Below are 57,671 nucleotides of genomic sequence, written 5' to 3' on the forward strand. Positions count from 1 at the left end.
CTGCACACCCGCGCTGCCGCCTCCGCCTCCTCCACTGCCCCCGGCACCTCCACCAATGATGACGGGGCCGGAGCCCCCGATCATCACCATGCCCGAGCCCCCGATCATCACCGGGTTGCCCCCGCTGTTGATCATCACCGTCGGCTCTCCGCCCACGATCGTGTCCGGCGGGCCACTGCACGTGCACACGTCGCCCATCCGCGCCGCCGGCATTCCATTGATCATCACCGTCGGAGCGCCCATCGAAATGGGGCCGCCCACGTGCGGGCTCGGGCCCGGGTTGCACATCGGGTACACGTGCATGTCGCCCTGGCGGGCGGCGGGCAGTCCGTTGATGAGAACGGTCGGGTCTCCTACGGCAATCGTGCCGCCGTGGGCCGTCGGGTCGCCTTGTCGTGCGGCTGCGGGCATAGAAAGAGTTTACGTTGTTGAAGATATGACGCAACAAACCAAAAGAGTTGTATAACTAATATTTAGCTTGGGGTCGGCACGGAGAATTGCAAACAATCCCTCTCGCCCCTTCAGAACAGTCGGTAAAGAGACAGCCATGCGCTGCCGAGAACCCCGAACGAGCACAGGGGTTCACGGAGGATCGCTCCGGTCCTCAGACCCTTTTCACGAACCGCCCCCCGGGAACATCGTTGATACCCTTCCCTGTCTTTCGTAGTGTGTGCTTCTGCGGACATTATGTTCGCAAAGATTCCTTGCCCGGTCGTCTAATGGCAGGACAGCGGCCTTTGGAGCCGTTAGTGGTGGTTCGAATCCACCCCGGGCAGCCGTTCCGTTCTGTGCGACCGCTCCTGCAACCCCCTGATCATAGAGACTGTGGAGCGATTGAGCAGAATCCACCCCTGGATTCTTTCGTGGATCGGTCAGGGCTCTCCTCCCTCCTCGTCGCGTGTGCCGTCGACTCCCTGTCCGATCCCTTGGAGCCCACGGTCCCAGAATCTTCCCCCGACGGCTCGACTCTTCCCTTCCCTGCCCAATGCGTACGTCCAGCAACGACCGGCCCGTCGCCATCTTCGGCGGGCGTTCCAACCCCGCCCTCGCCCAGAAAATCGCCGAATCGTACGGCACGACCCTGGGCGACCTCACCATCCGAGACTTTGCTGATGGGGAAATCTATGTGCACTACGAAGAGTCCATTCGCGGGGCGGACCTCTTCATTATCCAGAGCACGCACCCAACGGCCGACAACTGGATGGAGCTCCTGCTCCTTATCGACGCCGCCAAACGGGCCTCCGCCGCCCGGGTCACGGCCGTCATCCCATACTTCGGGTACGCTCGTCAGGAGCGGAAGGATCAGCCGCGCGTCTCCATCGCGGCGAAGCTGATGGCCAACATGCTCACCTCGGCGGGCATCGACCGCATCTTAACGATGGAGCTGCACGCGTCGCAGATCCAGGGCTTCTTCGACGTCCCGGTCGACCACCTGTACGGGTCCACCGTCCTCATCGACCATGTCCGTCAGTTTGACCTGGAAGACTTCGTGGTACTGGCACCGGACGTGGGTGGACTCGGCATGGCCCGTTCCTACGCGAAGCGTCTGGACGTCGACCTCGCCCTCATCGATAAGCGGCGGCCCAGTCAAAACGAGGCCCGCGTCATGAACGTGATTGGGGATGTGGAGGATAAAAACGTGATTATCATCGACGACATCGTGGACACGGCCGGTACGCTCACACGCGCCGCGCAGGCGCTCAAAGACTATGGTGCCCTTCGCATCATGGCGGCCTGCACCCACGGGCTGCTCTCCGGTCCTGCCTACGATCGGATCGAAGCCTCGCCCATCGAGCGACTCATCGTCACCGACACCATTCCGCTTAAGCGCCCCTCGGACTGCATCGAGGTGGTCAGCGTGTCGGACCTCTTTGCAAAGGCCATCCGCCATATCTACACCGACCAGTCCGTCTCTACCCTCTTTACGGACTAGCCCCGCTCTCCTTCTTGCCGCTCCTCTCCATCCATTTTGCTTGAATCGGGGGCACACCCGGAACTTGAACAGGGGTCTGCGCTACGATGGGTTCTGCACGCAGGCTCGACCTGTGCGGGATTCGAGGACCGTTGTACTCACTGGACCGACTTGCCGTCATGGACGCCACCGTCATTGAAGCTCAGCCGCGCGAGACCGGCTCGAAGGCCGCGCGCGACGTTCGCCAAAACGACAATGTCCCCTGCATCCTCTACGGCTCAGCCGTGGAGTCCACCCCACTGCAGGTTCCGATCCCGGCCTTGAACAAGCTGATCCACGGGCGATCGGCCCCGGTGGCCGAGGTGCACCTGGATGGCGAGAGCCACAACTGCATCTTGAAGGACTTTGACCTGCACCCGATCACGGATCGGCCCCTCCACGCCGACTTTCAGGCGCTGGAGGACGGACGCAAGGTCACCCTTACGGTGCCCATCCACTTTCAGGGCGTGCCGCTCGGTCAGAAAAACGGCGGCGACACGCAGTTGATTGTCCGCGAACTCACGATTTCGGTCCTCCCGGAAAACATCCCGGCACAGATCGACATCGACATTGAGGATCTCGCCATTGGCGATTCGATCCACATCTACGACCTTGATGTGGACTACGACATTAAGATGGCCGACCAGCAGACGCTCGTCACGGTCGTCGCGCCGCACATCGAGACCGCGCCGACGCCGACCGCCGAGGAAGAGGAGGAAGAGGCCGTATCGCTCGAAGATCTCAGCGAGGAAGAGAAGGCCGAACTCTCCGAGGAGGAGCTTGCCGAGCTCGAAGCGGCTGCCGAGGAAGCCGAGGCCGAAGAAGGCGAAGCCGAAGAAGGCGGCGAAGCACCGGCCGAGGGATAGTACTTCCCTTTCCTCTCCTGATGACATTTTGAGTCCTGCAAGGGCGGCCCTTTTTGGCCGCCCTTCTTTTTTGTCTACCCTCTCGCTTTATGCCTCCTTCTCCTTCCTGTCTGGTCGTCGGCCTCGGGAATCCCGGTCCCAAGTACGAAAACACCCGACACAACGTCGGCTTTCGGGTGGTCGACGCACTCGCCGACCGGTTGCGCGTGTCTTCGTTCGACCGGTCACACCAAGCCCTCGTGGGCTGGGGTCAGCATAAAAACCGACGGATCGGCCTCGCGAAGCCGCTCACGTTCATGAACCGGAGCGGACAATCAGTGGCGGCCCTGTGCGAGCACTACGACGTGTCTCCTGCCGACCTCATCGTGGTCGTGGACGACCTCAACCTTCCCGTCGGCACGATTCGGCTCCGCCCAAAAGGCAGTAGCGGCGGGCACAACGGCCTGGAGAACGTCGCCCACCACCTCGGCACCACGGCGTTTCCCCGTCTCCGCATCGGCATTGGGGACGACTTCGGAAGCGGAGAACAAAGCGACTACGTCTTGTCGCCGTTTACGCCGAGCCAAGAGCCCCATATCGAGGACGCCGTACAAAACGCCGGCGACGCTATTCTTACCTCCGTACGGGCAGACCTCGATACGGCAATGAATCAATTTAACTGAGCTTTCCTTCGTCCCCTCATCTGCCTTCGGCCCTCCGGAAGGAATTGTGCGTTGCTCCCTGCAGATTTTCTCTCCCGTCTTTGACTCACTTCCGAGTGGGAGACTAGCGGTTCATTCCCGTCCGTTTCTGCTCTATCCTTGCACATTCGGCAGTTTTTCACTCTGAATTACGTAGAGGTTCCTGTCAACCGCGCCCCTCGCTCGGTAGGTTACAAGCCGTTTTGCAACGTAGGGGGAACGTCCCCACACGATACCAACAGGTTGTACCACAGCGGCGCGTCCCCTCTCGGATGGCCCGCAGCCACGCAGTGCGTTCCCCCGTCCCTTCGAGCATACCTCCAAACGAACAGGAAGACCCTCTCTATGGACACGACGATGCTTATCAAATGGCTCATCCCCGCGAGCGGTGTGCTGGCGCTCCTGTACGCCTTCACCCGCACGCGGTGGATCAACAAACAGGACGCGGGAACCGACCAGATGGTGGACCTCGCGAGCAACATTGCGGAGGGGGCCCGAACGTTTCTGAATCGGGAGTACCGCTGGCTCAGCATCTTCGTGGTGGTGGTGGCCGGCCTCCTCATTGTTGCGAATCTCGGGCAGGCCGACTCCTCCTGGTGGATCGGCGTCTCGTTCGTAGCGGGCGCGTTCTGCTCCGGGCTGGCAGGCTTCATCGGCATGACCGTGGCCACGAAGGCGAATGTGCGCACCACGCAGGCCGCTCGTACGAGCCTCGGCCCGGCCATGAACGTCGCCTTCTCCGGCGGCCTTGTCATGGGCCTCTCTGTCGTCGGCCTGGGCGTCATCGGCCTCGGTGGTCTCTTCCTCCTCTACGACAACGCGCTGGCCTGGGAATTGAATAAGGTCATCAATGTCATCACTGGGTTCTCGATGGGCGCCTCCGCCATTGCGCTCTTTGCCCGTGTAGGCGGCGGCATCTACACAAAGGCCGCCGACGTGGGCGCCGACCTTGCCGGAAAGGTCTACGCCGGCATTCCGGAGGACGACCCCCGCAACCCCGCGACGATTGCGGACAACGTGGGCGACAACGTGGGCGACGTGGCCGGCATGGGCGCCGACCTCTTTGAAAGCTTCGTCGGCGCAATCATCGGCACGATGGTCCTCGGGGCCTCCTTCACCGCGGCCTTCGGCAATGCAGACGGAACGCTCCAGTTGGCCGGCGTACTGCTGCCCCTGGTACTAGCGGGCGTGGGAATCGTCGTCGCCATCATTGGCTCCTGGTTCGTAACGGTGGATGAAGGCGGCGATCCGCAGACGGCCCTCAACACCGGCGAGTTTGGCGCCGCGGGCGTTATGGCCGTCGCGTCGTACTTCATCATCACCTGGCTGCTGCCCGCCACCTGGAGCACAGAAGCCATTGCGTTCAGTGCCCGAAGCGAGTATACCGCCATCGGCGTGTTTTGGGCCGTTCTCATCGGACTGGCCGCCGGCCTGCTGATTGGAATTGTAACCGAATACTACACAGGCACCGAGTACAGCCCGGTCGAAGGCATTGCCGAGCAGAGCGTGGCCGGCACAGCAACCAACATCATCAGCGGTCTCGGCGTCGGGATGCAGTCGGCGGGTCTGCCGGCCCTCATCATTGCCATCGGCATCGTGGGCGCCAATTACTTTGCCGGCCTTTACGGCATCGCGATTGCCGCAGTCGGGATGCTCTCGATTACCGGCATGCAGCTTGCCATTGACGCCTACGGCCCGATCTCGGATAATGCGGGCGGCCTCGCTGAAATGAGCGGACTCCCCTCGGAGGTGCGCGATCGCACCGACAAACTCGACGCCGTTGGCAACACGACCGCGGCCATCGGCAAGGGCTTTGCCATTGGCTCTGCCGCCCTCACGGCCCTCGCGCTCTTCGCCGCCTACATGCGGCAGGCGGACGTGCAGAGCATTGATGTAGCCGATCCGCGGATCCTGGCCGGCCTCCTTATCGGAGCCGTGCTGCCATACGTCTTCAGTTCTCTGTCGATTGCGGCGGTGAGCCGAGCGGCGGGTGACATGATTAAAGAGGTCGGACGCCAACTCGACGAGATTCCGGGCATCATGGAAGGAGAGGGCACGCCCGAATACGTGCGCTGCGTCGACATCTCGACGAAGGCCGCGCTTCGCGAAATGGCCGCACCGGGCCTGCTCGCGATTCTGGTGCCCGTCATCGTCGGATTCTTCATCGACAAGGGCATGCTCGGAGGACTCCTGGCCGGCGTGACCGTCTCCGGCGTCCTGTTCGCCATCTTCCAGAGCAACGCGGGCGGCGCCTGGGACAACGCCAAGAAACGCATCGAGGCCAACTACACGGCCGAGGACGGCGAAACGCACGGCAAGGGAAGCGAAGCCCACAAGGCGTCTGTCGTGGGCGACACGGTGGGCGACCCGCTGAAAGACACGAGCGGCCCGAGCCTGAACATCCTCATTAAGCTCATCGCCGTCGTCTCGCTGGTGATTGCCCCGCTGCTCTAACATCGCGACACGTTACTCGTGACGGTGTACGAGCGGGCCCCTTCCTTCTGAATACAGCGAGTGGGATGGACGGCGTGGGGCATGCCCCGACCGTCCGTCCCACTTTTTATTATGGGGTGCGGTTCCGTACATTGTGGATCCGCCCCCTGGGAACTTGCCGACAGATGTGATCCGTGATTGCCGGAACGGCCCGTCGCTCTGCTGTTGCTAGCGGCCGACGACGGCCCCGCCTGAGCGATCCGACGACTAGACATGGCCCTCGCTTCGGGGCAGCGACCTTTCCCTTCCCTGAGGGGATTGCTGAACGGCCGTGTCGGGCAAGCCTCCCAGCAGTGGGAGCGCTTTTTCCACTGCTCCGACCCTCCACGCACTCTTCTCGACGCTGAACGAGCGGACTGAATTATGGCGCAGGTTGACGTAGAAATGCCCAAGATGGGCGAAAGCATCACCGAAGGCATGGTCATCGAGTGGCACAAGAGCCCCGGCGACCGGGTGGAGCAGGACGAAATTCTGCTCGAGATTGGCACCGATAAGGTGGACACCGAGGTCCCTTCGCCGACGGCTGGTATCCTCACCGAAACGCTGGTGGAGGAAGGCGACACGGTCGAGGTGGGGACGATCATCGCCCGTGTCGAGACGGAAGCGGAAGAGGCCGAGGTTCAAGAGCCGACCGACACGCCGCCGGTGGAAGAAGAGCCTGAGACGGAATCGGGATCTGCCGAACCCGCCCCGGCGTCCTCCGACGCCGATAGCGCCCCCGCCCCCGCAGAGCCCGCGGAAGAGGACATCGAAGTGGTGATGCCCAAAATGGGCGAAAGCATCACGGAAGGCACTGTCATTGCGTGGTACAAGGAGATTGGCGACGAGATCGATGTCGACGAAACGCTCCTGGAGATCGGCACCGACAAGGTCGACACTGAGGTCCCTTCGCCCGCCGCGGGGGTACTGAAGGAGCGACTCGTGGAGGAAGGCGAAACCGTGGAGGTCGGCACCGTGATCGCCATTCTGGCCTCAGAGGCAGAAGCCGACGCGGTGGACCGTCCGGCTCCCGACACCGGAGACGAAGAGTCCGAGGAGCTCCCCTCTCCCTCTGGCGATGGGGCCGTTCCGGACAGAACGCCCGACCGGCCCGCTGGAGAGGAAATCAAGCGTCGCGGGGACGATGGCCGCTTTTACTCACCGCTCGTTCGCTCCATTGCAAAAGAGGAAGGACTGCGGATGAGCGAACTGGAGTCCATTGAGGGCTCCGGACGCGAGGGTCGCGTGACGAAGGAGGATGTTATGGCCTACCTCGAAGAACGCGAAGGACAACCGGCCGAGTCGGGCACGCCTGCCTCCCCGGACACTGCAGCGCCAGGCACGGCCCCCGAACGTCCGCCGCAGCCAAGCCCCTCCGCCCCGTCCTCCCGCGGCGGCTACACGGTGGAAGAAGGTCCCAGCGAGAACCAACTGAAGCAGCAATACGGCGATCGCATCGAGGTGCAGCCCATGGACCGGATGCGGAAGATTACGGCCGAACACATGGTGCGATCAAAGGCCACCTCCGCCCACGTCACCTCGTTTGCCGAGGCCGACGTCACGGGCCTCGTTCGCTTCCGCGAACGGAACAAGGACGCCTTCCTGGACCGAGAAGGCGTAAAGCTTACGTACACTCCCTTCTTTGTGAAGGCTGCCGTGGAGGCCCTGCGCGAGCATCCGATGCTCAATGCCAGCGTGGAGGGCGACAAGATCGTCATCAAGAAGAACTTTCACGTCGGCGTGGCCGTGGCCATTGGCAATAAAGGCCTACTGGCTCCCGTCGTGCGCAACGCGGGCGACTACAGCGTGACGGGCCTCGCTCGGAAGGCGGCCAACATGGCCGACCGCGCTCGCAGCAAGGAGCTCCAACCCGACGAGCTGCAAGGGGGAACGTTTACCGTTACCAACATCGGTTCGCTCGGCTCTCTGATGGGAACGCCCATCATCAACCAGCCGCAGGTCGGCATCCTGGCCACAGGTGCCATCCAGAAACGCCCGGTCGTGATGGAGGGCGAGCACGGCGACTCGATTGCGATTCGTCACATGATGTACCTCTCCCTCAGCTACGATCATAGAATCATTGATGGCGCAATGGGGGCAAGCTTCCTTCAGCGCGTGGTCACCGAGCTGGAGTCCTTCTCCGGAGACGACCAGTTGTTCTAGCAACCTCTCCCCATTCCACTGTGGATCGTCAGCCCCGCTGTCCCTCCGGACAGCGGGGCTTTTCTTTTCGTTCCACTCCGTCGCCCCCCTTCCCAGCCAGTTGCCGTCTCCAGTGGATCGCCGGTGTCTCGTTACGCCTCCTTCTCGTCTCCGGAAACGGCATGAAAACAACCCAATCCGGGTCGGTGACGAGGACGTCGGCGTCGCATTTCCGAGGCCGCATTTCGTGCTGTTGATCCTTCACCCCCAATACGACGATGCACCCGGTCCGTATCCGTGGTGCTCTGCGATACAGGACCAGCATATTTTGCCGAACAACCCTTAGACTACTCTAAAATGACTGACTTTTTGAGAAACCGAACGACTGTATCATCCATGCGACGGACGCTTTTGTTCGCCGCGGGTCTTCTGGCGATTGTCGTTGCTCCGTTAACCGGCTGCGACGCCACCGGCTCGAATGGCGCCGGGAACGACGGAGACGACGATAAGGACGAGCTTGAGGCGCCAGACGACTTCGACGCCGCGGTGCAGGACGACGGAACGGTGAAGCTGACCTGGGAGGAAACGGACGGCGCGGACACCTACAACGTGTACCGCTCGACCGACACGATTGACGCCTCGGACGCCTCTCCTCTAGCACGCGGCGTTTCGGCCCTTGAGTACGACGACTCGGACCCCCAAAACGGGACGGCATACGTCTACGCCGTCTCTAGTGTCGCTGGGAACGGCACTGAAAGTATGTTGACCGAAGAGGAACAGATCACGACCCCACCGGCGGCCCCCAGCGAGGGCCGAAGCGAAGGCTGGACTCGCGTCAAAACCAGCACCGATAATACCATCAACGACGTGGCCGTTACGTCCGAAGGGGTCTATGCCGTCGCGGATGGAGGGCTTCTTCTCAAGCGAGAACAAGAAACATGGTCGACGATCCTCAGCGATGGGCCGTCCAGCAACGGCAATGACCTCCTCGCGATTGGCACCACGAGCGACGGCAATCACGTCTGGTTCGTGGGGGCAAGCGGCGCCATTGGCGAGTACGACGTGACGACGGAAAGCCTGGTCGAGGACCACTCGGCCCCGAATGACGTCACCAACAATTTTCAGGACGTCGCGGTCACCGGTTCCTCCGGCGAGGCCAACGTCTACATCAGCGGCGGGTCCGGCCAGGTGCACTTCAGCTCCAACAACGGAGGCACCTGGAACATGCAAACGCCGGGAAGCGGATCGGCGCTTCGTGCAATTGATACGTACGATGCCCGGAAGGCCCACGTCGTAGATGCCAACCAGAGCCTCTTCACCTCAACCGACGGCGCAAGCAGTTGGGAGAAGACAGGAATTGCAGATGCCGACGTGAGCCTTTACGGCCTCGATAGCCACGCGTCGGACGACGTCTGGGTGGCGGCCGGAAGTGGCACGGTGTATCACTGGACCGGCTCTGAGTGGACCCGCACTGGAATTGGAGAACCTGATCTCCAGGATCTCGAAGTGGCCGAGAATGACGACGGTGGATTCGCAATTGGTGCGAGCGGATCGGTGTTCGCCTACGACGGATCGTCGTGGACCGCTGAGACCACGCCCACCTCCGAGAATCTGAACGCGGTCGTGCTCGGCACGTCGTCAACGCCCGCCATTGCCGTGGGCGCAGGCGGGACCGTGATTGAGCGGTAACCCATTGCGTCACATTCGCCACAGAGTCCCGCATTCGGGACCTTCAGCGCCAGGATCCACTCCGGATCCTGGCGTTTCTTATTGAGGCGTTTTATCTCGGCGCAGTGCGCTCTGCCGTTCCGGGGCGTCTCGTATGAATCGCGCTCGCGTCGCCCAGCTCATGCCCAATGGCGTCGATGCTTCCCCGAGGTCGCGGCTACGTTTCGATGTAGCCGTCGCTCTTCAATTGCTCGATAAGTTGTTGCCGGAGACGCTTGCCCCACGTCCGGCCCAGGGACATCGACTCTTGCATGATGCTGGGCATCTTATCGATCACCTTCCGCCCCACCGGGGTTCGATAAAACTCCAGCAGGCGATTGATCTCCTCGTGGGTAAAGTGCTTTGCGTAAATCGGAACGAGTTGGTCGATTAGGCCACTGAAATCCGCATTCTCCCGTGCTTTGCTCCACCACTCGTCGGGGACATTCGGGTACTGTTGCCGCTGCATCCGTAGAACTCGACTGAAGATCTGCTCGGCGATCTGACTTGACCGGGTCATGCGGATGAGCGAGCGGATGCTGTCGGCTTTGGCTGCATCGATCGTCGTGTCTTGTACAATTGTACCGGGAGCGGAGGGCACCTGAGCCGATGCAGCCGGCACGAGCAGAAGCGCAAAACCGAAAAGAAGAACTCGTCTCATTTGAGACTGAAACCGAATCTTATATAAAATACGATCGAGAGAAGCTAAAATCCTGTAGGGCAATGGGTTCCAAAGGACGGGGTCCCCGACGCAGGTGCTAACAGTAGCACCACTGAACCGGCCCCTACACCATAAGCGTCCACCTTCGATCTCCCGTTCCTGATTCGTGCTCTTCTCGTTGGATCGAAAAAGAGAGACTTCTCTTCCTTCTTCCGTTCCTCCAGGCCGCCTGCGTGCCCGAATACGATGGCGACTCGGTCCCATGATCCCTTTATTGAATCGGCACACGCATCTGGTCCTCCTCTCCCTCTCATACGTATGCCCATTTCTTTCTCGACTCCCCACTCGCCCGTGCTCGTCGCAGCGATTCTCTTGCTCCTCACCTGCGGACCGGCACTCAGCACCGCCCAGACAAGCACCGAGGCACCTTCCCCCCTCCGACCCGGACTGCTAGAAAACCCGTGGGAGGCCCAATGGATCGCTCCCCCGGATACCGACCGGCAGGCGTTCGGGGTGTATCACTTTCGGCATACACTGACGCTCGACGCCCCGGTCGACTCCTTCGTCGTCCACACCTCGGCAGACAACCGGTACCAGCTTTTTGTCAATGGCACGCGCGTCCGCATCGGCCCGGCCCGCGGCGAGATTGCCCACTGGCGCTTCGAGACCACCAATCTCGCCCCCCACCTGCAAGAGGGAGCCAATGTCATTTCGGCAGTCGTTTGGAATTTCGGTGAGCATCGTCCCCGTGCTCAGATGAGCGTCGAAACGGGATTCCTCCTGCAGGGCAACAGTGCCCAGTCGGCGGAGATCAATACCAACGCCGAGTGGCGCGTGACGACGAACGAGGCGTATCAGCCCATTTCCCGGAGCGAGTGGGCCATCGACGGCTACCTGGTGGTGGGGCCGGGGGAGAAGATCGACGCGTCAAAATATCCGTGGGGCTGGGCCGAGCGCGGATTTGACGATAGCGGGTGGGCAGCGGCTGAGGAGCTGCGCCCCGGCATGCCCAAACAAGGACCACGCGGCACCGGGATCTACGAGGCCTGGAAACTCGTGCCTCGCTCCATTCCCCGGATGGAAATGACAAAACAGCGGTTCTCCGAACTGGAGCGTACCCGCGGTCTTCAGCCGAACAAAGGGGTGCTCCGAGGCACGGCCGACCTCGTGGTGCCTGCCGACACGACCGCCACTCTCCTCCTCGATCACGGCCACCTCACGACGGCCTATCCGGAATACGAAATAAGCGGCGGGACCGGAAGCCGCGTCCAGGTCACATACGGGGAGTCGCTATACGACGACGAGGGACGGAAGGGCAACCGCGACGCGGTGACAGACAAATCGATTCGCGGCTACTACGACGTGTATATGCCCGACGGGGGACAGCACCGCACCTTCCGGCCGCTCTGGTGGCGCACGTTCCGATACGTGCAGCTCAAAATTGAGACGGCGGACGCTCCCCTTCGCCTGCACGATGTCCGGAGCACGTACACGGCCTACCCCTTCGAGGCGAACGCCTCGTTTTCCAGTGACGAGACGTCCCTCGATTCCCTCTGGACCGTCGGCTGGCGCACGGCCCGCGTCTGTGCGAACGAGACCTACTTCGACACGCCCTACTGGGAACAGCTTCAATACGTGGGCGACACGCGCCTGCAATCGCTCATTTCCCTCTATGTGGACGGCGATGACCGGCTCATGCGCAAGGCCCTTCGCTCATTCGATCACTCCCGGGTCTCGGAAGGGCTCACGGAGAGTCGGTATCCCTCCTTCGAACAGCAGTTCATTCCGCCCTACTCCCTTCTGTGGATCTCGATGATTCACGACTACTGGATGCATCGCGAGGATCCGGCGTTCGTGCGCTCATTCCTCACCTCCATCCGGAACGTCGTCGACTGGTACGAGCCGTACGTCACGGACACGGGACTTGTGAGGGCCGGGCCGTGGTGGAATTTCGTGGACTGGTCGTTCGAGGGCGGTGTCCCGCCGGGGGGCGAGTATGGGCGCTCGACAATCCTCTCCCTCCAGTATGCCTACGCTCTCGACCACGCCGCCAATCTCGCGTCGGCCTTCGACCGCCCCGACGCCGCCGATCACTACCGACAGCTATCGGACTCGGTCACGACCGGCGTGATGGACCTGGCCTGGACCGCGGAGGAGGGCCTACTGGCCGACACGCCCGCCCAGCAATCGTTTAGCCAACACGCCAACATTCTCGGCGTGCTCACGGACCTGTTTCCGGACAAGCGCGAGACGGCGGTCATGAAGCGCGTGCTGGCGGATTCCTCACTCACCTCAGCCACCTACTACTTTCAATTTTACCTGCACCGTGCACTGGCGAAGGCAGACCTGGGCCATCGCTACGTGGCCCAGCTGAGGCCGTGGCGCAAGATGCTGGAGCGGGGCCTCACCACCTTCGCAGAGGAACCCGACCCTACCCGTTCGGACAGTCACGCCTGGAGTGCCCACCCAAACTACAATCTACTCGCCATTGTCGCCGGCATTCGTCCCTCTTCCCCCGGCTTCGGAACGGTGCGCATTGCGCCCGCCCTTGGTCCCCTCCACCAGATTGAGGCGTCCATGCCCCACCCCGAGGGCACGATCACGGTCAACCTGGAACGCGATGACGAACACATTCGCGGGACCGTCACGCTCCCGGACGGCGTCTCTGGGACCTTTGAATGGAACGGGACAACGGTGGGCCTCGATGGAGGCACACGCTTAATCGACCTATAGGCCCCGCCCTACCCGATCACACATTCTTCAAATTTACTACATCGTGGGACCGCTCCCAGGGGTCTGACAAAGCCACCATCGGTTGGTAGCTTGTAGATCTCTGCGTCCCCTGCTCCTCCATTCTCGCATGACCATGTCCTCCTTCCAGTCCCAGCAGATCGACGCTCCCACTCGCCGTCAGTTTTTAAAGACCCTCTCTCGGGGCGCCGGCGGGGCCGCCCTTGCAGCCTCAGCGGCCCCGCTCGTAGGCCGCGCGGCCCCTCCCGCCCCACATGCCGAAACAATCGGCATCGCGCTGGTCGGTCTCGGAAACTACGCCACCGGCCAGCTGGCCCCTGCTCTACAGGAAACGACGAAGTGCGAATTGACGGGCATCGTGACCGGCACCCCGTCGAAGGCCGAAACGTGGAAACAAAAGTATGAGATTCCAGACGAGAACGTCTATAACTACGAGACCTTCGACCGGATTGTAGACAACGACGAGATCGACGTCATCTACGTGGTATTGCCCAACAGCATGCACGCCGAGTACACAATTCGGGCGGCGGAAGCAGGCAAACATGTGATCTGCGAGAAGCCGATGGCCACCTCCGTGCAGGAGTGCAAGGACATGATCGACGCCTGCGACACGGCGGGCGTGAAACTCTCGATCGGGTATCGCTTGCACTTCGAGCCTCACCACCAGCGGGTCATGACACTGGGACAGGAGGAGGTGTTCGGTCCGGTCACGGTAATGCAGAATGGATTCGGCTTCCGCATCTCTGATAGCGCAACGGACGAGCCCCACATTGAGTGGCGCCTCGACAAAGAAATGGCCGGCGGCGGGGCACTGATGGATGTGGGGATTTACGCAATTCAGGGCGCTCGCTACGTGACGGGAGAGGAGCCGGTGGCAGTCACCGCACAAGAGTACAAAACCCGTCCCGAGGTCTTTTCTGAGGTCGACGAAACCCTCTTCTTTCAGCTCGAATTTCCGAGTGGAACGGTAGTCGACGGAAGCACAACCTACAACGGCAACTACAACCGTTTGTACGCCACGGCGCGCGACGGATGGTTTGAGATCAGTCCCTCTTACGGGTACGGAGGACAGAAGGGACGAACCCATGAGGGACCGATGGAAATCGAGACCGTGAACCAGCAGGCCCGTCAGATGGACGCGTTTGCCGAATGCATTCGGCAGGATCGACCCTCTCGCGTCAGTGGCGAGGAAGGATTGCGCGACCTGCAAGTGATTGAGGCAATTTACGATTCGGTCGCGGCGGACGGGGCCCGCGTACCAGTGGGATAGAATCCTCCATCCACGCCCGCCCTCGTCTCAGAACCTGTTTTCATTTGCGTCCGTCGCCTCATCCGATGCCGATATTTTCGTAGACAAGAAGCATATCGGTAGAGATGCGTCTGCCTCCCCGGCGGAGACGGATGGGCCCGCAGTCGTTGCGTTCCGCCAGACCCACTGCGCATGAAATTAAAACAGCCTCTCAGGGACGATATGCCTGCGCTCCGTGTATTCGTGGGCGCTTATCAATCAAGTACGTTTCTTGCCCTACGCAGTCTCTTCGTACGCCTTCGCTTATGAGCTCTCCTTCCCCGCACACCACCGATTCGGATGCTATCCGCATTCTTTTCATCGGGGCCCACCCAGACGATTGCGACATCAAAGCCGGTGGCACTGCGGCCCTGATGGCTGCCCACGGCCACGCTGTCAAGTTCGTATCGGTTACCAACGGCGACGCTGGCCACTACGACATGGGAGGGGATCCACTGGTTGAGCGCCGACGGGCGGAATCCACAGAGGCCGCCGAGCGACTGGGCATCGATGCCTATGAACTGCTGTCCTACCATGACGGCGAGTTGATGCCCACGCTGGAGGTGCGCCGGGACATCATTCGCCTGATTCGTAACTGGAACGCCGACGTGGTCGTGAGCCACCGGCCGAATGACTACCACCCCGACCACCGCTACGCCGCACGCGTCGTGCAGGATGCAGCCTACATGGTTCAGGTCCCCAACGTGCTGCCGGAGGTTCCTCCCACCGATGGGAATCCTGTTTTCCTCTACTACGAGGACCGATTTCAGAAGCCGTACCCTTTCGAGCACGATATTACGGTCGCCATCGACTCCGTCGTCGACCAGAAGGTCCACGCCCTGGATGCCCATGAGTCTCAGGTATACGAATGGTTGCCCTGGGTGAATGGGATCCTCGACGAGGTCCCCGACACTCCCGCCTCCCGAAAAGCGTGGCTGAAGGAAGAATGGATCCGTTCCGTGTCGGAGACGGCCCGAACGAGCCTTTCCAAATGGTACGGGGCCGAACAAGCGACATCGGTCCAGTACTCCGAGTCGTTCCAGTTAGCAGAGTACGGCCACCAGCCGTCCGACTCAGAAATCCGGCAGCTCTTCCCCATGCTGTCACGGCATAAGGCGGCGTAGCCTCACGTCATTCCACACACCAGTCCTCCAGCGCACGACATGTTTCGCATTGGTATCGATATGGGAGGGACGAATATCCGCGCGGCAATAGTGGAAGACCGGGCCGTGCGGGTGCTTCACCAGGAGCCGACCCCGGCGGAGGGAACGGAGGAGGAGGTGATGGCTCAGATCTTTGCCCTCCTCGATCGGATGCCGACCGGCCAGGCCGCAACCATCGGAGCAGGTGTCCCCAGCGTGGTTGACGTTGACAACGGCATCGTATACGACGTGCAAAACGTTCCGTCGTGGACAGAAGTGCCCCTGAAGGCACGGCTGGAAGAGCGGTACGGAGTACCGACCGTCATCCAGAATGATGCCAACTGCTTTGCACTTGCTGAATACCACTACGGATCGGGACAGGGGCAGTCGCCGATGGTGGGACTCATCCTCGGGACGGGCTTTGCCGGAGGCATTGTGGTGGACGGCACCCTGCTCTCAGGACACAACTGCGGGGCAGGCGAGTTCGGCACCGCACCGTACAAGGACAGCATCTACGAACACTACTGCGCCGGACAGTTCTTTGAACGGCAGCACAACACCACAGGCAAAGCGGCCTTTGAGCGTGCACAGAACGGCGACGCCTCCGCACAGTCCCTGTTTGCAGAAATGGGCACCCACCTGGGACGAGCCCTGAAGTCGGTGCTCTACGCCATCGACCCGGCCCACATCGTGCTGGGCGGCTCCGTGCGACATGCGTACTCCTTCTTCGAGGAGACGATGTGGGAAGAATTGGAGTCGTTTGCCTACCCCCGAGCCCTCGACAATCTGACGATCGAGATCTCGTCTCTGAAGCACGCCGGGGTCCTGGGCGCTGCTGCCCTGGGCCTTCAGGTTGAGGATCGAGGATAGAGCCTCCCTAGCGTCCTTCCTCTCTCGCCCTCCCCTTGCCCCTCCCCGTTCGACTCTCATTTCTCTATCCTCGTCCCTTCCTCGACTCTCTCCCCATCATCCCCTATCCTCAATGTCACATCCTTAAGCTTCCCGGCCCCTCTCGCTCAACATGAGCACGCTGGTCCGTACGATCCTCCTCGTCGGCGTCTTGACTCTTCTCCTCCCTGTTAACGGCCCAACGGCGACCGCGTCGGACCAAATCCGAATCACGGTCGACCATGTACAGCCCGGCGCCCCGATCACCGTGGGCCTCCCCTTTCCAAAGGGCGAGCTCCAATCGCCGGAGCACATGCGCGTCCTCACCTCGGACGGCACACCCATCCCGTCACAGATTACGCCCGTCACGAGCTGGGCCCCCGCCGACTCCAGCCTCAAGTGGGTCTGGGTCTTCTTCTTTGCAACCGACGGGGACTCATACCAGCTCGAATACGGCCCTAACGTTCAGCGCGCCCCAATTATGGGCGATCGACTGCGGGTCAAGAACAACCAGCGCCCCTACGGCCATACGGAAATCACGACCGGCCCACTCCGCCTTCGAATTGAAAAGGGCTCGGGCGGCAGCTTCCTCGAAGAGGTGTTTTTCGACGCAGAAGGCGACGGCTTTGAAGCAGACGACCGGATGGCAACGGAGCCGGACGGGCGTGGCTCGTATCTGGACCTTCTCGACGCGGCGGGCCTCGACTCCTCCCGCGCTACCGTCACGCAGACCTACAAGGAAAAAGGCTCCGGTCCCCTCCACGCCATCCTGCGAATCGAAGGGACCTACCACTATTCCCGGGACGACAACAATTCGGCTCCGTTCGTCACCCGGATCCATGCCTACGCCGGAAAGCCTTACCTCCGCGTCCTCCACACCCTCACCTATACTGGCGACCCCGATCAGCACCCGCCGCTCGATGGCCAGCACGCCCAGATCGCCACCAGTGCCGAAAACGTCGTGAACGAGGACAGCCTGGCGGGCGACCCGCGATGGACAATTCCGAACGATCGAATCGCGGCGGCAGGCCTCAGCCTCGACTACGACCTCTCCGGGCCGCTTACCGTTCGCACCTCGTACCAACAGGGAACCTGGTGGGCGCCCGACGAGCCGCAGATCTACGAGCGTCCCATTTCCGCTGAAAACGAATTCTCGCTCATCCAAACGGGACCGGACTCCGCCTCCGTGCCCACCGGTCCGAACTCCTCGCCCACGGAGCGCATCGACGACTTCTCTGCACGAATCCTCTCGGACGATACCGAGCAGGTCGATGCCACACGAGCGGCCGGATGGATCGACGTCGTGGGCGACGAGCGGGGCGTGGGCGTCGGCATTCGGCACTTCACGGAGGCCTATCCGAAGGAGATCACGCTGTCCATCGATAGCCAGCGGGTGGACGCGGAGTTGTGGAGCGGATCGGCCCGCCCGATGAGCTTTGCCCGGTGGTCGAGCGAGGAAGACGGGGGCATGGTCGGCAACTTCGCACAGGGCCTCACCAAAACGACAGAGTATGTCTACCGCTTTCACGAGGCAGAGACCGACCTCGCCGACGTGCGGCGCTCGCTCAACTACGTGCTGGACCCCGCCGTGGCCCATGCCCCGCCCTCCTGGTACACCAAGAGCCGCGTCTACGGCCGCATGGCCCCGCACTCCGACGAGTATGCGACCTTCGAGCGCGGGATGGACTACAAATTCCGGTGGTGGCGCTTCAATCAGCAGTGGGAGCCCTGGTACGGGGCCTTCACCTACGGCGACGGCAAAAATTATTATTTTGGCGGCACCTGGTACGAGTATTCCAATAACGAGCCCGCTGAGGACTTCATGTGGTGGCAGCAGTTCATGCGCACCGGCGAGCGGAAGTACGCACTGACCGGTCAGGCTATGAGTCGCCACACAATGGACGTGGACAATACACACTGGCCCGCGGGGACGGACTACCGGGGGGACACCAATTCGGCCCTCGACTGGTGGCACGCGAAGGCGGACACTACTGGATCGCCCTACGTGGGCATGGGGCGCCGTCACGGGAACCAGCATTGGACGGCCATGCTGAGCGCACACGTGTGGGTGGCTGGATGGCTCGCCTCCTACTACCTGGACGGGTATCACCGCGGGTTGGAAGTCGCTGAAAAGACCGGCGACTACTACCGTCGGCGCATTTTTGGGAAACACGGCCTCACGGGCCGCCGCCTGTACCTCTCAGTGTGGAATCTCGTCGAGCTCTATGATGCCACAAAAGACCCGCAGATTCGGGAGGAGTTGGATGCGCGGGTGAATCGGATGCTTCAACTGCAGCGAGAGCAAGGGGGAAGCCTCATCATCGATCGCTACGGCTACGCGCAGGTCTACGTCGCACAGGGCCTCGGCAAATACTATCAGCTGACGGGCGATTCTGCCGTGCGCGATGCGCTCATCCGCCATGCGCGATGGGTGCGCGACAATCCGCCGCTGAATCACGAGATGGAGTCGTACCTCTCCAGTATCTCGACGCTGCTGAAGGGCTACCAGCTCTCCGGCGACGATTCCCTCTACCGCACCGCGTATGACCGCGCGCAGGCCCTCCGCACGGATTCGCTCACACTCTCGATGACCGACACGACGTCGCAACAAACCTTCTTCGAAGCCCTCAACGCCGTCGATCGTCTTCCCCGCTCCCGTGAACACCCCGATCGCCGTCCCATCTGGAGCCTCACCAACGGCCTCCGCATTTTTGGCTGGACGCACGCCTACAACGTGCCCTCCCTGATGTACTGGCTTGAACGAAAAGCCCCTCCGAAGTAGGATTGGCTGGTCCGGTCGATCCTACGAAATCCCCCCTTCGAACAGAACGTTATCGTCCACGACATCACGTCACGGCATTTCGCATTCGCATCGTGCCCATGACCATCGCCGCCACAACGCTCCGCAAACGCATCGGCCTCACCGTTGGCGTGGCCCTCTGCGTCGGTCTTTTGCTGGTGCCGACGCCAGCTGGCCTCGATCCCGCCGCCTGGCGCACCGCCGCAATCGGACTCTTAATGGCCGCCTGGTGGATCACGGAGGCCCTGCCCATCGCCGCCACCGCGCTCGTGCCGCTCGCCCTCTTCCCGCTCCTGGGAATCACAGACATCGACGGCGCGGCACGCCCCTACGCCAATCCCCTCATCTTCCTCTTCATGGGGGGCTTTCTGATCGCACAGGCCATGCAAACGTGGCGTCTACATCGGCGCATTGCGCTCGGCATTGTGCAGTGGGTGGGCGTGAATCCCTCTTCGATCATCATCGGCTTTATCCTGGCGTCGGCCTTCCTCAGCATGTGGGTGAGCAATACCGCCACGGCCCTCATGATGCTGCCGATTGGCCTCTCCATCATCGACCTCACGCGCGACCGGCTGGAAAAGCAAGGCACCAACCTGCCGCCGCACTTCGGCATCGTGCTGGTGCTGAGCATCGCCTATGCCTGTAACGTGGGCGGCATGGGCACAATCATTGGCACGCCGCCGAACGCGATTCTTGCCGGATTTGCCTCCGAAACGTACGGCGTGGAGGTGGGCTTTGCGCAATGGATGATCGTAGGACTGCCGCTCGTAATCGTGGCCCTACCGCTGGTCTATGTCGTGCTCACAACCGTCTACCCCATCGAGCTGGAGCAGCTTCCGGGCGGTGCACAGATCATCGACGACGAGCAGGCGAAGCTGGGGCCCATCAGTACGGCAGAGCAGCGCGTGGCCCTCGTCTTCGGGGGGACGGCTCTGCTCTGGATGACGCGGCCTCTGTTGAGCGACGTCATTCCGGGACTATCCGACGCGGGCATCGCAATGGCCGCCGGGCTCGTCCTCTTTCTGCTCCCCTCCGGAACGGACGATCACGCGCTTCTCACGTGGCAAGACGCCGAAGAATTGCCCTGGGGCGTGCTCATCCTGTTCGGCGGCGGGCTTAGCCTCGCCTCCGCCATTAGCGACACGGGACTGGCCGAGTGGATTGGACAGGGCGTAGAAGCGCTGAGTGGGTGGCCCATTCTGCTCGTGCTGGTGAGCACCGTCGCCCTCATCGTCATGCTTACCGAAATCACAAGCAACACCGCCACGACTGCCGCTTTTCTCCCCATTCTGGGCGCAGTGGCCGTGGGGCTTGGCGAGAACCCCTTCCTCCTTACCGTGCCCGCCGCCCTCAGCGCAAGTTGTGCCTTCATGTTGCCGGTGGCCACCCCGCCCAACGCCATCGTCTACGGCAGCGATCTGCTCACCATTCCCCAGATGAGCACCGTGGGCCTATGGCTGAACCTGGTATTCATCGTGGTCGTCAGCCTCCTCGGCTACACACTGTTGGGCGTGGCCTTCGGTGTGGAACTGGGCACAATCCCCGGCTGGGCAGCGGGCTGAGGGAATGCCCCAGACCCATTACGCCCAACTCCCCCCGACATTCGAATTCCCGAACGCATCAGTATCCCCCGTGACGCTTGCCCGCCCCATCGGGAAGCCCCTCATAGTAGCGGAAGCGCTCGACGGGCTTCCCATTAACGCTGTCCGCGTACACTCGCTCCCGGATGCGTTGTAGATACTCGCTCCGCTCCTCGGGCGGCAACTCGGGACGGTAATCCCTCCACGCAGAGCTAAACTGACTCTTGTGTGCCGCGACGGCCTGCACCTTCTTCTCAGCGTGCTCGCCGCTGATATCGACCGTCACATTTTGCGCCTCCGTGGGGCTGTCGTAAAACAGGTACTCCTCAATGCGATGGGCGCCGAGCCCCTGATGATTAATCTGCCCGGGAAAAAGGAGCCGCCACTCCGCGGCCCGTGCCGCATCGACTGAAAGATACGCCGCCGCGCGGTGATCGGTCTTGTGCCACACCTGATACCCCCAGCCCGGATCGAACGAGACGAGGACGTCGGGCTGAATCGTGCGAATATGACGGACGAGGCGCTTGACAACCTCCTCCTCATCCGCAAATTCGAGCATGCCGTCGGTGTAGCCGAGATTGATGTAGTGATCCTTGGGGATGCCCAGTGCAGAGAGCGCCTCCAGTTCCTCCTCCCGGCGAATCTGTGAGAGCCGGGTGCGGGTCATGTCCGGATCCTTCGTGCCCACATTCCCCGTCGTCATGATGAGGACGTGGATCTCATTGCCGTTCTGCTGAAGGCGAGAGAGAGTACCGTATGCGTACCCGTCGTCATCCGGATGAGCCCCGGTCACCAAGATGGTCTTCCCGCTCCATTGCTCGATTGGCGTATCGGGCTGCGTCGCGGTCCCAGACGGGATCCCTCCCGTAGTGTCCGCCTCTTGGGCAAGTCCGGGAAGCGGCATCCCCCCAATGAGAAGAAGGGCGAGTAGGACGGAGAAGGATCGCATATCGTAACGGAGGAATAAACAACCTGGAAACGAGGCGGTGGAGGGACTACGATGTCGAGCGAAAGCAGCACCAGCGGGCGCCCGTATCCGAAACGGGGCCGAGCGTCCCCTTCGGCCCCTACGGATCTCCATTCCATTCGACGCCCCGAGCAAAGACTCGATCTGCAGTGTCCGTCAGACCGACGAGACTGGGCGCTACTTAATTCGCCACCGAAATTGTGAAGGGCACCTGCACGTCAGCCCAGTGGAGAACGCAGGTTCCGGAAGAATCGGACACCTCTCGGAAGTAGAACATCATCATCTCCCGCTGTGGAGCGGACTCCGGCGTGGCCTCTACTCGGAGAACGTCTTCACTCTCGTCGTACTCCGTGCCCCACTGATTCGCCGCGTCGTTGAAGATGATCGTCCAAGACTCCTCTCCCGGAATTGTGTAGACCGAATACGTCCCCGCCGAAAGGGATTCGCCCTGCACGGTCACGTCCGACGAAAAGGAAATCGTGGTGGCCTCATTCGCTCCCGTGCGCCACACGTCGCCGTACGGCACCAGTCCATCGGAGGCAAAGATGGTGCGATCGTTCACTGAGGGACGACCGTAGGTAATGCGCACCTCGGTGGTGCCAATGGTCTGCGACACGGCCGCGTTGGGACTTGCGCGCACCTCTTCACTGCCACGCTCCTGGGCGGCAGCGGGGGATGTGAGAACCAAACTGAAGGCGATGAACGGAAGAACGAGAATGGAAAAGGACTTCGACACTATCGACATTGAACCTACGGGCTGAATGAACAAGAGAATGAAATTGTGTACCTTCGGTCATCAAATCGAACCGAAGGCTTACGTGGGGATCGGGGGCTAATATAGACCACAAATCCAGCAATCCAAAATACAAACGGTCTGTGGTGGTTACACAGTGGAAACTTCGTCGGGTTGCTACGATCTTAACATTCACCGGATCCCTCCGGGTTTCGGAGGAGACGGCATGTCCTACGCCACACTCCACTCACAATCCACACGTCTCCCATGAACCGCCGCGTCAAGCGTCAAATTCTCATTGCCCTCGGCATTTTTGCAGGCATCGTCCTTGCGTTCGCCCTCATTGCCCAGGTGGCCTAACGGGCCGTCCAGGGAAAACAAAATCCTTACGGATCCGGGACGTGGGCGCCCGCTGGACTTCAACCTGATGGGTCTGAGATCAAAGGCGAGCGCTCTCGTCTTCCGCACCGATCCTGGTTATCGGGCTCCCTGTCGGCAAACTGAGCGGGTCTGACGTGAGATTTGCAACATTTCTATGCAACCTGTGCGTTTCGGCGAGGCCCCCGGTTGCCATTCTCCCTCTGTTTGACTTCCTATAGCCATTGGGTCTGCGGAATATCAGCGGCGTTAGACCGGAAGCGCTTTCTCATCCTCGTCTCATCTTTTGCTCCCTCCTAATGCACGTTTCACCACTGCCGCGGATGCGGTGGTCGCTCCTCGTTGCCCTCAGTCTCGTCGTCACCGTTGCCACAGGATGCGCAAGCATGCAGTCTGCCTCCAACGGCGGAAAGGCGTCATCTCAGAAAAGTGAGCAGACGTCAAAAAACGGAATCAAGCCCTTTAGCAAGGTGATTCCCGATACGGCCGAGACGGACAACGGCCTCATCACCACGCACCGCACAGAAGACAAGCTGTACTTCGAAATTCCGGACTCCCTGATGGGCCGGGAAATTCTCATGGTGTCGCGGCTGGCACAGGCCCAGTCGAACCTCGCCTATGGCGGCCAGAAGGCCAACTCACAGGTTCTCCGGTGGGAACGGCGAGACGACGACCTCCTCCTCCGCGTGGCCAGCTACGAGAAAACGGCCAATCCACAGGATCCGGTGTTCGAAGCCGTACAAAATTCCAGCTTCGAACCGATCCTGAAGTCGTTCTCGATCGAGGCCCTCAATGAAGACTCGACCGGCGTCGTCATTGACGCAACGGACCTGTACACAACCGATGTCTCGTCGCTCGGCCTGCCCCAATCGGCCCGTGAGGAATACGGCGTGGGCCGGCTCGACGAAGACCGTACGTACCTGTCCGGTGTGGAGAGCTTTCCCAAGAACACGGACGTGGAGGCCATTCTCACGTACAGCGCCCAAAATCCGCCATCCAGCGAGCAGACGGGCACCATCAGCGTGGAGATGAATCACTCGATGGTGCTGCTGCCCTCAGAGCCGATGACGCCCCGGCTGTGCGATCAGCGCGTCGGCTACTTCAACATTGAGCACATCAACTACAGTTCCGAGGAGCAGCAGGCCGCCGAGGAGTGCTTCATTACCCGCTGGCGGCTGGAACCAAAGGACATGGAGGCCTACCAAAACGGCGAACTCGTAGAGCCGAAGGAGCCGATCGTATACTACGTCGATCCGGCGACGCCCGAAAAATGGCGCTCCTACGTGGCCCAGGGCATCGAGGACTGGCAGGAAGCCTTCCGCGCCGCTGGCTTTAAGAACGCAATCGTGGCGAGAACCCCCGCTGAGGTCGACTCTACGTTCGACCCGGACGACATCCGGTACTCGACCGTCCGATGGTTTGCGTCCGAGGTGCCGAACGCCTACGGACCGCACGTGCACGACCCACGCTCTGGAGAAATTCTGGAGAGCGACATCGGCATGTACCACAATGTCCTGAGCCTGCTCCGCAACTGGTACTTTGTGCAAACGGCTGCCGTCAATCCGGAGGCGCGCGGGCGCAACTTCGACACCGACGTGATGGGCAAGCTGCTGCAGTTCGTTGTCGCGCACGAGGTGGGGCACACGCTCGGCCTGCCGCACAACTGGGGCTCCAGCCATGCCGTACCGGTCGACTCTCTGCGGTCTCCCTCCTACACGTCCGACCACGGCACGGCCCCGTCCATCATGGACTATGCCCGCTTCAATTACATCGCCCAGCCGGGCGACGGGGTGGAGCGCTTTACGCCGGACATCGGGGTGTACGACCGCTGGTCCATCCAGTGGGGCTACCAGTCGATGCCCGACGAGGAGGGACCGGAGGCACAGGCCCAGGCCCTGGACGAGATGATTCTGGAGCACGCTGGCGACCCGCGCTACTTCTACGGTCGGCAGACGCTGAACCCAGTCGATCCGCGCTCGCAGAGCGAAGACCTCGGCCGGAATGCTGTCGCCGCCGGTAGCCTCGGCGTCGCAAACCTCAAGCGCATCGTGCCGAACCTCGTGCAGTGGACGCGTAAAGACGGCGCGGACTACACGGAGCTGGAGGAAATCTACGGTTCCGTCGTCAGCCAGTGGCAGCGGTACCTGAACCACACCACGCGCCATGTCGGCGGCGTCTACGAGACGTTTAAGACCTACGAACAGGACGGCCCGGTGTACGACCCGGTCCCTGCTGCTCAGCAGCGTGAGGCGATGCGCTTCCTAAACGAGCAGGCCTTCAGCACCCCTGAATGGCTCGTGGAGGCAGACGTGCTGCGCCGGTTCGAAGCCTCGGGTGCATTGAACCGCATCCGTGAGGCACAGGTGGGCACCCTCAATCTCCTGCTGGAACCGCAGCGAATGGCCCGCTTGCTCGAAGCAGAGGCGGTGTCTGAGGACGCCTATCCGCTCGGCGCGATGCTCGAAAATCTGCGTAACGGCCTCTGGAGCGAACTGGAGGACGGCACGCCCATCGGCCCCTACCGCCGCAACCTGCAGCGCGGCTACCTGGCGCGGATGGACCACTTGATGAACGCCGAGATCGAGTCGGGTGAGATGCCGGACTGGGCTGAGGACTACATGATCCAGACGCCAGTGAACGTGCGTCAGTCCGACATCCGGGCCTACGTTCGAAGCGAACTGACGACGCTTCGGGGACAAGTTGAGCAGTCTCTCCGGCGCGTGGATGACTATCAGACGGGCATTCACCTGGAAGATGTGCTCGCGCGCATCGATCAGATTCTCGACCCGAGCGCCGATGAGGCCCCGTCGGACGAGGAGTAACGAAGAGGCTGTTTTGGTACCCAAACAGCCTCTAACGTCACATACAACTTGAGGTCGGCTCTCGGCCTTCTACCGCCCGTTCCCGCCAATCGCGGGGACGGGCGGTTTTCGTGTTGATAGGAACATTCCCTCTCTTCTGCTTCCCCTCGCCTGACCCAACCGTCCCGACTTGCCCCTTCCCCACGTCACGGCGGCAACAGGTCTCGTGACGACTGCCGACTGCCTCGGTCGGGCGTTGTGCGGGGTGCCCAAAAGAACCAAAATCGCCTCCCCCTCCTACATGCCCCCCAATGACGCTTGCCGAGATGGCATCACCGCTCGTGGAGCGCAGTCATCAGGGCCCATACCTCGGAATCCACTTCTGAAGCCGGCACCCGGTCCTGCCCCATCGGCCAGATACTGAGAGCCTGAGCCGTCGAGTCGATCGAGAACACGAGGCCGGGAGCCGACTTTGATCCCGTCATGAGCCAGGTCGCCGTCTGGATCTCTCCCTGGGGCACGTGATACATCTTAACACCAACGTACCAGACGCCGTCCTGCTGGTCTGATTCGACTGCGTAGGAGGATCCAATGCGAACGCCGGACCGCACCCCAGACGCGAGCACCCGAAGCTGCTCCGGAGAGAGAGACTGCGGGGATTCCGCGTCGACACGGGGCGTCGAGGACTGTGAGGGGCTGAGCTTCGATTCCGTGTACGCGAGTCCTCCAATCAGAAGGAGGCCGGTGAGTCCGAAAAGTCCCTGTTTCAAAACAACAGCGATAATGTTCATGCGAATGCGAGGGTTGTTTATGAGTGCTGTCGTTTCTGTAGCAAAGCACCGACCCAACTCTCAATCGTGCGAAGGTGCCGCAGTACCATCCATCCGGTCACACTCAACGCAAAAATGGCAACGGCCCACAGTACGGTGCTCCATCCATGGAGCATTCCATTACCAGCAAGCAGCGACAGGCCGGCCCCAATGAGCAGTCCAACGCCGCTGGAAATACCGAGAACAAGGTATGCCCACCCTGCGACCGAAAGCAGATTCATGTCGGCACACTCCTCCGAGAGAAACGAGAAAAGCAAAGAGCGAAGCATAAAAGAGGTGAAGCCAATTGTGAGATCAGGACGCAACCGTTACCCGTCCATCTTAGTGCACTCGTTAGAATACTGATTTCAGACCAAAGCGTCTCTACGTTTACTTTCGTATCCTCCGTGAAGAGTGCGTGGACAAAATGAAGAGGGAAACGCAGAGGCGTCAGGGCAATCGGATGCTGAAAATATGAGCAAAGCGGAAGAGCATCGGTCTACCGTTGAACTCGTCTTGAGGTGTGATCTTTGCATTATCGTTGAGTAGGAAAACTCGCTCACGGTCAGGGCTCAGGCAAGACGGTCCCATCCGGTGTTGGATCTGCCGCAAGCACGCCGAACGCAATCGATTGGCAGAAGCTATCCCCCAGCACAAGCGAGCGTCTCCGTCCTCGTTATCTCCCATCGGCCACGACTGATACTGTCCATCCGGTTCCCCGTCCTTGAACGTCCCCGCCCCCCGAGCCTCAAGGCCTGTGCGACCGTTGACACGAATCCCATGTGCAAAGGCCGTTGCGTAGAATTCTTTTGCCCCCGTTTGACACTTCCCCGCGCAATCCTTCTCCTTCATGGTCCGCTTTCTCCACCTTGCCGACGTTCACCTCGATACCGCCTTCGAGGGCCGATCGGCTGCTCTTCGTAGTCATTTGCGGGGGGCGCTCCGTACGGCATTCGAGCGAGCGGTGGACTGTGCCATCGACGAGTCCGTGCACGCCGTTCTCCTGGCTGGAGACCTATTCGACGACGACCGCCTCAGCGTGGCCACGGAGGCTTTCCTCGTAAACCAGATCGAGCGGCTCGACGATGCGGAAATCGACACCGTTTACGTGACGGGCAACCACGACCCCGGGGGCAGCGGCTTCCGAGCCGCCAAGATCGACTGGCCCTCCCACTTTCATTACGTCGATAGCCGATCGCCCACGACCGTTGAGTTGACCGGTCCGGACGGCACGCCCCGTGCAACCGTCGTCGCCGCTGGCCACGTGGACGCCCACGAGGAAGCCAACCTTGCCGCCCGCTTTCCGGAGGCCGATCCTCATACCCCCACGATCGGACTCCTCCACACCCACGTCACTTCGGCCCACCAGGTGGAGGCACACGACCGGTACGCACCCTGTTCGGTCGAGGATTTGCGCGCGCCCGGGTACGACTACTGGGCACTCGGCCACATACACACACGCCAGCAGGTGGACGGCGACGCCCACGCCTGGTACCCCGGCAACCTGCAAGGCCGATCTCCTCGCGAAACCGGCGCCCGAGGGGGGCTACTCGTCACTCTTGAGGACGGATCCCCGAACGTCGACTTTCGCCCCTTTGCGCCGACGCGCTGGGAGCACCTGATCCTCGACACGCTTGAGGACGTCGATACGGTGCAGGCCCTCGTCCAACAGGCCACGACGGCTTTTGCGGAAAAAGCAAGCGACGCTCGGGCCACCCACTGGCTCTTGCGCCTTACGCTTCGCGGCGCCTGCCCGATGGCATCGGATCTGTCGTCTCCTGACCAGCAGGACGAACTCGAGCAGGTTCTCGCAGAGCGATTGTCGGTCCGGGACGTAGAGGTGCGCACCCGTGCTCTCGTGCCCCCCGTGAATCCGGATGAGCACCGGGGCGAAACCCACCTCATTGGCGAGGTCCTCGACCTCCTCGACCGGGCTCGCACCGACGATGAGATCCTCGATGCTGCGGCCCCGGACGTGGTGGCAGGCGGCCCAAACGACGATCCCGAGGCCCGCCGTGCCTATCTCCGCTCTCTACTCGACGGCCTAAACCGGGAAGCCGTGGCTCGGCTGCTGGAGGAGAAAAACACGGGGGGGTAACGCGAGGTGGACGGCCCCTCTACTGCGCCAAATGGTCCTGGTAGTACAAACATCTGGGCCGTTCCGCCTCCTCCGTCTCCCTCCGCCAATGCCTTCCTTCTTCCCCACACTCACGAATTTCCACATCCACACACGCGCCCTGTGTCTCTTCGAATTGAGTCTTGTACGATCGACGCCTTCGGCCCCCTTCTGGATCTGGAGCTTGATGCCCTCGACCATTCCGTCGTCGTCCTGCAGGGTCGGAACGAGGCCGGCAAGTCGGCCTTCTTCCACTTTCTCCAAACCATGTTCTACGGCATCTATCCCACGGATGCCGGCAACCACCCCTACGCTCCTCGCACCGGACAGCCGCTGGCGGGCAGTCTCGACTTTCGGCTCCGCAACGGCACCACCTATTCCGTTCATCGCCGCCTGCGTAGCACGCCACAGGGCCGTCTCCACGAGTCCGACGCAGACTCAACCCGTCTCCGCAACCGCACCGTTCCCGCCGTCCAGCACGTGCCGCGGTCGGTCTACGGATCCGTCTATGCCCTCCAGCTCGACGACCTTGTGCGGCTGGACGGGGACGCCTGGGACGAGGTGCAGGACCGCCTGCTGGGCACCCTCAGCGTCGACCACATCCGTCCCGCTCGCGTCGTCATTGAGGAGCTGGAGGACGAAGCCACCGATCGTTGGCGCACCGACAATCGCGGCAAACCGGACGCCAAACAGCTGGAGCAGCGCCGGCGCTCATTGCGCGAAGCCGCCACCGAGGCTCGTGAGCGCGACGCCGAGATTCGTCGCCTCAAGGACGAGATTGCTGAGCACACCGAACAAATCGACGCGCTGAAGGCGGAAGAGGTAGAATTGAAAGGGAAACAACGACGGGCTGAGCGCCTCGCCCCCGTCCGCTCCCTCCTTCACCAAATCGAGGAGCTGGACGCCGAGGCCGGCGACCTATCGGCGTACGAGGATGTGCCGGATGAACCCAAGGCGCTGCTCGGCGACCTCGACGACAAAATTGCGGACCTGGAAGCCCGGGTCGAGGATAAGCGTGGCACCCTCCGCCGCCTCCAACGCGCCCTCGACGCTCGGACCGAGGACGACGAGCAACTACTGGAGCACGCCGACGCGATTCGAGGATGGACACGACGCGTGGAGCGCCACCAGAAGCAGCGAGTGGATTTGGAAGAAGCCCGCCGTGCCGAGTCCGATGCCCAGCGCCGGCTCGATGACGTCGCCTCCTTTCTCTCCGAGCCGTGGAAGGACACCTACGCCGAGCCGCTTCGGTCCCTCTCGATGGCCGATCTGCGCGAGCGGATCAAGATGTACGAGCGTGCTGAGCGACGCCTGCGGGAAACTCGTGCCCGAGCCGAGACTGTCGGGCTGCACGCTCAGGCCCGCAAGTCGCTCGTGCCATGGATCGTCCTTCTCCTGCTCGGCCTTGCCACGACGAGCATTGGCCTGCTCGTATCGCTTCCCGGCCCCGTGGCCGACTCGTATGCCGTACCCGTGATCGGGGGGGCACTGGTCCTCGTTGGGCTCCTCCAGGCTGCGGCCGCCTGGCGCCACAACCAACAGATCGACGTGCAGGAGGACACTCTCGACCTCGATCGCAAAGAGCAAGAAGCCGAGGAGCGCGCCGCCCAGGTTGAACTACTTGTCGAAGCCCTGCCGCTTCCTCCCGAACGCCTAGAGCACCCGAGTGCCGACCTCGTGGCTGATCTTCAGGCCTTGAAAGAGGCACTCCGCGAACGAGACGAAAAGGCCCGGGCAGCCGACCAAAAAGCGGCAGACATTGAGGAAGAAGAAACCGCCCTCCGAAGCCTCGCGCTCGACTGCGGCTTGTCCGACGACGAAGCCCAGCAGCCGGTGAACGAAGTTGTCGCCACACTCGAACGACGGCTCGACGAGGCCGAGGAGCGGCACGTCGCCGCTCAAAATGCAAAGGAGGACGTCCCCGAGCTCCGAACTGAGGTGGAAACGCTGGCCGACCAGCTGTCTCAAGTCCGAGAACGCCGCGAATCCGTCTCCTCTCGCCTTCAATCACTGGGCGACGGGGACCTCGAAGCAGGAATCGACGCCCTGAAGGCACGGCGGCACGCTGCACGGCGAGCCGAGGCAAGCCGCGACCGCCTCCACAGCGAGTATCCGGACTGGAAGGAGCGCAAAGCGGAGATCGATGACATCGAAGCCAACAACGACGGATGGACGTTTACCGATGAGGAGCGGGCCCGAATGGAGCAGCGCTTAGACGAGATCGCGGAGGAGCGGCGCGAAGAAGAAAAGGCCCGAACCGCAAAAGAAAAAGAGGTGGAGCACTTGCTCGACCAGCGCACAGTAGGGGACATTGACAGTGAACTCGCCCATGTGGAGCGCCGGCTCGAAGAGGTCCGGGAGGAACGCGATCGCCGAATGCTTCTCGCCGGACTTCTCCGCACGGCCGACGCGGAATTTCGCCGCAAGCACCAGCCCGACGTCATTCGTCGTGCCTCCAGCTACCTTCACACCATCACGCACGGCCGGTACGAACGCCTCGCCCTCGACGAGCAAGACGATCGTCTCGTCGTCTTCGAAGCCAACGAGGCCTTTTCCCAATCTGTCGGTCCGCCCCTAAGCCGTGGCACTCTCGATCAGATCTACCTTGCCCTCCGCCTCGCTATCATCGATCACCTCGATGCCGACCGCGAGCGCCTCCCGGTTTTCTTGGACGAGGTGTTCGTGAACTGGGACCAGTCCCGCCGTCACGCTGCTTTTAACATCCTGAATGAGATGGCAGAGGAACGACAACTCTTCGTGTTTACCTGTCATCCCTACTTCGCGAAGGAGGTCGCCCACCACCTCGACGGCGAGCGGATCGACCTCACCACGCATCGGGACGGCGAGCCTGCCCAAACTCAGCCCCAAAGCGTCACCCTTCCGACTCCCGAAACAGAGTCCTAACCAGGGAGTGGGCCACTCGTCTCCTCGATTGGAATCCTTGAGACTGTTTTGATTTCAAAAGCTGCCTGGCAGATCACTCATTTCCACCCATTGAGCCGGTTTCTGTACAGCACTGACACCTGCCCAAATTGCTCTCCATCAACAACGGTCATGGAGGGACAATCCCACTCTCGTTCGTCCTCCTGGACTGTCCGAGGAATTCCGGCTTCTCACACGTCCCTCCACGAGCGGAGCCCCACCGCAGGCGAGCTGGCGCTCCTGATCTCACCGGGGCAACACGCACTCGCCCTGCGAACCACATCCACTATGATGAATAGAGCATCCGTGGCGCGTATTTTTTGAGCTTTCCCTCCCCCCTATGCCTGACTTCTTCGATGCTGGCCGCCCCCACAATGGTCTCACCTATGAGGAATACCGTGAGAAATGGCGCGCCCAGAAAGACCGGTCCAAAGCAGACCTGGATCCAGAGGAACGAAAAACGCTCCACTACCTCAACTACAATTGGGAGCGCCAAACGCACGTCCACGAACAGTACACCCCCTCCGACGATCTGAAAGACGCCCTCACGGGCATTGACGAGCCGCAACTCTGGATGGTGCTCACGGAACCCTGGTGCGGCGACTCTGCCTTCCTTCTCCCCGTCATCGCCGAAGCAGCAGCCCTACGCGAGAACATTACCCTCCGCATTCTGCTGCGGGACGACAATCTGGACGTGATGGATCAGTACCTCACGGACGGAAGTCGGAGCATACCGAAGCTCGTGGCCTTTTCGGAGGCAGGCGACGAGCGCTTCACCTGGGGCCCACGACCGAACGATGCCCGGACCCTCTTTGCCTCACTACAGGAGGAGTACGACGACAAGATGAACGCCATCGAGGAGCTCATTGCCCATTACGAAGACGGCGGCTGGACGACAGCCGACTCGGAGCTGGCCGACGCCCTCCGTGCCTCCAGGCCGGCCCCCTCGCGCCGATAACCATTGGAGACCTCCCCATATACAATCCGGAAAACACGTGATGGGGAAGGGCCGCAGAGGGGGGCCTCTGCGGTCTGCCCCTCACCTACTACGGCCCCTCTTCCGGTCGCAGCCTCCTATCGCATTCGAATCTCAAACGAGCCGTCGTGCGCCCGCAGGTCGAGACGTTTCCCGCCCCCATTGACCTGCCCACTGTAGTTCACCTTGTCCTCATCCTCCGTTGTAATTCGGTACGGCGACAAGTCGAAGTCGGCCGTGAGGGCGGCATCATCGTCAAAGTCCGTATGGAGGTCGAACCCAGTGTCGCCGGACACCATGAGTACAAAATCTCCGTCGTGAGTATTGATCTCGACGTCGTCGGTGACCTCCACGAACGAAAGCCGCGCCTCTCCTTCGTGCGTATCAATCCGAAGGCCGCCCCGTACCCCCTCTCCCTCGATTCGGCTGTCGTGTGCGTCGATCTCCGTCCGCCCTCGTATCGAACGGAGGCGGATACGGCTGTCGTGGGTGTCGATGGCTAAGGATCCGGACTGCTCCTCCACCGTGATAGGGCCATCATGGGAGTTCACCTCAGCATCGCCGGCCTGTGCTCGCAGCATCACCGATCCATCGTGCGTATCGATGCGCACAGGTCCGTCGAGCCCCGCAACCTGAATGTCAGATTCGTGATCCTCAATCTCGACGTGGGCGCCCCGAGGCACGGTAAGCGTGTACTCCACGGGCATAATGTTCTGACTGCTGCTCCCGAACCATCCCGACCCGCCGTCGGTCATTGAGTCGTCGTATTCAGTGCGCATCGCGAACCGACCGGGGGTCTCGTCCACCCGTACCACCGTCGCCTCTGGGTGGTCGGCGTCGCTTTCGGGTCGGACGACAGCCTTGTATTTCACCTCGTCCCGATCCCACGCCTCAATAGTGATGCTCCCTTCGTGGTTGCCGACGCGGACCGTTCCGTCGGCGTCGAGTGCCACCGTTCCGCTCGTGATTCGAGGTTGCGCTCGGGACGGCGTGAAGAGCAGAAGACAGGCAGTCAGTGAAAAGAGTACCGTGCGAATGGACATCGTAGACATAGCGGAGTGACAAACATTGGGAAGAACGCAGCAAACGTGCTCGTGCCCCGGTCGCTCTCACCGAGAAACGGATTCAGACGCGGGGTGGCGGACGTTCTGTGGCCTCTCACGTCGACCACTGTGTCTCGGCACACCCACCCCCAAATACAATTTCCAGCTTCTATATCAGAAGACCATTCGTGATGAGCACCGCGCCAAGAAACGCGACGAGCGTCTGCCCCACGAGCATGAGCAGAGACGGACGAAGAGCATCTGCAGCAATCAGTGAGCGTGTGTGAAGCAGAACCGTACGTCTGGAATTGTTCATAGCAGGAGTCGTCGCTGGAGAAAAAGTGCAAGGGTGTCGATCCCCTGTCTGAAGGAGACAGGGGTATCAGCGGATCGGTTGCATCCGTCCCCAACATTTCTCTCGTCGAGGTCACCTCCCCGAGGCCCCGAATCGAACGTCGTCCTGCTCAGGGCGCCACCGGCTGAACGCCGAGCAGTCTCTCGCCGCTACATCCCCTCGTTTTACCTGTTGTCCCTCAACACTTGTCCCCACAATTAATCGTCTCGTTACATGAATAAGGAAAACAAATTTTCCCATGAAGAGCTAAACCCTACAAATCTTGCTCTCCTTTCCGGCTTTGCCCCCTATTCGATGAAGGGTTCGTGGACGGCACGTGAAGCATGTCCGCAAAAAGCCCTTTCGGAGGGGGCCGGGGCGAACCTGGGGGGACGACCGGAATTCGAAAGACCGACGCGTCCGGCCTCGATTCGCGGCTAACGTTGTCGGTTCTCTCCCCTCCCTCGGAAGTTGCAAAAAGAGTCCTTTCTGCAGAGGCGGAGATGGGGTCTACTCGGGTCCTCACGACGCCCTGCCGCTTTCGAGAAGAAATGGGCTACACACAGAGGCCACTGTACATTCCTCCTTCACTATTGCCGATCCGTCCGGTATGCCTTCTTCCCAAAGCGCCTCCACGATCCACGACGTTGCCGATCGGGCCGGTGTCTCGCCCGCCACCGTTTCTCGTGTCGTCAACGAAACCGGCCAAACGGCAGACACAACCCGCGAGCGGGTGATCGAAGCCGTTGAGGAGCTGCACTATCGTCCAAACCGTACCGCAAAATCGCTTTCGCAAGGAGCGACACAAACGATTGCGGTGGCGGTCCCCACCTTCACCACTCCGTTCCACAACGAGCTTCTCAAGGGCGTGCGAAGCCGCCTCAAAACGGTGGATACGGACCTGCTGCTCTGCGATCTGGAGTGGGCAGCCCCGGAGGCCTCATTGACGAAGTTTCTGGAGCGCGGTGCCATGGATGGCCTGCTGGCCGCGGGCCTGCCGATGACGGAGGCCGTGGCGCGCGAGGTCAAGAAGCTGGGAGGCCCTGCCATCCTGATTGGCTCCCATTGGGACGACATCGACTCGTTTCACTGGGACGACACGAAGGGCGCCTGCATGGCCACGGAGCACCTGGTTGACCGGGGACATACGCAGATCGGCATGATCACCACTCACCACGAAACCGCAATCCGCGACGCCCGCGTTCAAGGCTACCGAAACGCGCTCACGGCTGCCGGCATTCAGCCCGACGAGGACTGGATTGCGGTGGGCAACACCGATAAGCACGCAGGCTTCAGCGAGGAGTCCGGCTTTGAAGCCATGGAGGCACTTCTCGATCAGAGCCCCGACATTCGGGCCGTCTTTGCGAGCAGTGACGTGCAGGCCATCGGCGCCTGGCAGGCCCTCCGCGAACGGGGCCTGAGCGTGCCCGAGGACGTAGCACTCGTGGGATACGACGACATCAAGATCAGCCAGTTTATCGGGCTCAGCAGCGTGGCCCAGAACATGCACGACATCGGCGAGCAGGCAACCGATCTGCTGCTCCGCCGCCTGCATGGGGCGGGCCCGTCGGAGGTCGTTTCCAAACTTATCACTCCGTCGCTGCGAGAACGCGCTTCCTCCACCGGCCGCCGGCAAAATGGACATCACTAACGCCGCTCATCCACAGTGAATTGCGCCGAAAGTGCAGGCCGCCCTCATCGATTCGAGCATGGGGAAGTCCCTCTTCTGCTGTCTCTTTTTGTGCTGGTTCCGCAGGCGACTACTTTCCCCTCCTCGGACGATCTCCCTTTCGGTCATGTTTGGTCTGATTCAATTCTTTCGCTCCAACGAGCCCTCTCCGCTCCCGACCCTTTCGATCATCGGAGACGACACCACCATTCATGGGGATACCATCACCGGCTCGGGCGATCTTCGCATTGAGGGCACGATTCGGGCAGACGTGGAGCGGGACGGCCGCGTGGTCGTGGCAAAAGATGGGGCGGTGTACGGGACTGTACAGGCCCAATCGATCCTCGTCGCAGGCACGGCACGGGGCGAACTCCTTGCCGACGACACGCTCGTGCTGTCGGCTTCCTCCAACGTGCGAGCCCGGCTCCAAGCCGATTCCCTCAATATCGAGTCCGGGGCCGACTTCAAGGGAGAAGTCTACGATACCTCCGAGGCGTCTTCTCATGCGCCCTCCTCGGGCGACCACGACTCGACCGAACCCATTCCTCCGCCCTTCATCGACGAGGAGGCACACCAGATTTTCCCACTCGATGAAACGGCAGAAGAGACCGGAATCTGAGCCCTACCCCGGCAGTCCCGGCTCTACCAGTACAACCTCCTCCCGATCCACCCGCACCACGCCTGGATCAGCTCCTTTTGGGCTCGTCACATACTTGCGCTCCGTCACCATCACGGGTACCAGGGCACTGCCCTTCGCCTTGCTAAAGTGGGCTGCGATGGCCGCGGCGGTGTGAATGCGATGCGCGCCTGGCTCTGCGTCCCGATTGGGAAGATGGAGCACCGTATGGGCCCCCGGAACCTCCCGTGCGTGCAGCCAGAGATCGTACTTCTGTGCGGCGTGGAAGGTGAGTTCATGGTTCTGGCGCGCATTGCGGCCGACCCACACCTCGAATCCGTCGCCGAGATCAAACCGGCGATACGGAAACCGATCCACATCCGCATCCTCGCGCTCGACGAACGGGACGAGGGCATCCTCCTGTTCTTTCCGAAACTGCTTGATGCCATCCAGCGTGTCGATGTCTCGAAGCGCATCGAGAAGTCGCTGCGCCTCCTCGGCTCGCTCTGTCGTCTCGTCGAGCCGACGCTCGGCCTCCTCCCGCGACCGACGCGTGCGACGCGCCCGTCGGTAGTAGTGCTGGGCATTCTCAACGGGCGACTTGGCAGGATCAAGCGGTATGGTCATCGGCGCTCCGTCCTCGAACAAATCCGGGAGCTCCACCTCCTCCGCCCCTTCCGGCACCCGGTCCTGTTGCGCCATGAGAAGGTGCCCCCACCGCTCGTAGCGGCCCGCCCGACTTTCGCTATCGAGCTCCTCTCGCATCCGCTCGGCACTCTGACGGTAGTGCTCCACCGCCGATTCAAGCGCCTCCACCAGCGGATCGTAGAGGCGGTGAAAGTGGCGCTTCGCCAGGGTCCGTCGCACAAAGCTGCGCACCGCTGCATCAACGGTGGTGAACTCCTCGCTCGGATCGGAGGCGCGGTGGCGGAGCGGAACGAGGGAAAACGCATCCGGAAACTGTCCCTCGCCGTAGATGACGGGCGCCGGCGCGTCGAGGACTTCACACAGCTCCATCGCGGCCTCGAACAAGGCGCGGCGCTCCGCCTCCGTACACGCCTCCGGCGACTCGGTCTCAACCCCTGCTCGCCACAGCGTCTCCCGCGCCAGGGTGCGCCCGAAAAGGGGCACGGCGGACTGCACAGCCTGACGTGTCTTGTTTCGATTCTCTTTCCAGCGCTCCTCAAAGTCCGCAAACCGCTCCGGCATCGGGGCCGGGTACGGCGTAGGCGCCTCCGTGCCAGCATGCTCCGCATTGCTCTGAAAGGCCTCCCGGATGGTGCCCCCGGAATCAACGTGGAAGGCGTTGGCCCGCGCGCCGAATAGCTGCCACAGAATCGTGGTCCCGTCCGCCAAGTCGAGATACACGAGCCGATCGCGATCGGCAATGCGTACCTCCGCCACTGTCTGATCAATCGCGTCGTCGAACAGGGTCGCCACGTTGCGACGGGCCTTGTGGTATCCCTCGACGCGGAAGAGGTGAAGATCAGGGCGCTGCACCGAGCCGCGCACCATCCAGTCCTGCTCCTCGCCCGCAAGGGCCACGCTCAGCTCATTCTTGTTTTGGGAAAAGACGTCCAACACGGTCGCGCCCGCCAAATCGGACTGCCACTCTCGAACGAGGGCCCGGAGGGTGTAATAATTATTGACCACGGGATGTGGATAGACGTATGGACGTGTGGCGGACGTGAACGGCCTGCCTCGAAGCCTCTACACCTATGCGGGGCGGCAGTAGCCTCGAAGCAACAGATCGTCGCCAACGGACTGCCACCTCTGCTCCGCGAACGTGAGCGCGTTCTCCATCTCGGTGATGCCGAGATCGCCCAGCACCGAAACCCCATCTCCCACGATCTTCGGGGCCACAAAGCAGAAGAAACGATCAACAAGATTCTGCCGGAAAAGAGCCGTCGCGAGCCCCGGGCCAGCCTCCACCAGGAGCGACTGCATCGGTTTGGCCTCCCGTCCCCCATCCGTCCCAAGGCGGCGAAGGAGGGCGACAAGATCAAGATGGCTGTCGGGGGTCTCCGGAATACGAAGCAACTGTCCGCCCGCCTCTTCAAGTACATCGGCGTAGGCAGGGCGGCCCCGCTCTTCCCCAAGGATAGCCACCGTCTGATCGGCGTGGGCATCGGTAAAAAGGGTACGGTCGGCGGCCAGCTCCCCCTTTCGATCGAGCACGAGGCGCACCGGCTGACGACCGTCGACGTGCCGCACCGTTAGGCGCGGATCGTCGCTTGCGGCCGTGCCGCGCCCCACGAGGACCCCGTCGAGCGCTGCGCGCCACTCGTGCACGAGCGCGCGAGACTCCTCGCCGGAGATCCACTGGCTATCGCCCGTACGGGTCGCAACACGCCCGTCGAGCGTCTGGGCCACCTTGAGGGTCACGAGCGGACGGCCGGTGTCGACGTGGTGAAAGAAGGCCTCATTGAAGCGGCGACAGGCCTGCTCGGCCACCCCCACCTCCACCTCTACTCCCTGTTTTCGGAGCTGCCGGATGCCTCGGCCCTGGGCCTGCGGAAAGGGATCGATCGTGCCGACAACCACGCGCGGCACCTCTTTCTCAAGGATGAGGGTCGTACAGGGGGGCGTCTTGCCGTGATGGCTACAAGGCTCTAGATTCACGTAGAGCGTGGCCTCCCGAAGGGCCTCGGCCCCATGCCGATTCTCTGCCGCCCGGAGCGCCTGCACCTCGGCGTGTGGCCCTCCGTACACCTCGTGTGCTCCCTCGCCCAGCACCGTGCCGTCCGTCCCGACGAGGATCGCCCCCACCATGGGATTCGGACTTACGGCTCCAGCGCCCGCTTCTGCAATCTCTAGGCACCGCTTCATCCAGGGCGTGTGCCCCACATCCGTAGCCGGGCTTACACTTCCTCGATGTAGTCCGGGAGCGGCGACTCCGTCAGCTGCCATGTCTCGAAATAGAATTTGGATTCGGAACGGGCACGTTGGTACGGAAGAGCAAACCGGCGAACATTCTCCGTGGGGCGACGCTGCAACGCATCCACGAGGCGGTCGCGCATCGGCGACGCAGAAAAGAAGCTCCAGTCGAAGCCGTCGTGAGCCGGTTCGGGAAAAAAGACGACCCCGGCAGTGTCGAGAAGAGACCGGAGGGACGAAAGGGCCCGACGGCGTGCCCTACCTGCAACCGCGGCGATCCGTTCCGCGGGCACCGGGGCCTCGGCCGTTACGAGAACCGCCGTGTCCGTCGGCCCCCGAAGCCGTCCTCGAACCGCCTCGTCGTCCAGTTCCTCCACCTGCCCGTTCGTCGTGCACTCTCCCCACCAGGCCTGGCCAACGGCCGCAAGCAGCGGGGGGACGTAGGCTTCTGCCGGAAGTGTCGTCAGTCCCACCGCGTCGTCCGCTCGGTTCGTTCCGGCGAGGTATCCCCGGTAGGCATCGCGTGTATCGAGCAGATCGTCCAAGGGAACCGAGGTCCCTTCTGGCAGATCCGACCGATCCTCCCGGCGGCGCGCATCCGGGTCTGCGTCTGGCGTCACCGGCTCTAAAAGCGCGGGCTCCTCGTAAAAATATTTGAGCACAGAAGGCTCGGGCGCAGACACGACAGCGTGACGTTGTGGCGGGAAGCGGAGCAGGATCGTTTTCATAAGGACCGTTCGCTCTGTCCACTATACGAACGCGGCCTCTGCTCTCACGTGCCCCGCGGAAATGGAAGGATCGTTGAAGCCCCGAACCTCGGCGGCCGCCGGCGTTATTGTAGCAACGACATGTGCCTCATGTATCTCAACGTCCAGTCTCACGACTATTCGCGCCGCTACACATCCTCATGCCGCACATCGAGCACACTGCCCTCTGGACGCCCGACCTCGAACGGGCCCGCACGTTTTACGAACGCTACTTCGACGCATCGGCCGGGGAAAAATACGTCAACCCCGAGAAAGACTTTTCGTCGTACTTCCTGGAGTTTGAGTCGGGCGCCCGACTGGAGCTGATGCACACTCCCCACATGGCCTCGGCACTGGAAGAAGAGCCCGCTGCCGGCTACGCCCACATCGCCATCTCGGTTGGCTCAGAGCATGCGGTAGACACCCTGACCGAACGTCTTCGGGACGACGGGTACCCCGTCTGCGGCGAACCGCGCTGGACGGGGGACGGATACTACGAAAGCGTCATTCGCGACCCGGATAACAATCGGGTCGAAATTACGGTGTAGCGCTCTTCTGCCTTGCCCAACCCCTAACGGCCCGTGCCCTGAACCTTGCCGCGCGGTTCTCGGTTGGGTCGGAGGAGGAACCCCAAGAGGCCCCGCACTCATCCGTCCACGTCATCATTTTCGCTTATGACCTACACTCCCCCTTCCGGCGAAGCAGAATTGGATGGCGGCTGTTCATTTGGACGCGCGCTCTGTACGTGGACCGGGACCTCAGCGCACCTGTGGCGTCCCGATGCAGGATGGGATGCCCTTCCTCCAGCCCCTGCCGCACTCGATTCGGGCTTCAAACTTCAATCGGGGCTCCTCGTCGGCGCCGGTACGCACGTTGGGTTTCTTCCCGCCGGCGCCACCGACTGGGCCTGGTGGCGAAACCTCTCGACGTTTACCGACGCCCATCCGATGTACGGAGGCCTCCTGCTCTGTCCCGACGCCAATTCGGACTCATACACCCTGTTTTCAATTACGGAACAGGGGCTCGAAGAGCAGGCCCACTTCGAAGCCCATGACCTCGCCCAACCGCTGGCGGGGTGGAGCCCTCCAACCAACCCCGATCGCCTTCTCCTTCTGGGCAACGACGGCCTGTGGGCCCTCGATCCTCCCTACACCCCGTCGGCCCTTCAGCCGCTTGTTGCCTTCGACGACGTTGAATTGCCCGCCCTTGACGACATTTCCGGCCCCTTTCACTCTGGCGCTGCCACTGTCGTCATTCCCCGTCGCTCTCGAACCGCTCTCCGCCTCGACCTCTCGGACGGCAGTGGTCACGCAACTGGCCTAAAACACCTGGCGGGCGATGCAGCCCTCTGGACGGCCTACCTCCGCGACGACCGCGCGACCGCCGACCGCATCCTCACAACACTCGCGACCCTTCCGCCCTCCCAAAATTCCTCCCTTCAGCTGTACGACGTGCTCATGCATGAGGACAGGGTGCACGCGGTGTCGACCTCGGCGGGCCTGTTCTGCCCGGAAGCCCACCCCTCTCCGGATCTCACAGCCACGACGGACCACCTGCGCACGTCTCCACTCGACGGGGCCGCACTGGCCACATGGGGACTCTGGCTGGAGTGGGATGACGCCGTAGCCACGGCGTGCCGTCAGCTCTGCACCGCCTCCGATCCCGACTTCGCTCTGGCGGAGTCGCTCCGGCTGTTTGCCGGCCCGGATGCCTGCCGAACCCTCTTTGACCTTTTGCAATCCAATCCCCCCTCTTCTCCCACTTCCGGAGAGTACGACTATCCACTCGAGGCTCTGCGCGCCCTTGCGGCCCCGTTTGGAGACGAGATTGCCTCGCTCGTCGCCGACCATCTATCGGATGCGCCCGCTCCGGCCCGACGGGCCGCCTGTGCAATGGCGGGCGCCCTGCCGACAGATGCCCCCTCCAACGCCGCGACCTCCTCTGAGTCGACCCCGGCCCTGTGGAACGAGGCCTCTTCTGTTCCGGCAGAAGCTCTCCGCACCAATGCCCATCACGGTCACCCGGCCGTTCGAGCCGCAGCCCGTGATACCTGCCGCCGCCTCGGCATCGGCTACAGGCCGGACGACCCGTCCGGGCCGTCGCCCCGATTCTTCCAGTCGAGCCAGCCCGAAAGTCCGAAGTAGAACGCCGGAAAGACGAGCGACCCCCACAGCACCCACTCGCCCCCCCACTCCGGCAGCGTCGGAAACGACGGCAGCAGAGCAAGTAGCACGACCAGCCACAGCACGCCCCCGACGGTGACGACCGCCCGCCACGGCATCGCCACTTGATTCGGGTACACAAACCGAACGGGCAAAAGCGTGAGCACGGCAAGCACGAAAAGAACCGCCAGAGACGCGTAGCTTCCCGCTGCTCCATACTCGACGGCGATAAAGCCTACGTAGTAGGCCACCACGTTCCAGAGCGAAGGAAACCCAAGAAAAAACCCTTGTTCTGTCTGCTTGGCCGATGTGTTCGCAAAGCCGAAGAGACTGGCCACCATCACGAGCGTAACCCAGAGGCCGTCCCATCCGGGCAGCCAGTCCATGCGCCAGACGAGGACCAGGGGAATGAACGTAAACGTCAGGTAGTCGACGATGAGATCGATCGTCCCTCCTACGATGCGGGGGGCATGGCTCTTCACGTCCCACGCTCGCGCCAACGGCCCGTCCGCCGCGTCGATGAGCACCGCGAGGGCAAGCCACCCGAAGACCCAGCGGGGATCGAGGTCTGCCCGAACCACCTCGGCCATCGCCAAAAATGCAAAGGCCACCCCCGATGCGGTGAGGATGTGGACCAGGTACGCACGGGCCTTTCGGCCCAATCGCATACGCTCGGATCGGTCCTTTAGATCGGTGGTAAACATCGGATTGTCTTTCTGCGATGGGTGGGCTCGTACGACCCCGAAATGCAGTAGGTTCGGGAAAAAGAAGATATCCATACGCTGATTCCCCGTACCGGTCTCCCAATTCGACCTGTACGGCTCTCCATCCCGCCAGCGTCCGTTCCCTGCCCCTACTTCTCTTTAAACACCAGCGTGAGCGGCACGCCGTCATACCCAAACGCCTCGCGGATTTCGCCCTCAAGGTACCGCTTATAAGAGTCCCGAACGCCCTCCGGATGGTTGGCAAAGAACACAAAAACGGGAGGCGCTGTGCGCACCTGCGTGGCGTACTTAATTTTGACGAAGGCCCCACTGCTCATTGATGGCGGGTGCTTTTTCCGGAGCGCCGCCTGCACTACGTCGTTCAAGTCGCTCGTCTGCACTCGCTGCGCGCGCTTTTCCGCCACCTCCAGGGCGGTGTCCAAAAGGTCGTAGACCCGCTGCTTCGTAACCGCAGACGTGTACACCAGCGGCACGTGGTCGAGCGTGCCGAGATATTGGCGCAGGTACTTCGTAAACTGATCCATCGTACCGCCATCCTTGGGCACCAAGTCCCACTTATTGACGGCAATCACCATGCCCTTCTTGTGCTCATTGACTGTCGTGAGGACGGACAGGTCCTGCTTGTGAATCTCCTCCGTCGCATCGAGAACCAGGATGCACACGTCTCCGTCCCGGATGGTCTGTTCGCTGCGCACCGACGCATAATACTCAACTCCCTCGGTTTTGGACGTCTTCCGCATGCCGGCCGTGTCAATCAGCAGCAGTTCTTGGTCCTCATAGCGAACCACAGAGTGAACGGCGTCGCGCGTTGTGCCGGGCGTTTCGGTCACAATCGCCCGATCAAATCCGAGGGTCGCGTTTACGAGCGAGGACTTGCCCGCGTTGGGCTTGCCCACCAGTGAGATGCGCGTCCGGTCGGGCGTCTCCTCGTCCGTCTCCTCCGGCAACGCCTCCACGAGTGCACTCATCATCTCGTCCACCCCCCGTTTCGTCGTTCCGCTGACCGGATACACCTCTCCCAGCCCAAGTTGATAAAACTCGCTGGCCGCCCACTCGCGCTCCTGGTTGTCGGCCTTGTTGGCGAGCACCATTACCGGCGCGTCCGCCGTGCGGAGCACCTGCGCAATCTCCTGGTCCACGTCCGTGAGGCCCGTCGTCACGTCTACGACGAAGAGAATCACGTCGGCATCCGCGAGGGCCGTCTCGGCCTGCTCACGAATGGCCCGTTCGAAGGGGTCGTCGGAGCGGGGGACATAGCCCCCGGTGTCGACGAGCGGGATGGTGCGCCCCTCCCACTCGGCTTCCCCGTAGACTCGGTCGCGCGTGACGCCCGACTCATCGTCGACAATGGCCTGACGGGTGCCAGTAAGGCGGTTGAAGAGGGTGGACTTGCCAACATTCGGCCGGCCCACAATCGCGGCGAGCATAGTACTTCAGTATCAAACCCAGGAAAAACAACGGAGAGATCAGCAGGGAATATGGGTTCAACGGCTACTCTCGATGCGCGTTGCCCTCTAGAACGGCGTGCAGTCCTTCTCAGCATGAAAGACCGCCCAACTCTCGCCCCTACCGTTCCGAGCACAACAGTCGTGAACGACATTCGGAATGCAAACGTGCCCCGGCCGTCCATAGGGACGCTCCGGTCGGCTCCCCAGACGAGAACTCTCGCGTGAACACGGGATCCGAGTCAACTCTGGCTCCTGCGTCGAACGAATGCGGCAATGGTACACCACCAGACGGAAGAAAAGACGCAGTTTCTTCTCCCTCCCACGGGCGATCTTGATTTTCTGCCCCGTCCGTTCGCCCGTTCGCCTTCCCTATGTCCTCGGTTCTTACTCGCCACAAGCGCGGCTCTCTGAGCTACCTCCGAGGGGGAGACGGCCCGCCGCTCGTGCTTTTACACGGCATCCCCGGCTCCGCTCATACTTGGGAGCAGACCGGCACTCTCCTTGCCGCTCACTATGACGTCATCCTCCCGGATCTCGGGGGATTCGGGGCCTCGGAATCCCTGACGGAAGAACTACATCTCAACCATGACTTCTACATGGAAGCGCACGCCGAGGCCGTGCATCAACTGCTTCAGGCTCTCAAGATTGAGGCCTTATACCTCGGAGGACACGACTTTGGAGGACCGGTGGCGTTAACCCTGCTTCGGCTCTTTCCCGACCAGGAGGTTCACGGGCTCGTTCTCTCCGCGACAAACCTCTTCACGGATCCCTTCGTCCCACTTCCTCTTCGTCTCGCCAGCATTCCTGGACTCGGCCGGGCCGTCGTTCGCCTTTTCACCGGCACAAGTCCTGGCCTTCGTCTCCTGTACCACATTGCGACTCACAACAAAGACGCCTTCCGAAAGACCGACTTCGACCAGCACCTCACCCCGTCCGGACGCCGGCAAACGTGGCGCACCTTCCACCGTAGCCTCGCCAATCTCCAAGAGACCTACCGGGAAACGGAAACCCTCCTCCCAACCCTCGACCTGCCAACCCTTGTACTCTGGGGCGACCGGGATCCGTTCTTTTCCGTGGACGTGGCCAAGCGCCTCGTGAACACGCTGCCGCAAGCCTCGCTGAGTCTTCTCGAAGACACGGGCCACTTCGTTCCTGAGGAGCGTCCCGAAGTGGTGGCCTGGCACATGGACGACTTTCTCCGGGAAGTGACCAAGCAAACAACCGGCATAAACCAGGACCGCTCGTCGTTTTAGTGAGCGTGACGAGAGAAGCGTGACGAACGTGAGGCCTCGGTTTCGCACTCACGCATCACGTCTTCCCGATTCAGGCCCTGCTCCAGAAGCCCTCCCCACTGAGGACTACGCCTCCTGCTGGAGAAATTGGCCGTCGTTGTAAATCGCCCAGGGCCGCCCCACGAGCTCGTCGCCGAGGAAGGGGGTGTTGTGACTCTTCGAGTGAACGTGCTCCTCAGTGAAGGTCCAGCGCGTAGACGTATCAAACACGGTGAGTGAGGCCTCTTCGCCTTCGGTCAACGTCGGCGGATCGAGTCGCAAGATGTCGCGGGGCTTGGTGGTGAAGGCCTGCACGGCCTCGGTGACCGACAGCACGCCCGGATCGATGAGCTCGCGTCCGATGAGGCCCCAGGCCGTTTCCAATCCCGTAATGCCGAAGGGCGCCGCGGCAAACTCGACTTCTTTCTCGAAAGTCGCGTGGGGGGCATGGTCGGTACACAGCGCGTCGATCGTGCCGTCCGCCAATCCCTCTTTGAGGGCCTCCACGTCCTCGGGCGAGCGGAGGGGCGGGTGCATCTTCGTGTGGGTGTCGAAGCCGGACTGCTCGACGGCCGCGTCGGTGAGGGTCACGTGGTGCGTGCAAACCTCCGCCGTGACGGGCAGGTCGCGCGCCTTCGCCCGGCGCACCAGCTCGACGCCCCGGGCCGTGGAGATGTGGGCCACGTGGACGTGCCCGCCGGTAAAGGCCGCCAGCTCTATATCTCTCGCGATCATAACGTCGTCGGCAAGGCCCGGAATGCCGTCGAGTCCCACACGGGCCGACACTTCTCCCTCGTGCATCTGCCCGCTGGGGTTGAGCGACGGCACCTCCATGTGGTTGATGATGGGACGATCGAGCATGGTGCTGTACTCCAACGCTCGTCGCATGAGCCCCGCGTCGTGGACAGGCGCTCCGTCGTCGCTGAACGCCACGGCGCCGCCCTCGGCCAGGTCGGCCAGTTCGGCCAGTTCCTCGCCGTCCCGCTCCTTCGTAACGCACCCGATGGGATGCACAGACACCAGCGTGTCGGCCGCCCGCTCTTTCACAAACTCAATCACGTCGCGCGTATGGAGGGGCGGATCGGTGTTGGGCATGCAGGCCACGTCCGTAAACCCGCCGGCCGCCGCCGCGTCGGCCCCGGTCGCAATGGTCTCTTTGTGCTCGAAGCCCGGCTCCCGGAGGTGGACGTGCATGTCGATCCAGCCGGGCGAAATGAGCTTGTCGGACGCGTCGTAAACGGGAACCTCGCCTTCGGGCGACAGGGCCGTACCAATCTCGGCGATGGTCCCATTCCGGATGAGCAGATCGGCAGTCTCGGTAGTGCCGGACGCTGGGTGCACCAGCGTGCCGTCACGAAGCAGCAGATCAGGCGTCATGCGTCAATCGTAGAAGAAGAATAGAACGGTGAGTGCGCAGCAGCCTGTAAGATATGAAAGGAGCGCCGCAACCGTCAACGATAGATGATCGGATCTTGCGATCCTTTTCGAAGGGGGAAGACTCAGAGGCCTCCTGTTCTAGACTGCGCTTGAAACGTTTGGGGGTATGGGCGTGTGGACGCTGAGGCGTTTGAACACTCCCTTTCGGAAGAGACAGCGATCAACATTCCTACGATCAGATCGGGAGAATCGATAAACACGCGGTGCATACGTTGATATCTGCGTCCCGCTTCTCCTATCTTATGCAAAACCGATGTCCGGACCCCGTATGGACCGCCGGACAGCCGCCTCTCCTTACCCTCCACGAACGACCGAGTCTTAACGACAATGGCAGAAGCAGTGACGCCTCGCGACGAGGACTACTCGCAGTGGTACCAGGACGTGGTCCGCAACGGCCAACTGGCCGAAAACTCGCCCGCCCGCGGGTGCATGATTATCAAGCCCAACGGCATGGCCCTGTGGGAAAACATGCGCGACCAGTTGGACCAGATGTTCAAGGATACGGGCCACGAAAACTACTACTTCCCGCTCTTCATCCCGGAGCGCTTCATGGAGCGGGAGGCCGAGCACGTGGAGGGCTTTGCCAAGGAGTGCGCCGTGGTCACCCACTCGCGCCTCACGCAGGACGAGGAGGGAAATTTGATTCCGGACCCAGAGTCGGAGCTCGGTGAGAACTACATCGTGCGGCCCACGTCGGAGACCATCATCTGGGACACGTACAGCAAGTGGATCCAGTCGTATCGCGACCTGCCGCTGCTCTACAACCAGTGGGCCAACGTCGTCCGCTGGGAGATGCGGCCGCGCCTCTTTTTGCGGACCGCCGAGTTTCTGTGGCAGGAGGGGCACACCGCCCACGCCACGCGCGAGGAGGCCGTCGAGGAGGCCGAGCGGATGTTGGACGTCTACTCGACGTTTGCGGAGGAATACATGGCTATGCCGGTACGACAGGGCCGCAAGACGGCTAGCGAACGCTTCCCGGGTGCGGTGGACACCTACTGCATCGAAGCGCTCATGCAGGACGGCAAGGCCCTACAGGCCGGCACCAGTCACTTCCTCGGGCAAAACTTTGCAAAGGCGTTCGACTGCACGTTCACCGACGAGAACAACGAAGAGACCTACGTCTGGGCCACCTCATGGGGCGTCTCGACGCGCCTCATCGGCGGCCTCATCATGACGCACTCTGACGACCAGGGCCTCGTCCTGCCGCCCAAGCTGGCCCCACACCAAGTCGTGATTGTGCCCCTCTTCTTCGACGACGACCAGGAAGGACCGGTGATGGAGAAGTGCGAGCAACTGCAGGCAAAGCTGGAGGACCAGGGCATCCGCGTGAAGATGGACGACAACCACACGCAAAGCCCGGGCTGGCGCTTCAGCGAGCACGAGTTGCGGGGCGTACCGATCCGGCTGGCCGTAGGCCCACGCGACCTCGAAAACGACAACGTGGAGGTGGCCCGCCGCGACACGCAAACGAAAGAGGTGGTGCCGCAACAGGGCATTGTGGACCGCGTGCTCACCCTCCTCGACGACGTTCAGCAGGGCCTCTACGATCAGGCGCTGGAGCGAGAGGAAAACAACACCCACGTCGTGGACGACTACGACACGTTCCGGGAGGTCATCGACGAGGGCGGCTTCGTCTGGGCGCACTGGGACGGGACCGAGGAAACGGAGGCCCGCATTCAAGACGAAACGTCGGCCACCATCCGGCTCATTCCGTTCGACCGAGACGAACATGACACGGGCGAAGACATGGTCACGGGCGAACCGTCCGAGGGTCGCGTGCTGTTTGCCCAGGCGTATTAACCCGGATCGAGACGCTGTCGAACGCAGTGCAATCGCCGAAGCATCGTACGCCTCGGGGCACGGCGGATATTGCGTATTTCGTAGGTGGCGACCGGGAGGTCTTGACGTAATACGAAATACGGAATATGAAATCCTCGGTGCGTAACATCTGCAGGTTCGGGTGCGTGGATGACAATACCTAAAGATTATTGGCAATCGTCGCCTTTCACTTCTCATTTCGTTTTGAGACGCGATGAGTGTGCCGCCGTCCGGCTCCGAGCCGCCCCCCGACGACGATGATAACCTCGGCGATCTCGATGACCTCGACGATCGCGGGGGGGCCGACGACGTGGACCCGTCCGAAGAGGCGGCGTCGGACCCCGAGGCGGCGCGGCAAGAGGCGGAGGACGCGTTGGCCCAGATCGAGGCCCTCGCCGATCTGGACGAAACGCCGGACGCCGGCGAGAATGCCGAGAAGCAGGCAGAGGACGATCCGTCGGGGGCCGAGGCTGCTTCGGGCGGCTCTGCAGCAGCGTCAGCGGCTCCGGACGCGGAGGGCGGACCCGACGCCGATCCCGCTTCGTCCGCCGAGGACGGCCCGCGGGAAGATCAGTGCGAAAACTGCGGGGCGTTGCTCGACGGACCCTACTGCTCGCAGTGCGGGCAGAAGGCCGCCGACCGCATCGTGCCGATCTGGCACATGATCAACGAGGCCCTGGAGGCCGTCTTTGAGCTGGACCTCCGCGTCCTCCGTACGCTTCCCAAGTTTCTTTTTCTGCCCGGTCGCCTCACCAAGGAGTACATCAACGGGCGCCGGAAGCGCTACATCCGGCCCTTCCGCCTCTACCTGTTCGCGACCTTCCTTTTGTTCGCCGTGATCGCCCTGACGACGACCGGAAACTTCGGCTTCGTCCTTGACCCACAGGGCACGACCCGCTTCAACCCACCGAACACGGCCATCCAGGCCTCCTTCTCCTCCTCATCCGATACGACGGAGGAAACGACCGTCGCCGACTCGGCCGCGGCTCCCGACTCGTCAACGGCGTCCGACTCCGCCGCAACAAGCAGCCGCGAGGGCTCCCTGTTCAACAACCCCGAACACCGAAAAAAGCTTGCGGAGCGCATTCGTACAGACACGAATGCGGTTCAAATCAACGCCCCCATCTACGGCGACTCGACCGCCAACGCCCGCCTCGAAGCCCTCCTTCGGAAAAAGATGGCCCAGGCCGTCGAAAACCCGTGGGAGGCCGTCGGCAGCATGATCGATCGAGGACCGTATCTCATGTTCCTCATGCTGCCGATCTTTGCCTTTCTACTGAAGCTCCTCTACATCCGGCGTGGGCGCCTCTACGTTGAACACCTCATCTTCAGCCTGCACGTGCACGCCCTGGCCTTCTTCGCGTTCACGGTGGGCATTCTGCTGAACGAGTCGAGCATCGACTGGCTGAACGCAACGGCGCCCTGGGTGGACGCCTCCCCTCTCCTGTACCTCATCCTGGCCATGAGCCATGTCTACGATCAGGGCCTCATCAAATCCACCTTGAAAGCGTCTATTTTGCTCCTAATCTACAGCATCGTACTCGCCACAGGCTTCGCTCTTCTCTTGCTCGTAGCCATATTACTGATGTGACGGTACGCTGTGCAGTAGGAAGGGCACGTTGAGCATACTCGGAGATCGTACGCCCCCTCCGTGTTAATCACAACGGGCCATCTCGACAGCCCCGCTCGCCCTCGGTCCAGCCCTTCTTCCTCGTGTTCGAATGTCTTCTCCCTCGGCAAAGACGCCCTCTCCTGAGCCCTCTACGGCCTCCGAGCCTCTGAACCCCGTCTCCTCTTCCAAGAGCTGTCCGAACTGCGAGGCCCCTCTCTACACTCCGTACTGCGGAACCTGCGGCCAGCGCGCCACGCCCCGCGTGATGCCGCTCTGGCAGGTAGGCAACGAATTTCTTGAGGACCTCTTGGACCTCGACCTGCGCATTGTGAGAACGCTCCCCACTTTTTTCTTCCGGCCCGGCCGGTTGACGATCGAGTACATAGAGGGGCGGCGCCGACGATACATTCGTCCCCTCCGCCTGTACCTGTTCTCCAGTTTCCTCCTCTTCACTGTGCTCGCGTTCACCAACCTGAACGGGCTTTCGTTCTCGTTCGGTCCCGACGCGGAGGCCGTTCAGCAGGACATCGAGGCTGCGCAGCACCGGATCGATTCTCTGCGGACCGCCCTGATTCAGATGCAAGCACGAGGAGCCGTTCCCGCCGACTCGACCGGCTCCCTCGCGGCGATCGAGCAGAACGTGTCGGGGATTGAGGCCGCCCTCGCTCCCTCAGACGCCGCTCTTTCCCGCTCGCAGAACCTACTGGAGATGGTGGTGCCTTCCCCCCGTCGCCCCCCTGCAGACACGCAGGCCAACTCGGCGTCCCCGTCCGCTGTCGAAGCAAAGGTGCTGCGTCTTCTCCATACTCCCCGCGACTTCGTTCGCGACATGATCGACCGGGCCCCCTACCTCATGTTTCTGCTGGTGCCCACCTTCGCCCTGCTCTTAAAGGCACTGTACCTGGGACATAAACGGCTATACCTCGAACACCTCATCTTTGCCCTACACGTGCACGCCCTGGCCTTTATTGCCTTCACTCTTAGCGCCCTGCTCGGAGCCTGGAACGTGGCTCTCTCCCTCGACTGGTGGCTGGCCACCTCGCCCTTTGTTTATCTCTTTCTTGCCCTACGACACGTGTACAAACAATCGCCGCTATCCACTCTCAACAAAATGACGGTCCTACTGATCGCGTACGGAATCATCCTGGTTGGCGCCGTCGTTCTATTGGTCATCTTGACCGTTTCGCTCATGTAGCCTTGCGGTTCGCTGTGTCGCTCGTTGTGCCTCTCTTCCATGCCCTCTGACTCGTCTGTTCTCTCGGCTCCTCAGGTAGAGGCCCCACCCGGCGTCGGGCTCACCATTGCCGTCATCGTGAGCTACGTCGTCAACCCGCTTATTCTTCCCCCGCTCGTGTACGGGCTCGTACTGGCCCACGTCGGAGCCTCGGCCGGCGACGTCGCAATCGGGGCGAGCATCGGGGGCGTCTTCCTCGGGATCGTCCCCCTCGCCCATGTTGGATGGATGCGAGCACGGGGCGACATCGGGTCGCTCGAGATTCGGGATCGGAGCAAGCGAACTGAACCGTTTCTCGTCGTCCTCGGGGCCACACTTGCAGCTCTTCTTCTGGTGAGTGCAGTGGAAGTGCACGGTCAACTCCTGCTGGCCGCTCTGCTTGCCTGTCACCTCCTCAACACAATCCTGCTCATGGGCATCACGCAGTGGTGGAAAATATCGATCCACTGCGCTTCGGTGGCGGGCGCAGTGGGCACACTGGCCTTCGTACACGTCCACGTACCGGGCTCTCTGATGAACGCCTCTCTTCTTGGTGGCACAGTGCTGGGAACCGGAGGCATCCTCGTGCCCCTCCTTCTATGGGCCCGTGTCCGTAGCCGCGCCCATACGCTGGGGCAGGCCACCGCCGGCACCCTCTTGGGCCTGGTGGCCCCCTACGCTGAGCTCTCCATTCTAACGTCCCTAGGGCTGTAGGGCCTTGTCGAGGTCCTCCGTCGAAGGCCCCGCTCGTTCAAAATTCCTGTGGCAAATCGCGTCGCGTCTCCCCTGTTCAACCGGAACTTTCGCAGGGGGCCCCGGCGTTTGGCGACTCTGTTGTTGCCGCGTGCTCTGATGTGCGCAGGGTCATCGTCCCCCTCTCCTCTCCCAACGTCACACTACGTACCTGCCCGATACTGCTACGCCGCCTGCTGTTCTCACAACGCGCCTTTGATTGTGCCGCGTTCGCTTGCTTCGTTTCTCCTCGGTGCGTGCCTCGCCCTCCTCGTCCTGCCCGTACAGGCCCAGCGGTGGGGCACCGTACAGGGCACCGTTACCGACTCGGCCGACGGCACACCGCTCCCAGGCGTGACGGTGATCGTGCAGGACACCGACTTTGGCACTGCAACGACCCCGAGCGGGCGCTACTCGCTTCGCCTCCCCACTGGCCGATACGCCCTGCGGTTCTCCTCGGTTGGCTTCACCACTCGCGTCGACTCGGTTCGTGTGACGGACGAGGAGCAGGGACCGACCACGCTGAACGTGACCCTCGCCTCCAGCATCACGGAGATGGACGGGCTCACCGTTACCGACACCCGCGTGCAACAGGAAACCGGGGTGTATGAAATCGACCCGAAGGACGTGCAGAACATCCCGACGCCGTTCAAGGACGGCTTTCGCGCACTCAAGACGGTGCCCGGCGTCGCCACAAATAATGAATTGTCGCAGCAATACTCCGTCCGCGGCGGCGGCTACAACGAAAACCTGATCTTCATCAACGGCTTTGAGGTGTTCATGCCCTTTCGGGCGCGGCAAGGGGAGCAGGAAGGATTGGGGCTGTTGAATCCCGACATGGCGACGGACATCACCTTTTACACAGGAGGATTCCCCCCGCGCTACGGAGGCAAGCTCTCGTCGGCCCTTGACGTGCAGTACGCCCAGCCCGAGGAGCAATCGCTCTCCGGATCGGCATCCCTCTCCACGCTCGACGCCAGCGTGCATGCACAGTCCTCCGCCCTCGACGGCGACCTGGGGTGGGCCGTCGGCGCCCGCCGTGCACAGCCTGGGCAGTTCTTCAATACGCAGGACCTGAAGGGCGAGTACGACCCCCGTTTTCAGGACGTGCAGGGGAGCCTCGTGTATCGTCTCTCAGACCGAACGTCGGTCGAGGCCCTCGGCATCTGGGCGGACCACGTCTTTCGGCTGGAGCCGCGGGAGCGCACAACCTACTACGGGGTCATCAGTCTTCAGGACCCGAGCGCTTCGGACTTTCAAGCGCTCCGAACGAGCTTCAACGGAAAGCGGACGGACGGGTATACGACAACGCTCGGGGGACTTCGCCTGAACACCGATCTGTCGGAGCGGATCTCCATCGAACACGACATTTCATACTTCGGCACCCGAGAAACGGAATCGTTTGACGTCACAAGCAAGGGAAGAATCTGCGAGGTTTCTCCAACGGCCGGAGACACCCCCGACAACTGCACGCGGACCGTTACGAACGTAGAGCGCATTCGCTTTGCGGACAATCTCGTGGACGTAGAGCGCCTGACCGGTAGCGGACACTACCGATGGGTACTGGACCGCCACGTACTGGAGGGGGGATGGAGCGCCCGACGCATGCACTTCGACGACCGCCTGAACGAGGAGAATGCTCTCGTGATTAACGACCCGGACGTCAACATCGACCGCATCGTCGTCGACGACCTCAAGGATCAGGCCACCTTCAACGAACATCAGCTGGGCTTCTACCTGCAGGATGCCGTCGACCTGCTCTCCACCCGCGATCGAATGGTCGTGACGGGCGGCCTCCGCTCCGACTACTACTCATTCAACAACGAATGGACGATCTCCCCCCGCCTCTCGGCTCGTTTCAAGTACAACGAGCGCCTGTCCCTGAACGGCTCTTGGGGCATCTACTCCCAGCAACCCGCGTACCGGGAACTTCGGGGCACGCCCCAGGGAGACGACACAATCGACGATATCCTCAATCGCGACCTCCAGTCGCAGCGGTCGATGCAGATCGTAGCGGGCGGCGAGTACTTCTTTCCTGAGAGTCGCCTCTACCTCCGGGCGGAGGCGTACTACAAGGATCTGAACAACATTATCTCCTACACGATCGAAGATATTCGCGTCAACTACTCGGGCGAGAACGACGCCTACGGCTACACCTACGGGCTGGATCTCCAGCTTCGGGGAGAGTTCGTGCCGGGGCTCAAAAGCTGGTTCAACTACAGCTTTATGGTGGCCCGGGAAAACTTTAAGCAAGAGTTCCAGGATTCGAACACGCAGGGCTGGATGCCGCGCCCTACCGATCAGCGCCACACCTTTTCGGCGTTCGTGCAGGACTACGTGCCGGGCGACAAGTCGTGGAAGCTGCACCTGCGTCTCTTGTATGGAAGCGGACTGCCGTACACCACCGTCAATCCAGAACAGGGAACCGACGATCGCGTCCAGCAACGGGTGCCCGGGGAACGGATGGCCCAGCGCCTTCCGGCCTACCGGCGCGTGGACGTCGGGGCGACCAAAGAGCTTGAATTGGCCGAGAAGGGCCTCTCCGAACCGGTGACCCTCGACCTGACGCTAGAGGTACTCAACCTCTTCGACATGGACAATACCGTTGCCTACAGCTGGGCGGGCGCCGGGGCCAACATTACCCGCATTCCCAAACGCCTTACGCCTCGCACCCTCAACGCCCGGCTCCGCCTCACCTTTTAGCGGGCGAGCGCGTTCTCCACCAATCGTGCCCCTGTACATTCGCGGCTGGGTCGGATCGAAGCGTGATCCGTGACGCCTGGACGAGGACACGCGGGACCGCACGTCCGCTCTCTCAATTCACACATCACGATTCACGCATCACGCCCCCATGCCCGCTCTCGTCCCCCCCGACCAGCGTGAGGCCGTGGCCGAGCGCTTTCGCCTGCTGGGCGAACCGGTGCGCCTGGAGATCCTCAATGTCCTCCACACCCAGGGCGAGATGGGCGTGAGCGACCTCGTCGAGGCAACGGGCCAACGGCAGGCCAACGTGAGCAAGCACCTGAGTCGCATGGCCGAAGCCGACCTCCTCACGCGGCGGCGCGACGGGGTACACGTCTACTACTCTATCACCGACCCGACGCTCACCGCCCTCTGCCAACTCGTGCGCGGCCGCCTGAACGGTGCGCTCGACGACACAGGTTGAGGCTCGGCATTGTCGTCTCACGAATCCGAAGGGCTCGGCTCAACCTCTCCTTCGGGTTTATACACCCGAACGTAGTCCACCACCATGCGCTCCGGCCAAATGTCGTCGGCCACGCCTTCCGCCCCGCCCCAGCCCCCGCCCACTGCCACGTTTAGGATGAGGTGGAAATCGTGATTGAAGGGCCACTTCGTGTAATCGGGCGACGACGGCCGTACAAATCGGAAATACAACTCCCCATCCACGTACGACCGGATCTCGTCCGGCGTCCACTCCACCGCATAAACGTGAAACGCGGATGTCGCATCCGGCACGTCCATGGAACGCCCCCGCTGGGTGCCCTTCACGTGATTGTACGCTTTGGTATGAACGGTGCTGTGAACGACGTTGGGATCGTGCCCCACGTGCTCCATGATGTCGATCTCGCCGTTGTCGGGCCAGTACTGATCGCCGTACGTGTCCTGGGACGCCAGTAACCAGACCGCCGGCCAGGTGCCCCGTCCGGCAGGAACCCGTGCCCGGATTTCAAAGCGGCCATACGTCCAAGAGGGCTCCGAATTGAGCCGGGCCGACGTGTACGCTCTCCCGTTGTACGACTCCTCGTGTGCCTCAATGATGAGGTGGCCGTCCTCGACCCTAGCATTCTTGCGTCGGGCCTCGGTATAGTACTGGAGCTCCTCGTTCCCCCAGCCGTGCCCCCCAGTTTCGTAGGTCCACTTCGTCGAATCGGGCAGTCCCTCGTCCGCAAACTCGTCGCCCCACACCTGAACCCACTCCGGATCATTGGGCCAGCCGGACGGCTCTCCGTGCGCCCCGCCCCGATCGGGCGTCGAGCCGGCCCCAGTGCACCCCACCACCCCTCCAACGAGAAGAACGAGCACGAACAGAGACCCCCGGTCCCAAAGCGGGATCCCCTCGCTCCAGCCGTCTCCGGGGGGATCTCCTCCGTGCGAGAAAGATGCGTCTTGAAAACCCATTGTGTGGGCGGGGTTATTCTGAAGAGCGAAGCGCAGGAGCCACGTCGCTCGAGAGTCGATCCCCCTCCAACGTCAGTTCCTGTGTCAACGTGTCGACCTCCACGCTAAATCGTCCCGGCTCCACGACGGAGCGTCCCTGCTGATCGATAAATTCTAGGTCCTCGCGGCCCAGTTGAAACGTAAGCGTCTGCATCTCGCCTGGGGCCAGGTCCACCTTCGCGAAGCGACGCAGTTCTTTTACCGAGGGGGTGAGGGACGCCACGTGATCCTGCACGTAGAGCTGTACGACATCTTTTCCGGACCGGTCGCCGGTATTTTCGATCGTCACAGACACAGACAGGGAATCGCCCTGTGCGATGGCATCGGTGCTCCAGGTCGTATCCTCAACGGTGAGGTTGCCGTACTCAAACGTTGTGTACGAAAGGCCCGCGCCGAAGTCGAAGAGCGGCCCTACGGCATCGGCCTGCCCCTGCATGACCTCGGATTGCTGCCCCTCGCCCACCGAGTAGGTGTGGTCGTAGGGCACCGCCCCCACCGGCACGCGCGGGTACGTGACGGGGAGATGCCCCGACGGATTGACCTCGCCATAGAGCACCTCTGCGATGGCCTGGCCTCCTTCTTGAGCTGGATTATAAGCGACGGCCACCGCCGCCGGCGCGTAGGCACTATCCCCAATGACCCGTGGACGCCCTTCAACCAACAGGAGCGCAATTGGAGTATCGGTCTCGCTGGAGACGCGCTCGAGCAATCTCTGCTGGGCTTCCGGCAGTTCAAGACTCCCAATGTTGCCTGGGGTCTCGGCATACGCTCCCTCCCCAAGGGCCATCACCACCACGTCGGACGACTGGGCTGCCGAAACGACCGCCTCAATGTCCTGCACCTCGTCCAGCGTCGTCCCCGGCACGTGCTGCACCTGTCCGTCGCCGGCCTGATTGCGAATGGCCTCTACGATCGTAGGGCGGTCCGGAAACATCTGCTCGGCAAGCCCCTGTCCTTGCCACGTGTACGTCCAGCCGTTGTGGAGGGATTTCATGGAGTTGGCCGTCGGCCCCGTCACGAGCACCTGTTCATCTCCACTCAGGGGGAGGAGATCATTTTCATTGCGAAGCAACGTGACAGACTCGCGCGCCGCCTGAAGCGCAGCCCGTCGATCCGACGCACTGCCCACCTCGTCAGCCAGCTCCATGCCCGCCGTCGG

At 62.0% G+C, this 57,671-nt stretch carries 43 protein-coding genes and 1 tRNA gene (1 of these 44 running past the window's edge); 28 read left to right on the top strand and 16 right to left on the bottom strand.

Going from position 1 to position 57,671, the window contains the following annotated elements; genetic code table 11:
- Positions 1-411, bottom strand: a 411-nt coding sequence (locus BSZ35_RS07055) for a PAAR domain-containing protein (protein WP_181149220.1), incomplete at its 3' end; no start/stop codon positions are given.
- A 294-nt stretch (positions 412-705) separates the two neighbouring features.
- Here BSZ35_RS07055 and BSZ35_RS07060 point away from each other — a divergent pair.
- The 7 genes from BSZ35_RS07060 to BSZ35_RS07100 all read left to right on the top strand — a co-directional run bounded on the left by BSZ35_RS07060 (position 706) and on the right by BSZ35_RS07100 (position 9,800).
- A tRNA-Gln gene (locus tag BSZ35_RS07060) sits at positions 706-776 on the top strand.
- 209 nt (positions 777-985) lie between these two features.
- Entirely contained in the window at positions 986-1,933 is a 948-nt protein-coding gene (locus BSZ35_RS07065; protein WP_105011777.1) for a ribose-phosphate pyrophosphokinase, read from the top strand.
- Between the two features lie 158 nt (positions 1,934-2,091).
- Positions 2,092-2,817, top strand: a complete 726-nt coding sequence (locus BSZ35_RS07070) for a 50S ribosomal protein L25 (RefSeq protein ID WP_258096119.1) — start codon at positions 2,092-2,094, stop codon at positions 2,815-2,817.
- Between the two features lie 89 nt (positions 2,818-2,906).
- Positions 2,907-3,479 (top strand): aminoacyl-tRNA hydrolase, encoded by a 573-nt coding sequence (gene pth / locus BSZ35_RS07075; RefSeq protein WP_105011779.1) that lies wholly within the window; start codon positions 2,907-2,909, stop codon positions 3,477-3,479.
- A 363-nt stretch (positions 3,480-3,842) separates the two neighbouring features.
- Positions 3,843-5,951, top strand: coding sequence for a sodium-translocating pyrophosphatase (locus tag BSZ35_RS07080; protein ID WP_105011780.1), 2,109 nt, complete (start codon positions 3,843-3,845; stop codon positions 5,949-5,951).
- A gap of 402 nt (positions 5,952-6,353) precedes the next feature.
- Positions 6,354-8,132: a 2-oxoglutarate dehydrogenase, E2 component, dihydrolipoamide succinyltransferase gene (sucB, locus tag BSZ35_RS07085; protein ID WP_105011781.1), complete on the top strand. Its 1,779-nt coding sequence runs from the start codon at positions 6,354-6,356 to the stop codon at positions 8,130-8,132.
- A 375-nt stretch (positions 8,133-8,507) separates the two neighbouring features.
- Entirely contained in the window at positions 8,508-9,800 is a 1,293-nt protein-coding gene (locus BSZ35_RS07100; protein WP_181149221.1) for a hypothetical protein, read from the top strand.
- A 196-nt stretch (positions 9,801-9,996) separates the two neighbouring features.
- Here the strand turns inward: BSZ35_RS07100 and BSZ35_RS19490 are convergent, their stop codons facing one another.
- A complete protein-coding gene (locus BSZ35_RS19490; RefSeq protein WP_181149222.1) occupies positions 9,997-10,479 on the bottom strand; it encodes a DUF2059 domain-containing protein in 483 nt (160 codons plus the stop codon).
- Positions 10,480-10,797: 318 nt separating this feature from the next.
- Between BSZ35_RS19490 and BSZ35_RS07110 the strand changes: the two genes are divergently transcribed.
- The 6 genes from BSZ35_RS07110 (at position 10,798) to BSZ35_RS07135 (ending at position 20,910) form a co-directional block, all read left to right on the top strand.
- The gene (locus tag BSZ35_RS07110) at positions 10,798-13,212 is read left to right on the top strand and encodes a family 78 glycoside hydrolase catalytic domain (protein WP_181149223.1); all 2,415 of its coding nucleotides are present in this window, start codon (positions 10,798-10,800) and stop codon (positions 13,210-13,212) included.
- 133 nt (positions 13,213-13,345) lie between these two features.
- A complete protein-coding gene (locus BSZ35_RS07115) occupies positions 13,346-14,500 on the top strand; it encodes a Gfo/Idh/MocA family oxidoreductase (protein ID WP_105013766.1) in 1,155 nt (384 codons plus the stop codon).
- A 284-nt stretch (positions 14,501-14,784) separates the two neighbouring features.
- Positions 14,785-15,642, top strand: a complete 858-nt coding sequence (locus BSZ35_RS07120) for a PIG-L deacetylase family protein (protein ID WP_105011786.1) — start codon at positions 14,785-14,787, stop codon at positions 15,640-15,642.
- Between the two features lie 39 nt (positions 15,643-15,681).
- Positions 15,682-16,530, top strand: coding sequence for an ROK family protein (locus tag BSZ35_RS07125; RefSeq protein ID WP_219846601.1), 849 nt, complete (start codon positions 15,682-15,684; stop codon positions 16,528-16,530).
- A 151-nt stretch (positions 16,531-16,681) separates the two neighbouring features.
- Positions 16,682-19,330 (top strand): hypothetical protein, encoded by a 2,649-nt coding sequence (locus tag BSZ35_RS07130; protein ID WP_219846602.1) that lies wholly within the window; start codon positions 16,682-16,684, stop codon positions 19,328-19,330.
- Positions 19,331-19,428: 98 nt separating this feature from the next.
- Positions 19,429-20,910 carry a DASS family sodium-coupled anion symporter gene (locus BSZ35_RS07135; protein WP_105011787.1) on the top strand — a complete coding sequence of 494 codons (1,482 nt, stop codon included), beginning with the start codon at positions 19,429-19,431 and terminating at the stop codon, positions 20,908-20,910.
- Between the two features lie 58 nt (positions 20,911-20,968).
- Here the strand turns inward: BSZ35_RS07135 and BSZ35_RS07140 are convergent, their stop codons facing one another.
- Together BSZ35_RS07140 and BSZ35_RS07145 are read right to left on the bottom strand one after the other, a co-directional pair.
- Complete coding sequence (locus BSZ35_RS07140) at positions 20,969-21,877, bottom strand: PIG-L deacetylase family protein (protein WP_258096120.1); 909 nt, start codon at positions 21,875-21,877, stop codon at positions 20,969-20,971.
- 199 nt (positions 21,878-22,076) lie between these two features.
- A complete protein-coding gene (locus BSZ35_RS07145; protein WP_105011788.1) occupies positions 22,077-22,640 on the bottom strand; it encodes a DUF2911 domain-containing protein in 564 nt (187 codons plus the stop codon).
- Positions 22,641-23,305: 665 nt separating this feature from the next.
- Between BSZ35_RS07145 and BSZ35_RS07150 the strand changes: the two genes are divergently transcribed.
- Positions 23,306-25,828, top strand: a complete 2,523-nt coding sequence (locus BSZ35_RS07150) for a zinc-dependent metalloprotease (RefSeq protein ID WP_219846603.1) — start codon at positions 23,306-23,308, stop codon at positions 25,826-25,828.
- 311 nt (positions 25,829-26,139) lie between these two features.
- On the opposite strand, the gene BSZ35_RS07155 is transcribed toward BSZ35_RS07150, so the two are convergent.
- Both BSZ35_RS07155 and BSZ35_RS07160 read right to left on the bottom strand, forming a co-directional pair.
- Entirely contained in the window at positions 26,140-26,598 is a 459-nt protein-coding gene (locus BSZ35_RS07155) for a hypothetical protein (RefSeq protein ID WP_105011790.1), read from the bottom strand.
- Between the two features lie 17 nt (positions 26,599-26,615).
- Positions 26,616-26,906 carry a hypothetical protein gene (locus BSZ35_RS07160; RefSeq protein ID WP_105011791.1) on the bottom strand — a complete coding sequence of 97 codons (291 nt, stop codon included), beginning with the start codon at positions 26,904-26,906 and terminating at the stop codon, positions 26,616-26,618.
- 560 nt (positions 26,907-27,466) lie between these two features.
- Between BSZ35_RS07160 and BSZ35_RS07170 the strand changes: the two genes are divergently transcribed.
- The 3 genes from BSZ35_RS07170 to BSZ35_RS07180 all read left to right on the top strand — a co-directional run bounded on the left by BSZ35_RS07170 (position 27,467) and on the right by BSZ35_RS07180 (position 32,612).
- Positions 27,467-28,714 carry a DNA repair exonuclease gene (locus BSZ35_RS07170; protein WP_105011793.1) on the top strand — a complete coding sequence of 416 codons (1,248 nt, stop codon included), beginning with the start codon at positions 27,467-27,469 and terminating at the stop codon, positions 28,712-28,714.
- Between the two features lie 141 nt (positions 28,715-28,855).
- Positions 28,856-31,636, top strand: a complete 2,781-nt coding sequence (locus BSZ35_RS07175) for an AAA family ATPase (RefSeq protein WP_181149224.1) — start codon at positions 28,856-28,858, stop codon at positions 31,634-31,636.
- 358 nt (positions 31,637-31,994) lie between these two features.
- Positions 31,995-32,612 carry a thioredoxin family protein gene (locus BSZ35_RS07180; RefSeq protein WP_105011795.1) on the top strand — a complete coding sequence of 206 codons (618 nt, stop codon included), beginning with the start codon at positions 31,995-31,997 and terminating at the stop codon, positions 32,610-32,612.
- A 116-nt stretch (positions 32,613-32,728) separates the two neighbouring features.
- On the opposite strand, the gene BSZ35_RS07185 is transcribed toward BSZ35_RS07180, so the two are convergent.
- A complete protein-coding gene (locus tag BSZ35_RS07185; protein ID WP_105011796.1) occupies positions 32,729-33,682 on the bottom strand; it encodes a DUF4097 family beta strand repeat-containing protein in 954 nt (317 codons plus the stop codon).
- A gap of 160 nt (positions 33,683-33,842) precedes the next feature.
- Entirely contained in the window at positions 33,843-33,989 is a 147-nt protein-coding gene (locus tag BSZ35_RS19495; RefSeq protein ID WP_181149226.1) for a hypothetical protein, read from the bottom strand.
- A gap of 628 nt (positions 33,990-34,617) precedes the next feature.
- Here BSZ35_RS19495 and BSZ35_RS07195 point away from each other — a divergent pair.
- Positions 34,618-35,658, top strand: coding sequence for a LacI family DNA-binding transcriptional regulator (locus BSZ35_RS07195; RefSeq protein ID WP_105011798.1), 1,041 nt, complete (start codon positions 34,618-34,620; stop codon positions 35,656-35,658).
- 145 nt (positions 35,659-35,803) lie between these two features.
- Positions 35,804-36,295: a polymer-forming cytoskeletal protein gene (locus tag BSZ35_RS07200; protein ID WP_181149227.1), complete on the top strand. Its 492-nt coding sequence runs from the start codon at positions 35,804-35,806 to the stop codon at positions 36,293-36,295.
- 3 nt (positions 36,296-36,298) lie between these two features.
- Here BSZ35_RS07200 and BSZ35_RS07205 read toward each other — a convergent pair whose 3' ends face one another.
- The 3 genes from BSZ35_RS07205 to BSZ35_RS07215 form a co-directional block, all read right to left on the bottom strand.
- Complete coding sequence (locus BSZ35_RS07205; protein WP_105011800.1) at positions 36,299-37,945, bottom strand: NFACT family protein; 1,647 nt, start codon at positions 37,943-37,945, stop codon at positions 36,299-36,301.
- Between the two features lie 63 nt (positions 37,946-38,008).
- Entirely contained in the window at positions 38,009-39,202 is a 1,194-nt protein-coding gene (gene ribD, locus BSZ35_RS07210; protein ID WP_105011801.1) for a bifunctional diaminohydroxyphosphoribosylaminopyrimidine deaminase/5-amino-6-(5-phosphoribosylamino)uracil reductase RibD, read from the bottom strand.
- Complete coding sequence (locus tag BSZ35_RS07215) at positions 39,154-39,897, bottom strand: hypothetical protein (protein WP_105011802.1); 744 nt, start codon at positions 39,895-39,897, stop codon at positions 39,154-39,156. Before BSZ35_RS07215 ends, ribD begins: the two co-directional genes overlap by 49 nt.
- A 179-nt stretch (positions 39,898-40,076) precedes the next feature.
- On the opposite strand from BSZ35_RS07215, the gene BSZ35_RS07220 reads away from it, so the two are divergent.
- Together BSZ35_RS07220 and BSZ35_RS07225 are read left to right on the top strand one after the other, a co-directional pair.
- The gene (locus BSZ35_RS07220; RefSeq protein WP_105011803.1) at positions 40,077-40,463 is read left to right on the top strand and encodes a VOC family protein; all 387 of its coding nucleotides are present in this window, start codon (positions 40,077-40,079) and stop codon (positions 40,461-40,463) included.
- Between the two features lie 126 nt (positions 40,464-40,589).
- Positions 40,590-42,059 carry a hypothetical protein gene (locus BSZ35_RS07225; protein ID WP_105011804.1) on the top strand — a complete coding sequence of 490 codons (1,470 nt, stop codon included), beginning with the start codon at positions 40,590-40,592 and terminating at the stop codon, positions 42,057-42,059.
- Here the strand turns inward: BSZ35_RS07225 and BSZ35_RS07230 are convergent.
- Both BSZ35_RS07230 and der read right to left on the bottom strand, forming a co-directional pair.
- Positions 41,987-42,781, bottom strand: coding sequence for a CDP-alcohol phosphatidyltransferase family protein (locus BSZ35_RS07230; RefSeq protein ID WP_105013770.1), 795 nt, complete (start codon positions 42,779-42,781; stop codon positions 41,987-41,989). The two genes, BSZ35_RS07225 and BSZ35_RS07230, sit on opposite strands and share 73 nt — an antisense overlap.
- A gap of 149 nt (positions 42,782-42,930) precedes the next feature.
- Positions 42,931-44,229, bottom strand: coding sequence for a ribosome biogenesis GTPase Der (der, locus tag BSZ35_RS07235; protein WP_105011805.1), 1,299 nt, complete (start codon positions 44,227-44,229; stop codon positions 42,931-42,933).
- A gap of 392 nt (positions 44,230-44,621) precedes the next feature.
- Between der and BSZ35_RS07240 the strand changes: the two genes are divergently transcribed.
- Positions 44,622-45,503: an alpha/beta hydrolase gene (locus BSZ35_RS07240; protein WP_105011806.1), complete on the top strand. Its 882-nt coding sequence runs from the start codon at positions 44,622-44,624 to the stop codon at positions 45,501-45,503.
- A 105-nt stretch (positions 45,504-45,608) separates the two neighbouring features.
- On the opposite strand, the gene BSZ35_RS07245 is transcribed toward BSZ35_RS07240, so the two are convergent.
- Complete coding sequence (locus BSZ35_RS07245) at positions 45,609-46,898, bottom strand: dihydroorotase (protein WP_105011807.1); 1,290 nt, start codon at positions 46,896-46,898, stop codon at positions 45,609-45,611.
- A 387-nt stretch (positions 46,899-47,285) separates the two neighbouring features.
- Here BSZ35_RS07245 and proS point away from each other — a divergent pair, with 387 nt between their 5' ends.
- From proS to BSZ35_RS07275, 6 genes are all read left to right on the top strand, one after another.
- Complete coding sequence (gene proS, locus BSZ35_RS07250; RefSeq protein ID WP_105011808.1) at positions 47,286-48,758, top strand: proline--tRNA ligase; 1,473 nt, start codon at positions 47,286-47,288, stop codon at positions 48,756-48,758.
- A gap of 232 nt (positions 48,759-48,990) precedes the next feature.
- On the top strand, positions 48,991-50,367 hold the full coding sequence (locus BSZ35_RS07255; protein WP_105011809.1) for a DUF3667 domain-containing protein: 1,377 nt from the start codon (positions 48,991-48,993) through the stop codon (positions 50,365-50,367).
- 130 nt (positions 50,368-50,497) lie between these two features.
- Complete coding sequence (locus tag BSZ35_RS07260) at positions 50,498-51,583, top strand: DUF3667 domain-containing protein (RefSeq protein ID WP_105011810.1); 1,086 nt, start codon at positions 50,498-50,500, stop codon at positions 51,581-51,583.
- A 39-nt stretch (positions 51,584-51,622) separates the two neighbouring features.
- Positions 51,623-52,315 carry a hypothetical protein gene (locus BSZ35_RS07265; protein ID WP_105011811.1) on the top strand — a complete coding sequence of 231 codons (693 nt, stop codon included), beginning with the start codon at positions 51,623-51,625 and terminating at the stop codon, positions 52,313-52,315.
- Positions 52,316-52,555: 240 nt separating this feature from the next.
- Entirely contained in the window at positions 52,556-55,036 is a 2,481-nt protein-coding gene (locus BSZ35_RS07270) for a TonB-dependent receptor (protein WP_258096123.1), read from the top strand.
- 148 nt (positions 55,037-55,184) lie between these two features.
- On the top strand, positions 55,185-55,499 hold the full coding sequence (locus tag BSZ35_RS07275; protein ID WP_105011813.1) for a metalloregulator ArsR/SmtB family transcription factor: 315 nt from the start codon (positions 55,185-55,187) through the stop codon (positions 55,497-55,499).
- Between the two features lie 17 nt (positions 55,500-55,516).
- Here the strand turns inward: BSZ35_RS07275 and BSZ35_RS07280 are convergent, their stop codons facing one another.
- Both BSZ35_RS07280 and BSZ35_RS07285 read right to left on the bottom strand, forming a co-directional pair.
- Entirely contained in the window at positions 55,517-56,377 is an 861-nt protein-coding gene (locus tag BSZ35_RS07280) for a glycoside hydrolase family 16 protein (RefSeq protein WP_258096124.1), read from the bottom strand.
- A 109-nt stretch (positions 56,378-56,486) separates the two neighbouring features.
- A protein-coding gene (locus tag BSZ35_RS07285) for a glycoside hydrolase family 3 N-terminal domain-containing protein (RefSeq protein ID WP_105011815.1) crosses the window boundary here: on the bottom strand, positions 56,487-57,671 show its final stretch. The gene runs 1,278 nt beyond the window's last position; only the last 1,185 of its 2,463 coding nucleotides appear in the window; its start codon lies off the right edge, out of view; its stop codon occupies positions 56,487-56,489.

Origin of the sequence: Salinibacter sp. 10B, assembly GCF_002954405.1 — a bacterium.
Taxonomy (GTDB): Bacteria; Bacteroidota; Rhodothermia; order Rhodothermales; family Salinibacteraceae; genus Salinibacter.

Bases quoted from the DNA above. Each gene is read 5' to 3' on its own strand.
- BSZ35_RS07065 (WP_105011777.1), top strand. From the start codon at position 986: ATGCGTACGTCCAGCAACGACCGGCCCGTCGCCATCTTCGGCGGGCGT.
- BSZ35_RS07070 (WP_258096119.1), top strand. From the start codon at position 2,092: ATGGACGCCACCGTCATTGAAGCTCAGCCGCGCGAGACCGGCTCGAAG.
- pth (WP_105011779.1), top strand. From the start codon at position 2,907: ATGCCTCCTTCTCCTTCCTGTCTGGTCGTCGGCCTCGGGAATCCCGGT.
- BSZ35_RS07080 (WP_105011780.1), top strand. From the start codon at position 3,843: ATGGACACGACGATGCTTATCAAATGGCTCATCCCCGCGAGCGGTGTG.
- sucB (WP_105011781.1), top strand. From the start codon at position 6,354: ATGGCGCAGGTTGACGTAGAAATGCCCAAGATGGGCGAAAGCATCACC.
- BSZ35_RS07100 (WP_181149221.1), top strand. From the start codon at position 8,508: ATGCGACGGACGCTTTTGTTCGCCGCGGGTCTTCTGGCGATTGTCGTT.
- BSZ35_RS19490 (WP_181149222.1), bottom strand. From the start codon at position 10,479: ATGAGACGAGTTCTTCTTTTCGGTTTTGCGCTTCTGCTCGTGCCGGCT.
- BSZ35_RS07110 (WP_181149223.1), top strand. From the start codon at position 10,798: ATGCCCATTTCTTTCTCGACTCCCCACTCGCCCGTGCTCGTCGCAGCG.
- BSZ35_RS07115 (WP_105013766.1), top strand. From the start codon at position 13,346: ATGTCCTCCTTCCAGTCCCAGCAGATCGACGCTCCCACTCGCCGTCAG.
- BSZ35_RS07120 (WP_105011786.1), top strand. From the start codon at position 14,785: ATGAGCTCTCCTTCCCCGCACACCACCGATTCGGATGCTATCCGCATT.
- BSZ35_RS07125 (WP_219846601.1), top strand. From the start codon at position 15,682: ATGTTTCGCATTGGTATCGATATGGGAGGGACGAATATCCGCGCGGCA.
- BSZ35_RS07130 (WP_219846602.1), top strand. From the start codon at position 16,682: ATGAGCACGCTGGTCCGTACGATCCTCCTCGTCGGCGTCTTGACTCTT.
- BSZ35_RS07135 (WP_105011787.1), top strand. From the start codon at position 19,429: ATGACCATCGCCGCCACAACGCTCCGCAAACGCATCGGCCTCACCGTT.
- BSZ35_RS07140 (WP_258096120.1), bottom strand. From the start codon at position 21,877: ATGCGATCCTTCTCCGTCCTACTCGCCCTTCTTCTCATTGGGGGGATG.
- BSZ35_RS07145 (WP_105011788.1), bottom strand. From the start codon at position 22,640: ATGTCGATAGTGTCGAAGTCCTTTTCCATTCTCGTTCTTCCGTTCATC.
- BSZ35_RS07150 (WP_219846603.1), top strand. From the start codon at position 23,306: ATGCACGTTTCACCACTGCCGCGGATGCGGTGGTCGCTCCTCGTTGCC.
- BSZ35_RS07155 (WP_105011790.1), bottom strand. From the start codon at position 26,598: ATGAACATTATCGCTGTTGTTTTGAAACAGGGACTTTTCGGACTCACC.
- BSZ35_RS07160 (WP_105011791.1), bottom strand. From the start codon at position 26,906: ATGCTTCGCTCTTTGCTTTTCTCGTTTCTCTCGGAGGAGTGTGCCGAC.
- BSZ35_RS07170 (WP_105011793.1), top strand. From the start codon at position 27,467: ATGGTCCGCTTTCTCCACCTTGCCGACGTTCACCTCGATACCGCCTTC.
- BSZ35_RS07180 (WP_105011795.1), top strand. From the start codon at position 31,995: ATGCCTGACTTCTTCGATGCTGGCCGCCCCCACAATGGTCTCACCTAT.
- BSZ35_RS07185 (WP_105011796.1), bottom strand. From the start codon at position 33,682: ATGTCTACGATGTCCATTCGCACGGTACTCTTTTCACTGACTGCCTGT.
- BSZ35_RS19495 (WP_181149226.1), bottom strand. From the start codon at position 33,989: ATGAACAATTCCAGACGTACGGTTCTGCTTCACACACGCTCACTGATT.
- BSZ35_RS07195 (WP_105011798.1), top strand. From the start codon at position 34,618: ATGCCTTCTTCCCAAAGCGCCTCCACGATCCACGACGTTGCCGATCGG.
- BSZ35_RS07200 (WP_181149227.1), top strand. From the start codon at position 35,804: ATGTTTGGTCTGATTCAATTCTTTCGCTCCAACGAGCCCTCTCCGCTC.
- ribD (WP_105011801.1), bottom strand. From the start codon at position 39,202: ATGGCAGCTGACGGAGTCGCCGCTCCCGGACTACATCGAGGAAGTGTA.
- BSZ35_RS07215 (WP_105011802.1), bottom strand. From the start codon at position 39,897: ATGAAAACGATCCTGCTCCGCTTCCCGCCACAACGTCACGCTGTCGTG.
- BSZ35_RS07220 (WP_105011803.1), top strand. From the start codon at position 40,077: ATGCCGCACATCGAGCACACTGCCCTCTGGACGCCCGACCTCGAACGG.
- BSZ35_RS07225 (WP_105011804.1), top strand. From the start codon at position 40,590: ATGACCTACACTCCCCCTTCCGGCGAAGCAGAATTGGATGGCGGCTGT.
- BSZ35_RS07230 (WP_105013770.1), bottom strand. From the start codon at position 42,781: ATGTTTACCACCGATCTAAAGGACCGATCCGAGCGTATGCGATTGGGC.
- der (WP_105011805.1), bottom strand. From the start codon at position 44,229: ATGCTCGCCGCGATTGTGGGCCGGCCGAATGTTGGCAAGTCCACCCTC.
- BSZ35_RS07240 (WP_105011806.1), top strand. From the start codon at position 44,622: ATGTCCTCGGTTCTTACTCGCCACAAGCGCGGCTCTCTGAGCTACCTC.
- BSZ35_RS07245 (WP_105011807.1), bottom strand. From the start codon at position 46,898: ATGACGCCTGATCTGCTGCTTCGTGACGGCACGCTGGTGCACCCAGCG.
- proS (WP_105011808.1), top strand. From the start codon at position 47,286: ATGGCAGAAGCAGTGACGCCTCGCGACGAGGACTACTCGCAGTGGTAC.
- BSZ35_RS07255 (WP_105011809.1), top strand. From the start codon at position 48,991: ATGAGTGTGCCGCCGTCCGGCTCCGAGCCGCCCCCCGACGACGATGAT.
- BSZ35_RS07260 (WP_105011810.1), top strand. From the start codon at position 50,498: ATGTCTTCTCCCTCGGCAAAGACGCCCTCTCCTGAGCCCTCTACGGCC.
- BSZ35_RS07265 (WP_105011811.1), top strand. From the start codon at position 51,623: ATGCCCTCTGACTCGTCTGTTCTCTCGGCTCCTCAGGTAGAGGCCCCA.
- BSZ35_RS07275 (WP_105011813.1), top strand. From the start codon at position 55,185: ATGCCCGCTCTCGTCCCCCCCGACCAGCGTGAGGCCGTGGCCGAGCGC.